A 57671-nucleotide genomic window follows, 5' to 3' on the forward strand; every position below is an offset into this window, starting at 1 on the left:
TCTCCCGGCCCGCGCCGGCTCAGACCAGGCGGCCGCCGCGGGCCACGACCCGGCCCGCCCGTACCACCAGCTCACGTCGCGGCACGTCCACCACGGCCTGCGGCACGCACTCGCCCTCGACCAGCATGAAGTCCGCGGGCGCCCCCGGCCGCAGGTCCGCCCGGGGCAGCCCGAGCAGCTCCGCCCCGCCGTGCGCGGCCAGCGCGAAGCAGGCCTCCAGCTCCTCGTCGAGCCGGGCGTCGAGGGCCCAGCCGGCCAGCCAGGCCCGGTGCAGCATGTCGGCGTTGCCGAAGGGGCTCCAGTTGTCCCGTACGCCGTCCGAGCCGAGCCCGACCCGCACGCCGCGCTCCGCGAGACGCCGGAACGGCAGGATCGTGACGGAGGACAGCGCCACCGTGGTCAGCGAGACACCCGCGCCGGCGAGCAGGTCGGCCGTCTCGTCGAGCTCCCGGCCGGACAGCTGCGCCACCGCGAAGGCGTGGGCGACGCCGACCTTCCCCTGGAGGCCCAGCGCCTTGGTGCGGGCGGCGATGTCCCGGAGCGGGCCGAGACCGGTCTCGCCCCGGTCGTGCAGATGGATGTCAAGGCCCAGGCCATGGCGCTCGGCCAGCCCGAACACCGTGCTCAGCTGGTCGCCGTCCCCGGCCTCCGGGCCACCGCCCGCGTCGAAGCCGGCCGGGTCGATCCCGCCGAGATGCGTGATCAGTCCGCTCTTCGCGGCTTCGGCCAGCAACTCCGCCACACCCGGCGTGCGCACCACGCCGTGCTGCGGGAACGCGACGAGCTCGACGTCCACGATCCCGCGCAGCCGCTCCCGGGCCTCGGCGATCCCTTCCAGACCCGCAAGACCGAAGGCGGGCGCCACGTCGGCGTGCGCCCGCATCGCCCGGGTGCCCTGCGCCGCGGCGTGCGCCATCAGACGGTAGGCCCGCTCTCCCACCGGCGTGGGCAGCGCGCGGGCCAGCTCCACGTCACCCGCCACGTAATCGGCGATGCCCCGGGCCGCCCGGCGGCCGTGCCAGCTCTCGCCCCACGCGGTCTTGTCCGGGTGGACGTGCGCGTCGACCAGGGACGGCAGCGCCATCAGCCCGGCGCCGTCGACCGTCTCCACGACGGCTCCGTCCGGCACCGCGTCCACCAGGACCCCGGCGACGGCGACGAGGTCGACGGCCGTGCCGCCGTGCGGACGCACGTTCCGGAACACGGTCGCGGTGGCGGCGCCGGCGGGGAGCTGAGGGGACGGCACGGGGCCTCCTGGGGTGATCAGACGGACGCCGACTTTGTATACCAACGTGGTATACCACGCGTCCGTCCCACGCCCCGCCGTCCTCAGCGGCGGACACGCCTACTGCATCGGCGCACCGGCGGCCTGACCGAGCCCGGCCGGCGGCATCTGGATCACGCGGCTGAGGTCACGCAGCACCTCTTCGGCGGTCCGGCGTACGTCACCGGGGACGTCACCCTGCTCCCGTATGAGCTCGGCATAGATGGGGGCGGTGGTGTCCGCGTAGTTCATTGCGCTCGCTTCCTCGGCCTTCTGCGACGTCCTTCGAAACGGGGAGTCTACGGGGACGGGCACCCGCCCCCGGTCCCGGGTTCGCATGCCGGACACCGCGGTGGACGGGTAATTCGCTGGTCGGAGCCGCCACGGGACACAAGAATGAGCCTCCTCGAAACACGGGGGAGGAACCCATGAGCCAGGCCGACCTGACTCTCGACGCACTGCTGCCGCCGGACGACCTGGCGGCGGCCATCGCATCCGGGCACGTGACCCGCAAGCGGCACCCGACGCTGCCGCTGTCCCTGTACACGTACACCCGGACCTGCCAGTACGAAGCCGTCTGGAACCAGGTCACCACCCGGTGCCGCGGCCTCGTCGCCGACGACCGCACCGGACGGATCGTCGCCCTCCCGCTGCCCAAGTTCTTCAACGTCTCCGAGCACGAGAGCGGCCGCCCCTACGCGCCCGAGCTCCCCGACGAGCCCTTCGAGGTCCACGAGAAGGTCGACGGCAGCCTCGGCGTCGTCTTCCACTACGACGGCCGCTGGCACGTCGCCTCCAAGGGCTCCTTCGTCAGCACCCAGGCCACCTGGGCGCAGCGCCGCCTCGACGCCGCGGACACCTCGGTGCTCGTCCCGGGGACGACGTACCTGACGGAGATCGTCTACCCCGAGAACCGGATCGTCGTCGACTACGGCGCTCGGCGCGACCTCGTGCTGCTCGCCGCGTTCGGCGCGGACGGCACCGAGACGCCGCTCGCCCAGGCCGCGCCCGCCTGGCAGGGCATCGGCTCCGTCGTCACCGTGCACCCGCCGATCGCGCTCGACGCCCTGATGAAGCTCACGGCGACCAGCACGCTGCCCGACGGCAGCCCGGCCACCGGCACCGACGCCGAGGGCTTCGTGCTGCGCTTCGCGTCCGGAGTCCGCGCCAAGGCGAAGATCTCCGAGTACGTACGGCTCCACAAGGTCCTCACCGGCGTCACCGAGCGCGACGTCTGGCGCGGCCACGGCATCCAGCGGTTCGCCGGCACCTCCGCCAAGGTCCTGGCCCAGGGCCTCGGTCTGTCCCTGGCCGAGCTCGACGGCATCCGCGCCCAGGGCGGCCGGCCGCTCGACGCGCTCCTGGAGCAGGTGCCCGACGAGTTCGACGCCTGGGTGCGATCCGTCATCGAGCGTCTGGAGTACTCTTTCGCCGCCCGCGAGCAGGTCATCGACGAGGCCTACGCCTCGCTCGCCCACCTCGCCGACGACCGGGGCGCCTTCGCCCGGGCCGCCAGGGCGCTGCCCGACCCGCGGCTGCGCTCCGCCCTCTTCCTGCGCCTCGACGGCCGCCGCACCGACCTGCTGGTCTGGCGCGAACTGCGCCCCGAGACCGCCGACCCCTTCACCACCGACGAGGAGAACTGACCGTGCCCGTGGTCCATGTCATGACCGGACTGCCCGCCTCCGGCAAGACCACCGCAGCCCGCGCCCTCCAGGAGCGGTCCGAGGGCCGGATGCGCCGCGTCAACCTCGACGACCTGCGCACCATGCTCGACCTGCCCGGCGACGGACGCCGCTCGCACGTCCACGAGCAGACCGTGCTCGGCATCCAGGACGCGGCCGTCCGTGCCGCCGTCGACGACGGCTTCGACGTCGTCGTCGACAACACCCACCTCACCCCGCACATCCCCAAGCGCCTCAAGGCCGCCGTCGCCGGCCGCGAGGCCACCTTCGTCGTGCACGACTTCACCGACGTGCCCGTCGACGAGTGCGTCCGCCGCGACGCCGCCCGCGCCCGTCCCGTCGGCGAGGAGATCATCCGCATCCTCGCCGACAAGCACGCCAAGGCCGTCCGCGGCGGCTGGCGGCTCACCGGCGACTGGCTCAACGACCGGCCCGCCGTGACCCCCTACGTACCCGACCCCGCGCTGCCCGCCGCCGTCCTGTGCGACATCGACGGCACCCTCGCGCTGCGCGGCGACCGCGGACCGTACGACTTCACGCGCTGCGACATCGACCTGCTCAACCTGCCCGTCCGCGAGGCGCTGCGCGCCTTCCGCGCCTCCCACCAGGACCGCATCGTGCTGCTCTCCGGGCGCAGCGAGGACCACCGGGAGATCACCGAGGCCTGGCTCGCGCGGCACGAGGTGCCGTACGACGAGCTGTGGATGCGCGCGTCCGGCGACGGCCGCTCCGACGACCTCGTCAAGGCCGAACTGTTCGACACCCACGTCCGCTCCCGCTACGCCGTCCGCGTCTCGCTCGACGACCGGGACCGGGTCGTCGCCGTCTGGCGCCGCATGGGCCTGCCCACCTGGCAGGTCAACTACGGCAACTTCTGAGCACCGCTTAGGATCGGCCGGGCCGGTGCCCGCAGAAGGCGGACACCGGCCCGAACGGGGGGAACAGCGTCATGAAACGCCGCTGGGTGAAGGTGCTCACGATCACACTCGTGATACTGGCGGGACTCTTCGTCGCCGTGGACCGAATCGCCGTCCACTACGCCGAGAAGGAGGCCGTGGCCCTCGCCACGGAGAAGTACGGCTACGGAGCGGGATCGACGAACGGCTTCACCGAGCTGTCCATCCACGGCTTCCCCTTCCTCACCCAGGCCGCTGACCTCAGCCTGGACCACGTGACCCTGAGCGCCGGCAACTTCTCCGTCAACACGACGGTCAACGCCCAGGGCGACCATCTGAACATCCGCAGCCTCAGCCTCGACATGTACGACCTGACGGCGCCCTCGTTCACCGCGCGCAGCGCCGGCGCCAACCTCGTCAACGGCCGCGTCACCATCGGCTACGAGGACCTCTCGGGCGTCGTCTCCCGGCTGCTCGGCAAGGGCGGGGCGCTCACCGTCGCACCGGCCCCCGCCGGCTCCGGCGGCACGGGCGGCAGCCAGTCGGCGCCTCTGCGCATCACCGGGACCTGGGACGGCCGGAAGATCGACACGCCCGCGACCGTGGCGGTCGCCGCCGACGAGTTCCAGCTGCGCGTCCCCGAGCTCGGCGCCGGCACCTACACCTGGCGGGTGCCGATGCCCAGGAACATCGACTTCACCGCCGCCCGCTCGAACCCGGACGGCCTCGAGCTGGAGCTGACCGGCCACCAGGTCGTCCTCGGCGGCTGACGGGGCGGCCGACGGGCGGCCGACAGGACGGCGGACGGGCGCCGACCGGGACGCCGACGGGCCCCGCCCCGCGGCCAGCCGGCGCCCTCGCCCCGCCGGGCCTCCGCCCCGCGGCCGACGGCGCGTGCGACCGGGGTCGGATGCCGGTCCCGCCGGCGCCGTCCTAGGGTGGTCGGTGGCCCACCCGGCTCGCGACCGCACGACCGAGGAGATGTATTCGCGCATGATCCGCCGCACCGACGAGGTCGAAGACCTCATGCACCGCTTCCCGCACGTCCCGAAGGAGGCGGTGATCAAGGAGGACCTCCTGCGCGGCGGCATCGCCTTCGACGACTCCGCCCTCACCGACTCCGGCGACGAGGCGGCCGGCGAGGTCAAGCCCAAGTCGTACTTCATCTTCTCCTTCGACCACCGCACCCTGCCCGAGCTCGGCCAGGCCGCCCTGCGCCGTCCGCCGGAGGAGATCGTGCTGACCGGCGGACCGTACGAGCTGCGCCGCACCGTCGTCTCCGTACGCGTCAACCCGGCCTCGCCCTACCGCGTGGCCGCGGGCGACGACGGTATGCTCGGCCTCTACCTCGACGGCCGCCGCATCGCCGACGTCGGCCTGCCGCCGATGCCCGAGTACTACCGCCACACCCTCGCCAACGGGAAGTCCGTGATGGAGGTGGCACCCACCATCCAGTGGGGCTACCTCATCTACCTCACCGTGTTCCGCGTCTGCCAGTACTTCGGCGCCAAGGAGGAGTGCCAGTACTGCGACATCAACCACAACTGGCGCCAGCACAAGGCCGCCGGCCGGCCCTACACCGGCGTGAAGGACGTCGAGGAGGTGCTGGAGGCGCTCGCGATCATCGACAAGTACGACACGACCGGCGCCTCGACCGCGTACACCCTCACCGGCGGTGCCGTCACCTCCCGCGTCGCCGGCAAGGACGAGGCCGACTTCTACGGCCAGTACGCCCAGGCCATCGAGGAGCGCTTCCCCGGACGCTGGATCGGCAAGGTCGTCGCCCAGGCGCTGCCCAAGGCCGACGTCCAGCGGTTCAAGGACTACGGCATCCAGATCTACCACCCCAACTACGAGGTGTGGGACAAGCGCCTGTTCGAGCTGTACTGCCCGGGCAAGGAGCGGTACGTCGGCCGCGACGAGTGGCACCGCCGGATCCTCGACTCCGCCGAGGTGTTCGGCCCCCGCAACGTCATCCCCAACTTCGTGGCGGGCGTGGAGATGGCCGAGCCCTTCGGCTTCACGACGGTCGACGAGGCCATCGCCTCCACCACCGAGGGCCTGGAGTACTTCATGTCGCGCGGCATCACGCCCCGCTTCACCACCTGGTGCCCCGAGCCCACCACCCCGCTCGGCAAGGCCAACCCGGCGGGCGCGCCGCTCGAGTACCACATCCGGCTCCTCGACGCCTACCGGGCGACGATGGAGTCCCACGGCCTCAGCTCGCCGCCCGGATACGGCCCGGCCGGCCCCGGCCGCGCGGTGTTCTCGGTCAGCTCGTTCATGGACAGCCTGCCGGGCGAGGACGACGCCAAGGGCAGGACGGCGTAGCCCCGTCGACCCGCACGGCACCGCCCACCGCCGACCCGGTGCGGCGGTGTCACCGGAACCGCCTACGATGCCGCCCATGAGTACGAGTGAGGGTGGCAGACCACTGGTCGACGGGCGGTTCCGGCTGGTCGCCAGACTGGGCAGCGGCGGCATGGGAACGGTGTGGCGGGCACGCGACGTCGCCCTTGACCGGGACGTCGCCCTCAAAGAGGTACGGCCGCCGGACCCGGCGGTCGCGGAGGCCGATCCCGGCTTCGCCGCCCAGCTGCGCGAGCGCGCCGTCCGCGAGGCCCGGGCCCTGGCCCGGCTCTCCCACCCGCACGTCGTGACGATCCATCACATCGTCGAGCCGGGCGACGGCTCCCACCCGTGGATCGTCATGGAACTCGTCGAGGGCCGCTCGCTGTACGACCGGCTCGCCGAGGGCCCGATGACGGCCGCCGAGGCGATCACCCTCGGCCGCCAGGTGCTGTCCGCACTGCGCGCCGCGCACGCCGCCGGCATCCAGCACCGCGACGTGAAGCCCGCAAACGTGCTGCTCCGGCCCGACGGCGGCGCCGTCCTCACGGACTTCGGCATCGCCGCGGTCAACGGCGCGACCCAGCGGCTCACGTCCACCGGCGACCTGATCGGCTCGCCCGAGTTCATCGCACCCGAGCGCGTGCGCGGCGAGGAGGGCAACCCGGCCTCCGACCTGTGGTCGCTCGGCATGCTCCTGTACGTGGCGACCGAGGGCCACCATCCGCTGCGACGCGCGACCAGCCTGGCGACGGTCGTCGCCGTGCTCGACGACCCGATCCCGCCGCCGGTCCGGTCGGGGCCGCTGACGCCCGTGCTCGAACGCCTCCTGGTCCGCGACCCGGCGGCACGCCCGGACGGTGCGGAGCTGGACCGGCTGCTCGCGGAGGCCGAGGCGGGCACGCCGCCGGCAGCGGTGCCGTCCGGACCTCCGGTCACGCCGCCGGTCACGCCGCAGGCGGCACCTCAGGCCGGGCCTCAGGCCGTGCCCGGTTTCGGCGCGCCGTACGCGCACCCGGCCTACGGCCCGCCCGGAACCCCCGGCCCGCTCGCTCCGTCCGGCCCGCCGGGCCCGGCGACGCCCTGGGCCACACCGACCGTCCCGTCCGGCGGCTACGGACGGTCCGCCCCGTCCCGTACCGGCCGTCGCGTCGCTCTGGTCGCCGGTGCCGTGGTGCTGACGGGCGCGGCGGTGCTGGGCGTCGTGAACCTGCTCCCGGACGGCGAAGGCGAGGGCGGGGACGGCACCCGGGCGAAGGGCGGCGCCTCGTCCGCTCCGGCGTCCGCGAGTTCCGCGGCGAGCCGCACACCGACCGGTGCCGGCGGTGCCGGCACCACCGACACCGGCACGCCCGCACCCCAGGGAACCCTGCTCACCCCGGCGAACGTTCGCGCCGTCGTCAAGGCGTTGGGCGACGCGTCCGGAAGCACGTCCATGAAGGAGCTCACGGTCTACGAGGAGTACGCGCTCGCCTCCATCCCGACCCGGCCCGGCGCCAAGACGTACGACCGGTGGGAGTTCCGCGACGGCGTGGCCCGCAGGACCGGACCCGGCGGGACGATGAGCGGCAGCGACCCGGAGGACCGCCCCGTCGACGTCTCCGCCATGGCCTGGGACACGCTCCCGGCGCTGATCCGGCGCGGCGAGGGCGAGCTGAAGGTGGACGACCCGTCGATGCGTTACGTCATCGTCGACCGCTGGACCTTCAACGAGGACCGTCCCACGATGCGTTTCTACCTCATCAACGCGTACAGCGCGGTGGGCTATCTGGCGGCCGACGAGAAGGGCAAGGTCGTGTCGAGCCATCCGGCGGGCTGAGAGGACGGACCGGCTTCACCTGGATGGGGGCAGGTCCCGTGCCGGCGACGGCCCGCCCGCTCTCCCTCCGCCGCCTGCCCGCATGCCTGACCGCCGGCTTGCCCGGCCAAGGCCCGGCAGCCGGGTGGATGGGGGAGCGGGCGGGCGGGGTGGCGCGAACCGACCGGCGGGGTGGCGCGAGCGGGCCGGCGGGGTGGCGAACGAGCCGGCCGGCAGGTCCGATCAGGGCCCGGACGAACCATGTCGGCCAAGGGCGTCCCGGCCTTCTGCCCGTCGGTCGTCCCGCGTGCCAGCATGCCGTCATGACGAGTACAGGGCACACGCCGGCCGTCACTCCGCCACCCGGCCCCCGCCGCCACAGCCGAAGTCGCCCGTCGGACCCGGACACGCCTCCGCTCACGGTCGGTGTCGAGGAGGAGTTCCTGCTGGTCGACCCGGCCTCGCGCGAACTGCGCGCCGACGCCGAGAAGGTGGTGGCCGAAGCGGCCGGCGAACTCGGCGACCGGGTGGGTCCCGAGCTCACCCGCTATCAGGTCGAGACCAGGACCGACCCGCACACCGGCCTCGCCGACCTCGCCGACCAGGTCCGTTCGACCCGGCAGTCCCTCGCTCGCGCCGCGGCGCGGCGAGGCCTGGGCGTCATCGCCACCGGAACCCCGGTCTTCGCCCCGCCGGGCCCACCGCCGCTGACCGAAGGCCCTCGCTACTCCCGCAGCGCCGAGACGTTCCGCGCCCTGGACGACGAACAGATCGCCTGCGCGTGCCACGTCCACGTCGGCGTCCCGGACCTCGCGACCGCCCTGAGCGTCAGCAACCACCTGCGTCCGTGGATCCCGCTCCTGATCGTCCTGTCGGCCAACTCCCCGTACTGGGGCGGCCGGGACACCGGTTACGCCAGCTGGCGCACGACCACCTGGGGCCGCTGGCCGGTCGCCGGCCCGCCACCGTACTTCGCGTCGGCGCCCCACTTCGAGGAACTCGTCGGCGGATTGCTGGCCAACGGCACCCTTCTGGACCGCGGCGGCCTGTACTGGGACATCAGACCCTCCCACCACCTGCCCACCCTCGAGTTCCGCGCCGCCGACGCCACCGCCACCGCCGACGACACCGTCCTGCTGGCGGGCATCGTCAGGGCCATGGTCGCCACCGCCCTGACCGCCGTCGACGCGGGAGAACCGCCCCTCCGGCCCTCCGACGCGCTGCTGCGCGCGGCGTGTTGGCGCGCCGCGCGCGACGGCGTCACCGGCAAGGGCATCGACCCGGCGACGGGCCGCCTCACCCCGGCCGTCGCCCAGGTGGAGGACCTCCTGTCCCGGCTGCGTCCCGCACTCGACCGCCACGGCGACACGGACCTCGTCCACGACCTCTGGACGCGCCTGCGCACGCAGGGCGGCCGAGCCGAGGGCCAGCGCGCCGCCCGCCGCCGGGGCGCCGCCCTGACCGACGTCGTCGACCACCTGGTCACCCTCACCACCCCACCGGACTGAGCCCCCCGGGACCACCGAAGTCGGCTACGGGCCACCGTCCTTCGCACGCCGCCGCGGATGAGAACGAAGGACCGGGGTACGCGAGAGGCATCCGACCCGGCAAGGGAGGAAACCATGGGTCTGGGAGTGTGCATCATCCTGATCGCCGTCGGCGCCATACTGACCTTCGCGACCGACTGGCAGCTCGACGGGGTCGACCTCGACCTGGTGGGGCTGATCTTCATGGCCGTCGGCATCATCGGCACGGCCGTCTACACGAGCATCCTCCGCCGCCGCCGCGTGGTCGTCCCTCCGGTCGCCCCGACGGTGACCGAGGACGAGCACCGGGACCTGCGCTGACGTCATGACAGACATCGGTGGACGGATCCGGGAACGATCGCGACCTGCGTTCGTGCCCGGAACCGCTGCCGCACCACGTGGGCAGGGTGCACGGCCGAGTGTGGGGTTCCAGCGTGAGGGCTGCTGCGGAGCCGGCAGCCGGCGGGGGCCGAGCGGCGGGGCATGTTCATGAACTCGTGCTCTTCATTGATCAGCCAGCGCTAGACTCGACACCATGAGCGACTGGTTTCTGCAGCCAGAACACGGCGTCCGCTTCGAGTGGGGTCCCATCGGCGCCCGGCAAATGGCGCAGGACGCCGCCTGCCTGGTGGTGGTCGACGTGCTGTCGTTCACGACATCGGTGACCGTCGCCGTCGAAGCAGGGACCCAGGTCTTTCCCTATGCCTGGCGCGACGAGACGGCTGTCGCGTTTGCCCGGAACAAGGCGGCGGCACTGGCCGTGGGGCGGCGAGCTGCCACCTCGGCCGCACCGTGGTCGCTGTCTCCGGCAGCGCTCCGGAATGCCCCCTTCACCCCCCGGCTCGTGCTGCCCTCTCCCAACGGATCCGCCATCGCCGCGGCAGCGGGCGATGCGACAGTGGTGGCGGGCTGTCTGCGTAACGCCACTGCCGTCGGACGATGGCTGGCCCGGCACGACTACGGGACCGCGCAACGCCCCGTGGTGGTGATCGCCGCCGGCGAGCGGTGGCCGGACGGAAGCCTGCGACCTGCGCTGGAGGACTTGCTGGGTGCCGGGGCGATCATCGACGCGCTGGAGTCGCGGGGCGTCGGCCCGCTGTCTCCCGAGGCAGCCGCCGCACGGGGCTGCTTCGTGCAGACCGCCGATGTCGTCAGCGCCGTGGCCGCCGGTTCCTCGGGCAGGGAACTGACCCGGAGCGGGTTCGCCGACGACGTGGCCATCGCCACCGAACTCGATGCCGGCGCGACCGTACCCGTCCTCACCGGCGGAGCCTTCGACGACAGCACCGACGAGACGGGACCGCTGCCGAATCAGTGGCACCGGCCGTCCAGGCTTCCTGGAGATGTGACGTAAGCGAATCGTCATGGCTCGGCCCGGGACGCGCGTCGGCGGGGCGCGTTGAATGGAAGCAGGCCACCACCAGGCACGATTCGATCCGGGGAGAAGCGCATGAGCAGGGTGTCACGTCGTGGAGTCATCGGTGCCTTCCTGGCCGCCACTGCGCTGGTGCTCGGCGTCGGGCTGGCCTGGTTCCAGCCGTGGAAGCTCTGGGTGGACGACATCGTGCGCGAGGCCCTGCCTGCCGCCGCCGCACCCGCCACCGCACCGACGGCCACCGCACCGACCGGCCCCGCCCCAACGGGCACGCCCGGCACGGGGCCCGTCGCCGTCCCGCCCGCCGCGCCGCAGACCGTCGCCTCCGGCGAACTGATCAGCCACGAGCACCACACCACCGGGACCGTCAGGATCCTCCGCCTCCCCGACGGCTCCCACACCCTCCGCCTGGAGAACCTGGACACCAGCAACGGTCCCGACCTCCGGGTATGGCTGACCGACGCCCCGGTGAAGGAGGGCGTGGCCGGCTGGCGGGTCTTCGACGACGGCCGGCACCTGAGCCTGGGCAGCCTCAAGGGCAACAAGGGCGACCAGAACTACGCCCTGCCCGCGGGCACCGACCTCGGCGCGTACACCAGCGTCAGCATCTGGTGCGACCGCTTCGACGTCTCCTTCGGCGCCGCCGCGCTCACCCGCGTCTGACCGCGGCCGCGGCCGACTTCCGCGCGCTCACCCCCGTCCGGCCTCCGCCGCGGCCGGCGCGCCCGCGCGTTCCCTCCGCCCGCGTCGCCGCAGCCACCACCCGCCGTACGCCGCGACCGCCGCCGTCCCGTACGCGGCGGTCGCCGCGCCGCTGCCGAGTTCCGGGCCCGCGAGATAGGCGACCGCGCCCGCCAGGGCGACGCCGAGCCACTCCCCGCGGCCGTCCAGCGCCACCAGCGCGACGAGCAGCAGGGCGTACCAGGAGTAGCCGGGAGTCAGCAGGAGGAACGCCGTCCCGGTGGTCACCAGGGCGCCCCGCCACGGCCGTTCGGGATCTCCGCGTACGACGACGAGGACCGACACCACCGCGAGTCCGAGCAGGACGGCGGGCATGGCCCACACGTCGGGGACCACGAGCCGCACCAGGGCGTACCGGCTGCCCGCGCCCGCGTCGTCGTATCCCTCCTCCTCGGCGTAGCCGCCGAGATAGCCGAGCACCGAGCCCCGCGAGAGCAGGACGTACGGCAGGTACAGCGCGGCGATCGTGCCGGCCGCGGCTCCCAGTACCGCGAGCGCCTGGCGCGGCCGCCGTACGCCGGACAGGGCGCCGGGCACCAGCAGTGCGGGCAGCAGCTTCGCCGTGATCGCGAGACCGAGCAGGAACCCGCCGGCGGCCCGCCGCCGCGTCACGGCGACCAGGGCGCAGACGGCGAACAGCACGGCGAGGACGTCCGCGTGGGCGTTGTTCACCCCCTCCACGGGAACGGCCGGACACCACGCCCACCAGGCCGCCCGGCGCGGGTCGCCCCGGCGGCGCAGGACGAGGACCAGCAGGGCGGTGACGGACAGGGACAGGACGGCGGCGCCGGTCTGCAGGGCCTTGTGGCGCACACCGGTCGGCGACAGGGAGTGGACCAGCAGGAACCACCCCTCGGCGACCGGCGGATAAATCGTGTGCACGGCGGGCCGGTTGATCCGGGTGCAGAGGCCGTCGCCCAGCGCGGCGAGGTCGTGGCTGCCGTGGGCGCAGGTGGCGCGGTCGGGGAAGAGCCACGGATCGCGCAGTCCGGCCAGGGCCGGGTCGGCGGGGGCGTGGTCGTAGGGGGAGACACCGGCCGCCTGCACCCGGCCGTCCCACGCGTACCGGTACGCGTCCGTGCTGGTGCGTGGCGGCGCCACGAGGCCGGTGGCCGTGACCGCGACGGCCCCGGCGAGGACCAGCGGGACCACCATGCGGGCGGGGACGCGCCGCACGGCGACGACGGCCGCCGCGAACAGGACCCAGGCGACGGCGTATCCGGCGACGAAGCCGACCCCCGTCGCGTCGCTCCGGAGCAGGGCCAGGAGCGTGGTGGTCAGGGCGGCGAGGAGCACGGCGCCCACGACGGCGGCAGAGGCGGCGGCACAGGCCCGGACGCGGCGGAGGGTTCGAGCGGAGGGACGGAGGCGAGTGCGGGCGGTACGGAGGCGAGTGCGGGCGCTGCGGAGGGGAGTGCGGGCGGTGCGGGGCATGGCCGCAGCGTGTCAGCGGGACGGGCGGAGCGGAGCACGACCCGTCGGAGCGTTCGGGTTTCGTAAGGTGTCGGACCTCCCAACGGATCCGCCGCGGCGGTGTCATGGACGGCATGACCTTCCGCACGCCCCGGCCGCGTCGCCTCGCGCTGCCCGCGCTCCGGCCGCCCGCCTTCACCGGCCGACTGCACGACGCCAGAACGGCCACGGCCGTCGGCCGGTGGCTCGGCGCGGCCTTCGCCGTCTGTTTCGTCACCGGGCTCGTCAGCCATTACCTCCAACGGCCGCCCGGCCCGCTGGCCGACCGGCTGCCGACGCGGCCGGTGTGGGGCTACGCCCTCAGCCAGGGCCTGCACGTCGCCGCCGGCCTCGCCGCGATCGTGCTGCTCCTGGTCAAGCTGTGGGCGGTGTATCCCCGGCTCTTCGCGTGGCCACCGGTTCGTTCCGTGCGCCACGCGCTGGAGCGGCTGTCGGTCGCGCTGCTCGTGGCCTCGGCCGTGTTCGAGGTGTTCACCGGCCTGCTGAACATCGTCGAGTGGTACCCGTGGCCCTTCGCCTTCGTCCCGGTGCACTTCGCCGTCGCCTGGATCGCGACCGGATCGATCCTGCTGCACATCGCCGTCAAGGCCCCCGAGATCAGGGAACATTGGAGGCGGCGCTCGGCAGGAACCCGCTCGCTGCCGGCCGCTGCCGGCCCGCTGACGGCCGATGACGGTCCTCCCGCCGCCGCTGACGGCTCGCCGGCCTCCTCGGGCGGCCCTCTGCCCGCCGAAGACGAAGGGGACCGCCGTTCGCTGCTTCTCGCCACGGGCGGCGCGATCGGCGTCGTGACGCTCACGACGGTCGGTCAGTCCTTCACGCCGCTGAAGGCGTTCGACCTGCTCGCACCGCGGCACCCCGACCACGGCCCGCAGGGACTGCCGGTGAACCGCACCGCCACCGCGGCCGGCGTGTCGGCACGAGACCTGCGGCAGTGGCGCCTCGACGTCGGCGGCCCCCGTCCGTACGTCCTCACGCTCGACGCGCTGCGGGCGATGCCCCAGACCCGCGCCCGGCTGCCGATCGCCTGCGTCGAGGGCTGGAGCGTCGACGCCGATTGGACCGGCGTGCCGGTCCGCACACTGATCGAGCGGGCCGGCGGACGGCCGGGGGCGACGGCGGTGCGGGTGACCTCGCTGGAGGCGGACGGCGCTTACCGCGTCACGGAGATGGGCGCGGGCTACGCCGGCGACCCGCTGACGCTCCTCGCGCTCACCCTCAACGGGCAGGTGCTGTCCCTCGACCACGGCTTCCCCGCCCGGATCGTCGCCCCCAACCGACCCGGGGTCCTTCAGACCAAATGGGTGCACCGCCTGGAGGTGCTGTGAGCACGGCGAACGTCCTGCGGTACGGAGTCGGCGCCCTGGGCCTCGGCCTGATCGGCCTCGGAGCGTGGCTGGTGGCAGTCGAGCCGGATTCCGCGGGCGTCCTGGTGTGGCTGGCGGGGGCGCTCGTCCTGCACGACGGCATCCTCGCGCCGCTCGTCCTCGTCGTCGGACTGCTGCTCGTCGGACGACGCGGGCGGAGCCTGCTGCGGGGGACCCTGATCATCGCGGGGAGCGTGGTCCTGGTGGCGCTCCCGCTGCTCGTACGCCCGGGGGAACCGCCCAACCCGTCGGCGCTGCCCCTCTCGTACGGGCGCAACCTCGCGATCGTGCTGGGCGCCGTCGCTGTCGTGGCCGCCACGCTGCACCTCGTACGACGGCGGCGGGCGACCGGGCCTCGGCGCCGCGCGCCCGAGACGACGGGCCGGTCTCGGCCGGGTACGGCCGAGGCGACCGGCCGGTCCCGGCCGGGTTCCGCCGAGGCGACGGGGCGGACTCGACCGGCCGCCGCCGAGGGGACGAACGGTCCCCAGCGCCGCACCGGCGAGGCAACGCAGCGGCCTCAGCGGCGTACGCCCGAGGCGACGGGCGAAGACGACTGAGGCATGAGCGCGACGAAGGCGCGACCCGCCACCGTCCACCGCTCGGACACCGCCCAGCCCGCCCGGCCGGCGTGCCCGGCCAGCGCACGGGTGCCCACCCGGGCCCAGCGGAACGGAGCTCCCCGACCGCCCCGGCCGTCGTCGACCCGCACCTCGCAGCGCTCGTCGACGTCCACGGGCACGCATTCGGCGAGGACGGTCCCGGCGGGCGACACGACCTGCCGGAGCCGCCGGAGCAGCGCCGCCGGATCGCCGCCGATGCCGATGTTCCCGTCGATCAACAGGGCCGTGTCCCAGCGCCCTTCACCGGGGACGGGGTCGAAGACCGACCGGCACAGGGCCGTGCCGCCCAGTCGTATCGCGTGCGCCACCGCCTCCGGGCTGACGTCGATGCCCAGCGTGCGCCGGCCCTGGGCGGCGAGGGCGGCGACGAGCCGGCCGGGGCCGCAGCCGATGTCGAGGACCGCGCCCTGGCAGCGTGCCAGGACGGAGCGGTCGGCCCGGTCGGGTGCCTCGCACCAGCGCTCCACCTCCAGCGGCAGCAGCCAGCCGTCGTCACGGCGCAGGAACAGCGGGCCACGGCCGCTGCGCAGGGCGTCGGCGTACGGGTCGGCGCGCCAGGCCGTCGTCGCGGTCACCGGCCGCTCCCTGCGATCGGGCCGGCCCCTGTGATCGGGCCGGCCCCTGTGATCGGGCCGGCCCCTGTGATCGGGCCGGCCCCTGTGATCGGGGCGGCCCTTGCGATCGGGCCGGCCGGTGCCGCGAGCCGTGCGGCGAAGCGGGTGCCGGGCGCATCGGCCGCCACCTGCCGGGCGTCGGCGGCGGTGTCCACGTCCCGCAGGACCGGCAGGAGCCCGACGCTCAGCCCGGCCGCGCGCAGCCGCTGGTACTGGACGGCCCCGGTGTCGGCCCGCGACATCGGTACGCCGAGCAGCAGGGCCGGGTCGGGGCGGGCGAGGCCGAGCGCCCAGAAGCCGCCGTCGGCCGCGGGCCCGAGCCAGGCGTCGTGGGCGTCCCAGACGAGGGCGGGGGCCAGCAGCCCGGGGGTGACCTGCGGGGTGTCCATGCCGATGAGCAGAGCGGGACCGGCGCAGGCGGAGAACGCGGCGGCCAGCCGCTCGTCGAGCCCGCCCGCCGCCTGGGGCACGACGTCGAAGCCGGCCGGCAGCCACGGTCCGGGCGCGCCGTCGAGGACGAGGACGTGCCGGCCGGCCGGCACCCGTGCCGCGGCGGCCAGGGTGTCGGCCAGCGCCGCCTCGGCGAGCGAGGCCGCCTCCTCCGGGGTGAACGGAGGCGTGAGCCGGGTCTTCACCCGGCCGGGCAGCGGCTCTTTGGCGATGACGAGCAGGGTCGTCACGGGCGGTCACCGCCGGCCGGTGACGGGACGGTCGCGGACGCGGCGGCTCCGGTGGCTGCCGCTCCGGGCGTCGGCGCGGCTTCGGCGAGGACCCTCCGCATGTCGTGTACGGCCTGCCAGGTGCCCCGCCACGTGCCGGTGACCTTCGACCGGCCCGACCGGGGCAGATACGGCACGTCGACCTCGCGCACCCGCCAGCCGGCGTCCGCGGCCCGCACGACCGTCTGCAGGGGGTAACCGCTGCGGCGGTCGGTGAGCTCCAGGCCGAGGAGCGCCTCACGGCGGGCGGCCCGCATCGGACCGAGGTCGCGCAGCCGCAGCCCGGTGCGCCGGCGCAGCAGCCAGGACAGCGCGAGGTTCCCGGCACGGGCGTGCGCGGGCCAGGCGCCACGCCCGGCGGGACGACGCCGGCCGAGGACCAGCTCGGCATCACCGTCGGCCACCGTGCGGACGAGGCCGGGCAGCAGGCCGGGGTCGAGGGAGGCGTCACAGTCGCAGAAGCACACGAACTCGGCGTCGGCGGCGAGCAGTCCCGCATGGCAGGCCGAGCCGAAGCCGCGACGGGGCTCGTGGACGACGGTGGCGCCCAGGCTGCGGGCCAGCTCGGCGGAGCCGTCGGTGGAGCCGTTGTCGACCACGATGGCCCGCCAGCCGGCGGGGACGCGGCCGAGGACCCAGGGCAGGGCCCCGGCCTCGTCGAGACAGGGAAGGACGACGTCTACGGTCATGGGTGTCACGCGTCCCACCGTAGGAAGCACGGGGCGGATCGGAGCGCCGGAAGTCCTTACGAAACGCGGACGTCACCCCGGCCGCTCCGGGAGGCCCGTGACCGTCGCACCGGCGGATGCGAGGCTGGGCGGCATGAGCGAGAGCACAGGCCCGGAGAGCCGGGCACGCATCCTGGTGGTGGACGACGACCCGACGGTGGCCGAGGTGGTCACCGGCTACCTGGAGCGGGCCGGTTTCGCCGTCGAGCACGCCGCCGACGGCCTCGACGCGTTGCGCGGGGCAGAGGAACGGCGGCCGGAGCTCGTCGTGCTCGACCTCATGCTGCCGGGCCTGGACGGCCTGGAGGTGTGCCGGAGACTTCGCGCCTCCGGACCCGTCCCCGTGATCATGCTGACCGCGCGCGGCGACGAGGAGGACCGGATCACGGGCCTGGAGGTCGGCGCGGACGACTACGTCACGAAGCCGTTCAGCCCGCGGGAACTGGTGCTGCGCGTCGAGTCCGTGCTGCGCCGCAGCCGCGCGTCGGCCGCCGCCACCGCTGCCCGGACGCGGCCGGTGCTCCGGGCCGGTGACCTCGCCCTGGACCCGGTGACCCGCCGCGCCACCCGTACGGGCGAGGAACTGGCCCTCACCCTGCGGGAGTTCGACCTCCTGGCGCATTTCCTGGAACACCCGGGAACGGCGCACACCCGGGAGGATCTGATGCGGAGGGTGTGGGGCTGGGACTTCGGCGACCTGTCCACGGTGACGGTCCACGTCCGCCGGCTGCGCGCCAAGATCGAGGAGGACCCGGCCAGACCCCGGCTGATCCAGACGGTGTGGGGCGTGGGCTACCGATTCGAGCCGGTGCCCGCGCGCGGTGCCGAGGGGGCGGCGTGAAGGACGTCCTGCTCATCGCCGCGTTCGCGCTCGCCGGGGCCGTGTGCGCCGGCCTCGCCGGAGCGGCCGTCCTGCGCCTCGTCCGTCGCCGCTCGGTCGCCGTCTCGCTGACCGTCGTCGCGGCCGTCACCGTCACCGCGATGCTCGCCGGAACGCTCGCCGTCGCCCAGGCGATGTTCCTGTCCGCGCACGACCTGTGGGTGGTGACCGTGGTGGTCGCGATGGCCGCCCTCGTCTCGCTCGGCACCGCCCTCGTCCTCGGCCGGTGGGTCGTGGCCCGGAGCAGGGCGCTGGCCCGTGCCGCACGGGACTTCGGCGACGGAGGCAGCTTCTCCGCCCCGGACGGCGACGCCACTGCCGAACTCGCGACGCTCACCCGTGAACTGGCCGCGACCAGCGCCAAGCTGGAGGCGTCCCGGGCGCGCGAGCGCTCCCTCGAGGCATCCCGTCGCGAGCTCGTGGCCTGGATCTCGCACGACCTGCGGACGCCGCTCGCGGGGCTGCGGGTCATGGCGGAGGCGCTGGAGGACGGCGTGGCGGCCGATCCCGCCCGTTACCACCGGCAGATCCGCACCGAGGTCGAACGCCTGACCGGCATGGTGGGCGACCTCTTCGAACTCTCCCGCATCCACGCGGGCGCCCTCGCCCTCACCCCGAGCCGGATCTCCGTCTACGACCTGGTCGGCGACGCGCTCAGCGGCGCCGACCCGCTCGCCCGCGAGCACGGTGTGCGCCTCGTCGGGCAGCAGGTCGACGCCGTTCCGGTGGAGGTCGACGGCAAGGAGATGACCCGTGTCCTCGCCAATCTCCTCGGCAACGCCATCCGCCACACGCCGGCCGACGGTACGGTCGCCGTCACTGCCGAACGCCGCGACGACGCCGTGGTCCTGTCCGTCACCGACGGCTGCGGCGGCATCCCCGACGCGGACCTTCCCCGGGTCTTCGACACGGGCTGGCGCGGCACCGAGGCCCGCACCCCACCCGCGGGCGCCGGCCTCGGCCTCGCGATCGTCCGCGGCATCGTGGAAGCACACGCGGGCAGCGCCGAGGTGCGCAACGTCCCCGGCGGCTGCCGCTTCGAGGTCGTCCTCCCGGCCGCGGCAGGCTGAACCCACGAGGAACGGGAACGCCTGGGACGGGCCTGAGGCAGGCCCGACGCCTCCTTCGGGAGCGCCTGCGACGACGAGGCCGCAGCACTCCGCGCCGACGAGCCCGAGACCTCGCCCGCCGACGGACGAGCGCTCACGCCAGAAGACGTCAAGACCGACGACCTCACGTCCGAAGACGTCATGACCGAAGACCTCACGTCCGAAGGCGTCATGACCGAAGGCGTCATGGCCGAAGACCTCACGTCCGAGGACGACAGGTCGAAGACGACATGTCCGAGGACGCCACGTTCGAAGACGACATGCCCGAGGACGGCCCCGTCGGCCCGAGCCGCGCCGGGCCCCGTTGTCCCGCCCGGGCGAAGGCGACCATGCCCTCCTCGAAGCCGACGGCCGGCTTCCAGCCGAGGTCGCGCCGCAGGCGGGCGGAGTCCGCGGTGATGTGCCGGACGTCGCCGAGCCGGAACTTCCCGGTCACCACCGGAGCCGGCCCGCCGTGCGCCCGTGCGAGCGCCGCCGCCATCTCGCCCACCGTGCGGGGTTCGCCGCTGCCGGTGTTGTACGGGGTGAGGACGCCGGACGGCAGCCCGGCGGCGGCCTCCAGGGCCAGCACGTTGGCCGCCGCGACGTCCCGGACGTGCACGAAGTCACGGCGCTGTCCGCCGTCCTCGAAGACGCGGGGCGTCTCGCCTCGGGCGAGTGCCGAGCGGAACAGCGAGGCCACACCCGCGTACGGGGTGTCCCGGGGCATGCCGGGGCCGTACACGTTGTGATAGCGCAGCGACACCGCCGTCCCTCCCACCGCCCGGGCCCATGCCGAGGCCAGGTGTTCCTGGGCGAGCTTCGTGGTGGCGTAGACGTTGCGGGGGTCGGCCGGCGCCTCCTCTCCGACCAGCCCGGGTGCGAGGTCGGAGCCGCAGGCGGGGCAGCGCGGTTCGAAGCGGCCCGCGGCCAGGTCCTCGGGGCGGCGGGCGCCCGGCCGGACGAGACCGTGCCGGGGACACTCGTACCGGCCCTCCCCGTACACCACCATCGAACCCGCGAGGACCAGCCGCCGCACGCCCACCTCCGCCATCTGCGAGAGCAGCACGGCCGTGCCGAGGTCGTTGCAGCTCACGTACGCCGCCGCGTCGGCGAAGTCCTTGCCGAGCCCGACCATCGCGGCCTGGTGACAGACCGCATCGACACCGGTCAGCGCCGACCGTACGGCCGACGCGTCCCTGACGTCGGCGTGGGTGAACCCGACGGGCGACGGCTCGGGCGATGCCGGGTGCGCGCTCGGCAGCAACGCGTCCAGGACCACGGGCTCATGGCCCGCGGCGAGCAGTGCGCCGACGATGTGCGAGCCGATGAACCCGGCCCCTCCGGTGACAAGTACACGCATGCCGAGCACGCTACGGCCGCAAGCGGCCGCCGGGACGATCCACGCCGCCCCGTAAGACTTCCGTCAGGCCTACGGCTCTCCCCGGGAGAGCCGCCGGCGTCGCGACGCGGGCACCGCGGTGCGAAGCTCCGCACGGGCCCGCGCGCCCGCGACTGTCGGCGGCGGACGTTAGCGTGCGGCTCATGGGATTCACGAGTGCCTGGGGCGTCAGCGCCCACCCCGACGCCGTCATCGCGGACGTGGCCACGCGCCTGCTGCCGGCGATGGAGGCGGACCGAACGGCGCCGGGAACGCGGGAGCGCTGGGCTGCCTGGCAGCGGGCGCCGCTGCCCGACCACCGCACCTGGTACGCCGTGGGATCCCGCGGGACCGAGGAGTGGGAAGCGATCGAGGCGTTCCGGGACATGACGGCACCCGGAGGCCACGTCGACTACCTCTGCGACGGCGTCTCGGACCCCGACTTCTACGTCGTCGACGACGTGTGGGTCGGGCAGGACCTGGAGCACCTTTTCGTGTCGGTGCACTCCAAGGAGTACGCGGTCGCCTCCCTCTTCCACGCCATCGGCCCCGAGCGCGCCGCCCTGCTGCCCGGATGGTGCGGCAATTTCCTCCTCACCGCGGCCGAGGCGCGGCAGGCCCTTCCGCGCGTCGAAGCGGCCTTCGCCTTCACCCGTGCCGAGCGGGTCGCCGCACAGGAAAGGGACTGGCTCTCCTACGGCGCGGACGAGGAGAGCGTCCTCGACGGTCCGGCGCGTGTGTGGCGGAACGCCGTGCGCGACGGACTCGGCCTGTGCGGCGTGGCGCTGCACCTCACGTGACCCGCCGACCGGCCGTCACCTCGGCGGCCGGAACACCCGCAGGTCCCGCACCTCGTAGGACATCTCCGTGGTCGTGTCGTCCGGGGCCGGGTGGTAACGGCCCGCGCAGACGGAGAGGTTGACGATCAGGGCCGCGTGCCAGCCGCGTCCGACGCCCCGGTGGTCGGCGAAGACCTCGGTGCCGTCGAGCCACCACACCACCGAGCGCGCCCCGAACTCCGTGCGCAAGGTGATCCACCCGCCCGGCCGTACGGCGCGGGACCGGTGGTAGCGGTGGGTGCCTCGGACGCGGTTGGACAGCTCCAGGAGATCGGGATTGTCGGGGTGATACTCGAAGACGTCGACCTCCTGGCCCCCGTCCCGCCACGTCCAGATCGCCGGCCACGCCCCCGTCTCCTCCGGGAGCCGCACCCGCGCTACCAGTACGTCCCCGGTGCGCACCTCGAAGCCTTCCGGGCTGCCCTCGGTGGTCAGCAGTCCGGTGTCCCACAGGCCGTCGCGCCGGCGCGTCGCCCGGAACACTCCCGTACGGCTGTACGCGGGGTCGGCGACCAGATGGTCCAGCTTGTTGTCGCCCGGGTTGACCGGCCCTCCGTTCGGATAGGCCCAGCTGCGGCCCGCGACCCAGTGGTCGGAGGAGCCGAAGTCCGCGGTGAAGACCGGCTCTTCGGCCGGCGGCCAGGTCCGCATTGCGCGTGTCTCCTCACGTCGGGATGTCTACGTCGGGATGTGCGTCGGGATGTGCGTCCGGATCCGCATGCCGGGATCCGTGTGCCGGGATCCGTATGCCGGCCGGGTTCTGCCTGCAGGGGACCCGGACGTCGGGATCCGCCCACGGGCTCCGAACGTCCGGATCCGTTCGGCGGATCGTGTACGTCCGCTTCGTCTGAGGCAGTTCTGCCCGCCCGTGCCGCCCGGATGCGGAATCCCTCACTCCTTGTCCGGAAGTCGCCACGCGCGTTCCCCACGACACGCCCTCCGCCGTGGCCCTTCGCCAGACCCTCTGCCAGGTCCCGCCGCGCCCTCCGCCCGGCCCGTCACCACCCGTCAGGTCTCCGTGTGGTCTCTTGACCGATCAGCCCGGCGCACCGTACTTTCGAGCGCACCGGCTCGTGAGCTGTCGAAAGGAGGCGACGTCGGATGTCCCTCTTCTCCGACCTGCATCGCCTCGCTCGCCGGGCCGCCTGGGGTCCCGGGCGTGTAGCGCACGGCTGCTGAGCGGCCCCCTTCCTCCCAGCCTTCCGGTGTCCCCGATCGCGGACACCGGCGTCTCCTGATCTCCATCACCCCTCGCGGCACGCCGTGCACCTCGTGCATGGCGCGTGCCGTTCGCGCCGTCCACGCCACGTCCACGCCCGACACGGCACCACGTGCTGGTCCACGCCAGGGCCCGCAGCGCGAACCGCGGCCGCGAGCCACCGACACAGAAGGCTCCTGAAATGACGACGACGACCTTCGGAACGGCCGTGCACCGAAACGAGGACATGTCATGGTAGAGGCGCGGATCACCGTCAACGGGAAGGAAGCGCCGATCGCGCCCGTCGCGCCCCACACGACCGTGCTCGACTTCCTGCGCGAACGCGGTCTCACCGGCACCAAGGAGGGCTGCGCCGAAGGCGAATGCGGTGCCTGCGCGGTCCTCGTGGCCCGCCCCGGCGTGGACAGGCCCACCGACTGGGTGGCGGTCAACGCCTGTCTCATCCCGGTCGCGGCACTCGACGGGCAGGAGGTCGTCACCTCCGAGGGCCTCGCCACCGCCCGCCGTCCCGGCGCGCCCGGAGCACGACCCGAACTGCACCCCGTACAGGAGGAGATGGCCGTCCGCGGCGGATCCCAGTGCGGCTACTGCACCCCAGGATTCATCTGCAGCATGGCCGCCGAGTACTACCGCCCCGACCGCTGCCCGAACCCGAACCCGGACCCGGAAGCGGAAGTGGGAGCGGAAGCGGAAGCGGGAGCGACCGACGCCGAGGACGGCACCGCGGACGACCACACGACCTCGGGCGCCGGCCCCCAGCACGGCCCCAACGGCTTCGACCTCCACGCCCTCAGCGGAAACCTCTGCCGCTGCACCGGCTACCGCCCCATCCGTGACGCCGCCTTCGCCGTCGGCACGCCCCCCGACGACGACCTCCTGGCCCGGCGCCGGGAGCAGGCCCCGCCGCCGCCCGTCGCCACCGCGTACGTCCAGGGCGACGGTGTCTTCCTGCGCCCCGCCACCCTGGCCGAGGCACTGCACGAGCTGCGCGAGCGGCCCGACGCGGTCGTCGTCGCCGGCGGCACCGACTGGGGTGTCGAGGTCAACATCCGCTCGCGCCGGGCCGGTCGCGTGGTCGCCGTCGACCGGCTGCCCGAACTCCGGGAGGTGCGCGTCGCGGCCGACCACATCGAGATCGGTGCGGCGGTGACGCTCACCGAGATCGAACGCCGCCTGGAGGGCCGCGTTCCCCTGCTGGCGGAGCTGTTCCCGCAGTTCGCCTCCCGGCTCATCCGCAACAGCGCCACCCTCGGCGGCAACCTGGGCACCGGTTCCCCCATCGGGGACGCCCCGCCCGCCCTGCTCGCCCTGGAGGCGTCCGTGGTGCTCGCCGCACCCGACGGCGAGCGCGAGGTCCCGCTCGCGGACTACTTCACCGGCTACCGGCAGAGCGTGCGCCGCCCAGGTGAGCTGATCCGTTCGGTGCGCATCCCGCTGCCGCCGGCGCCGGTGGTGGCCTTCCACAAGATCGCCAAGCGCCGTTTCGACGACATCTCCAGCGTCGCGGCTGCCTTCGCCCTCGTCATCGAGGACGGGATCGTCCGCAAGGCGCGCATCGGCCTCGGCGGCGTGGCCGCCACCCCGATCCGCGCCTTCGCCGCGGAAACCGCCCTGGAGGGCAGGCCATGGGTGGCGGAGACCGTCGAAGCCGCGGCCCGGGTGCTGAGCGCCCAGGGCACGCCCATGGACGATCACCGCGCCAGCGCCGCCTACCGTTCCGCGATGCTCGGCCAGACCCTGCGGAAGACCTACGCACGGACCACCACGGCTACGGCGACCACGGCGGCCACTACGCCCGGCACGGCCACCACGGCCAGGGCAGCCACGGCGGCCACCACCACGACCAACACGACCACCACCGAGGGGGTGTCGTCATGAGCCTGCTGTCCCAGCGCCCCGAGAAGCCCGTCGTCGGGCTCCCGATGCCGCACGAGAGTGCCCACCTGCACGTCACCGGCACCGCGCTCTACACCGACGACCTGGTCCACCGCACCAAGGACGTGCTGCACGCCTACCCGGTCCAGGTCATGAAGGCCCACGGCAGGATCACCGCGCTGCGCACCGGGCCCGCGCTCGCCGTGCCCGGGGTGGTCCGCGTGCTCACCGCCGCCGACGTGCCCGGCGTCAACGACGCCGGCATGAAGCACGACGAACCGCTGTTCCCCGACGAGGTCATGTTCCACGGTCACGCGGTCGCCTGGGTGCTCGGCGAGACCCTGGAGGCCGCGCGGCTCGGCGCCGCCGCCGTCGAGGTCGAACTCGACGAACTGCCTTCGCTGATCACGTTGCAGGACGCGATCGCCGCCGACAGCTTCCACGGCGCCCGCCCCACGATGGTGGCCGGCGACGTCGACGCCGGCTTCGCCGACTCCGCGCACGTGTTCACCGGCGAGCTCCGGTTCTCCGACCAGGAGCACTTCTACCTGGAGACGCACGCGGCGCTGGCCCTCGTCGACGAGGCCGGGCAGGTGTTCGTGCAGAGCAGCACCCAGCACCCCTCGGAGACCCAGGAGATCGTCGCCCACGTGCTCGGCCTCCCCAGCCACGAGGTGACCGTGCAGTGCCTGCGGATGGGCGGCGGCTTCGGCGGCAAGGAGATGCAGCCGCACGGCTTCGCGGCCGTCGCCGCGCTCGGCGCCCGGCTCACCGGACGGCCGGTCCGGCTCCGCCTCAACCGGACCCAGGACATCACCATGTCCGGGAAGCGACACGGATTCCACGCCGCCTGGAAGATCGGCTTCGACGCCGAGGGCCGCATCCAGGCCCTCGACGCCACCCTGACCGCCGACGGCGGCTGGAGCCTCGACCTGTCCGAACCCGTCGTCGCCCGCGCGCTGTGCCACGTCGACAACACCTACTGGATCCCGAACGCCCGCGTCACCGGCCGCGTCGCGCGGACCAACAAGGTGTCCAACACCGCCTTCCGCGGCTTCGGCGGCCCGCAGGGCATGCTGGTGATCGAGGACATCATGGGCCGCTGCGCCCCGCTGCTCGGCCTGGACCCGACGGAACTCCGGGAGCGCAACTTCTACCGGCCGGGCCAGGGCCAGACGACACCGTACGGACAGCCGGTCACCCAGGCCGAACGGATCGCCACGGTCTGGCGGAAGGTCAAGGACGACGCCGGCATCGACGGCCGCCGGCGCGAGATCGCGGCCTTCAACGCCGCGCACCCGCACACCAAGCGGGCCCTCGCGCTCACCGGCATCAAGTTCGGCATCTCCTTCAACCTCACCGCCTTCAACCAGGGCGGTGCGCTCGTCCTCGTCTACAAGGACGGCTCGGTCCTGATCAACCACGGCGGAACCGAGATGGGACAGGGCCTGCACACCAAGATGCTGCAGGTGGCGGCGACCACCCTCGGCATCCCGCTCCACAGGGTGCGGCTCGCCCCGACGCGTACCGACAAAGTCCCCAACACGTCGGCCACCGCCGCCAGTTCCGGCGCGGACCTCAACGGAGCCGCCGTCAGGAACGCCTGCGAGCAGATCCGCACCCGGCTCCTCGACGTGGCGGCCACGCGGCTCGGCGTCCCCGCCGGGGACGTACGCGTCGTCGACGGCGTCGCCCGCGCCCTCGGCGGCGACGCGGAGCTCGCCTGGGACGACCTGGTGCGCACCGCGTACCTCCAGCGCGTGCAGCTGTCCGCGGCGGGCTTCTACCGGACCGAGGGCCTGCACTGGGACGCGCGGGCCTTCCAGGGCTCCCCGTTCAAGTACTTCTCCTACGGCGCCGCCGCGACCGAGGTGGAGGTGGACGGCTTCACCGGCGCCTACCGCATCCGTCGGGTGGACATCGTGCACGACGTCGGCGACAGCCTGTCCCCGATGATCGACATCGGTCAGGTCGAGGGCGGCTTCGTGCAGGGAGCCGGCTGGCTCACGCTCGAGGACCTGCGCTGGGACACCGGCGACGGACCGCACCGCGGCCGGCTGCTGACCCAGGCCGCGAGCACGTACAAGCTGCCGAGCTTCTCGGAGATGCCGGAGGAGTTCCACGTCACCCTGCTCGAGAACGCCACCGAGGAGGGCGCGGTGTACGGCTCCAAGGCCGTCGGCGAGCCTCCGCTGATGCTGGCCTTCTCGGTACGGGAAGCCCTGCGCGAGGCCGCCGCGGCGTTCGGGCCCGCCGGAGTCAGCGTGGAACTCGCCTCTCCCGCCACCCCGGAGGCGGTCTACTGGGCCATCGAGACGGCGCGTACGGCCGGAGCCACCCGTACGGACGAGGGAGCGGGACCGGGTGGCGGGCGGACCCGCGCGCGCGACGGCATCGCGAACCCCGCCGGCGCCGGCGCCTCGGTCCGTGCCTGACATGACCTGGGTCGCCGCGGTCGCGCGGTTGCGGGCACGCCGGGAGCCCGGCGTGCTGGTGACCGTCGCGACCGTGCGCGGCCACGCGCCCCGCCGGGCCGGCGCCAAGCTCGTCGTCGGGCGGACCGGGACCTGGGGCTCGATCGGCGGCGGCAACATCGAGGCCGTCGCCGTCGACCGGGCCCGCGAGCTGACCGCCACGCACCACCCGGAACCCGAGCTGATGGAGTTCGCCCTCAACGACAAGGTCACCGGGCGGCACGGCGTGCAATGCTGCGGCGGAGCCGTCACGGTGCTCCTCGAACCGCTGCCGGTGGTCCCCGCCGTCGCGATCTTCGGCATCGGGCACGTCGGCCTCGAACTGGCCCGCATCCTGGCCCGCCACGACCTCGACCTGCACCTGGTCGACAGCCGCCCCGACATGCTCACCGACGAACGCCTCGGCGTCCCGCTCGCCGACGCGGTGGCGCAGGTCCGCGTGCACCACACCCCGCTCCTCCCGGAGGAGGTGCTCGCGGAGCTGGCACCCGGCACCCACGTCCTGATCATGACCCACGACCACGCCGAGGACGCCGCACTGTGCGACGCGGCCCTGCGCACCGAAGGTCTCGGCACGATCGGACTCATCGGTTCGGCCGCCAAGTGGTCCCGCTTCCGGCAGCGGCTGGCCACCGAGGGCGGCCACGACGACGCCACCATCGACCGGATCACCACCCCGATCGGAACGCCCGGGATCACCGGCAAGGAACCCGCCACCATCGCGGTGAGCGTCGCGGCGGACCTGCTCCGGACCTTCGAGCAGGACGGCGGCCGGGCAGCGCGGGCAGCCGCCGCGGCGGACGCGTGACGGCGTCCCGATGCGGGAAGCCGCCACCGCCCGCCGCGGCGCGGCCTCGCCGGGACGCCCTTGACAGCCAGTCATGCTCCTGACACCAGTGGCACTGCCGCACCTCCCGTGAACGGCACGTGAACCGAAGGGGACGATCAGCGCATGACCAAGCCCGACAGCGCGGGACAGGACTACGACGTCGTCATCAGCGGAGCCAGTCTCGCCGGCAGCGCCGCGGCGATCCTGCTCGCCCGCCGCGGCGCCCGCGTCGCCCTGCTGGAACGCCGCTCCGACCCCGACGCGTACAAGGTGCTGTGCACCCACTCCCTCACGGCCAACGCCTACCCCGTCCTCGACGAACTCGGCCTCGTTCCCGCACTGGAGGAAGCGGGAGCGGTCCGCAACGAGGCCCGCTGGTACACCCGTTGGGGATGGATAGAACCGAGAGCGGCGCCCTCGGGCCCCGAACTCCCGTACGGCTACAACGTCCGGCGCAGCACCCTCGACCCGCTCGTCAGATCCCACGCCGCCCGGACACCCGGGGTCGACCTGCTCCTCGGCCACCAGGTGACCGGCCTGGTCGGCGAGAGCGGCCGGACCGTGGGAGTCACGGTATCGACCGCCCAGGGCGAGCGGGAGATCCGCGCCCGCCTCGTGGTCGGTGCCGACGGCAAGGACTCGGCCGTCGCGAAGTACGCCGAGGTGCCCGTGCGCCGGCACGAGAACGCGCGGTTCGGCTATCTCGCCCACTTCCGCGGCCTGCCCCTGCGCGACGGCATCGCCCACGCCTGGTTCCTCGAACCCGACACGGCGTACGCGTTCCCCAACGACGACGGGGTCACGGTCGTCGCGGTCCTCCCGGACAAGAAGCGCCTGCCGGCCTTCCGGGAGGACCTGGAGGGCAGCTTCCTGGACCTCGTCCGCGGCCTGCCGGAGGCGCCGCCCGTCGACACCGCCGAGCGCGTCTCGAAGATCATCGGAACGGTCGACTACCCGCTGCTCACCCGCGAGCCGACGGCACCGGGCCTCGCGCTCGTCGGCGACGCGGCCCTGACCGGCGATCCGCTGTGGGGCGTGGGATGTGGCTGGGCCCTGCAGTCCGCGCACTGGCTCGCGGAAGCGGTCGCCTCCGCCGCGACCGGCCGGGGCGACCTGGACAGGTCGCTCGCGGCCTACGCCCGTACGCACCGCCGCCGGCTCACCGGCCACCAGAGACTGGCCGCCGACTACGCGAGGACCGCCCGCCCCTTCAACCCCGGCGAGCAGCTGATGTTCTCTGCGGCGGCGCGTGACGAGGCGATGGCACGGCACATGTTCCTGTTCGCCTCCCGCCTCATCGGCCCGATGCGCTTCCTGAGCCCCCTCGCCCTCGCCAGGGCGGCAGCCGTCAACATCAGGCACCGCAGCACGGCGGCGTCGTCCGGCCGGGCGTGACCGCGGCCGGAGCCGATCGTTCCACCGGGCATGAAGAAGATCGTCACAGCAGCCATGCTCACGCTCACGGGCGTCGCCATCGCCGCCCCCGCGCACGCCGGAGGCGTCGGAAACGTCGCCGAGGCGCTGCCGCTCGACACCGCGGCCCCCGTCACGAAGACGCTCCCGGTCAACCCGAAGGAGATGAGGCCGGACGGTGACGGCCTCATCCCCGTCGGCGGCACCCTCAAGAAGCTGCGCCCGGGCAAGCACTGAACGAGCAGCCCCACGGCCGGCCCGGTGACCGGTTCCGCCCGTCGGCCCGGTAACCGAAACGGTGACCAGCCGACCAGCCGACCAGCCGACCAGTCGACCCGGCCGCGACCGGCTCGGCAGGCCCGGCAACCGGCCGGGAACCCCGGCCGCGCCCCTCGCCCAAGCGCCGCCGACTGAAGCCGTCACCGGCTGAGGCCGTCACCCCGGCTTCAGCCGGTGCCCAGCTCGGTGTCCCAGGCCGCTTCGCGGACTTCCCGCTGCGGATGGCGGCGGAGCTCGACGACGCTCGCCCGCCAGACCTCCGGCCAGCTCTGCCGGGGTCCGATCGCGGTGGCGAGCCCGAGGGCGAGGAGGCCCTCGACCAGACCGCCGTCGGCGCCGAGGGCACGGACCGCGGCGAGTCCGGAGGCGGAGTCCGCGAGCGGGCCGCCGCGGTGCGTCCCCTTCACCTTCTCGGCCACCCGGCCGGCGAGGACGGGGCGGTCCCCGATCGCCGCGACGAGGTCGCGCAGCGCGTCGAGCAGCGCGGGCTCCGCCGCCTCCAGGTCGATCGCCCGGAGGAGGAGATCGGTCCGCACGGACCTGAGCGACGGTTCGGCCTCCAGCTGCCGGGCCAGCGCCGCGCACGTCCGGTGGTCGTAGGCGTAGCCGATGACGGAACGCAGACGACGACGGGCCGGCAGGTCACCGCCCCGCCCGCCGCCCTCCGGTTCGCCGGCGGCGATGAGCGTCAGGAGCCGGTCGACGACACCGTGGAACAGGCTGCCGGGCCCGATGCCTCCGACGGGGTGAGGCAGGTCGGACCGAGCCAGTTCCAGCAGACCGGAGGTCGCACGCCACAGGGCGAGCGGTGAGGTGAGATCGGTGCAGACGTCGGCGAGAGCCGCGCCGGCGGCGGGCGTGTAGGGCGCCCAGTCACCGAGGCGGGACAGCGCCTCGTTCGCCGTCGCTTCCTCGGCGACGGCGGGCAGCCGGGCCAGCAGCTCGCCGTAGCGGGGCCGGTGGGCCGGGGCCAGGTCGGTGGGACGGACGTCCAGGAGCGCGCGCCGGCTGACGTCCGGCCCCTCGGCCGCCGCCGACCCCAGCAGATCCCACATCTCCTCCGCCGGCAGCAGTGTTGCGGCCATCCGGACGACCGTGGCGTGCACGTCCGGGTGGACCCCCGGGGCACGGCCCGCGGCGGACAGGAGTGCGATGGCGGCTCGCGGCGCCAGATGGCCGGTCGCGAGGCGGACGGCGGCCTTGCGGACGGTGACCTTCACGCCGCTCTCGAGGGTGAGGACGTCATGGATCAGCGCCGCGACCCGACTGGGCCGGGCGTGCGCGGCGGCGCGGCCGGCCGCCGACCAGGCGGCCGCGGCCCGGTCGTCCCCGGCGTGGTCGAGCAGGGCGCCGAGGGCGGCGGCGGGGTCGTCCGTGTGCGCGGCGGCGTCCAGCGCCGCCGCCGCGAGAGCGGCCTCGGCCTGCTCGCCCTGGCCGCCCTGCTCGGCGTCCTCGTCCTCCTCGCCCTGCCCTGCCCGATCGGGCTGCCCCGGCTCCCGGACGCCGGTGGGCCGAGTGCCGCCCTCGGGTCCGCCGGCTTCCGACGACGGGTCGGCGGCGTACCGCCGGAGCAGCATCCGTCCGTGCTCCGGCACCGGCGCCACCGCGCGGAGCAGGGCGGCGCGTTCGTCGATCCCGCGGCCGGCGTCCGCGACGGCGTCGGCGGCCAGCCGGACCGCCGCCCGCTGCTGCCGGGGCAGCCACCGGTCGGCGTAGCGGAACAGCGGAAGCGGCCGGCGAACGCCGGCGACCGGGAACCGGCCGCCACCCTGCGGCAGTTCGGGGGACAGCGCGCCGTCGAGGAGATCGGTGCGCTGTTCGGACAGGACGGCGAGGACCTCGGGCAGGAACGCCGCCGTCGGCTCCCACGCCAGCAGCTCGGCGACGCGCTCGCCGCGGGACGCGGGATCGGCCAGCCAGGCCGCCGCGACCTCGCCGAACACACCGTCCGGGCAGGTGCGCAGGGCGCGCCCGAGGCGGTCCTGGAGTCCAGGGATCCGGTACGCGCGCTTCCCGCAGGCGCGGACCAGCGCGAGCAGGGGAACGACGTCTCCGCCGTCGGCGGCCCGGTCCAGCCACGGACCGAGCGCGTCCAGGACCGCGTCGAGCGCGTCGAGGTGCGCCATGCCGCCGGGCGGGCAGAGGTCGGCCTTTCCGGTATGAGCGGTGAGCGCTTCGATGATGCGTACGGCGGTCCGCAGGGCCGCCCCGCCGCCTCGGGCGCTCTCGGCCCTCTCGGGTCCGGCGGCCGTCTCCACGGAGGCCGTGGCGCCACCCGGTCGACGCGGGGCGGCGGCGCCGTCGAGCAGCACGAGGGCGAGGTCCCGGATCGACTCCCGCGTCTGGTGGGAGCAGTCCCGAGCCCGCAGGGCATCACGGCACAGCCGTTCCAGGGACTCGGCGCCGGTGCGGCCCCCGTCGGACGCCTCTGCCGCAGACGCGCGTACGCCGGCCACGCCGGCCTCGGGTGTCCGCGTGGAGGCCACGCCCGTCCCGGATGGCACGACGGCCGCACCCGTCCCGGGCGTGCGTATGTCGAGCGATGCCGCGAGCAGGGGAGCGGGGAGAGCGGCGAGGCCGGACAGGGCGTCCCAGCGCACGAGGTCCCGCTCGTTCCCCAACCGGCCGGCGGCCAGGGCCAGGACCTCCGCGACCGCCTGCGGGTCCCGGCTGTGACCGGCGTTGACGACGAGCCAGTTCCAGATCGCCCCGCGCCACTCGGCGTCAGCGGAGTCGAGGCCCGCGCACAGGCCCGGCCGGGCCTCGGCGGGCGGGAGCAGGGAGAGCAGGTCCCGTTCCTCCCCGCCCGAGTGGCGTTCGGCGCGGGACCGCTCTATGGCGACCCGCACCCGGGGGTGCCGTTCGGCCGCCGGCAGCGCCGCCAGCACGTTCGCGTGCGGGTGGACCCGGCGCGGATCACCCACCGCGGTGACGGCGTCCACGAACGCGGCCCGGCGCGCCGGTGGTACCGACCGCAGCAGTACGTCGAACGCTTCCCGGTTGAACCACCGGGCCGCGAGCACCGGCAGGGACGGCGGGCCCGCCGCCACCAGCCGCCGCAGGACCGCACGGCGCGGGGTCCGTTCCCACCGGACGGTGGGTCGCCCCGGATCGGCCAGCCAGCGCGTGACGCGCTCGGCGTCCACCGCCACCAGCTCACCGAGCCGGTCGTTCACCGGACCCGGCAGGTGGTCGGGCCCGTACCGTTCCAGCAGGTCGAGCACACGGGCCGGCCCGGCGGGCAGCGCCGCGGCGATCGCGGTGGCGTGCTGCTGCCACCAGCGGTTCCGCAGCCGCTGCGGCAGGTCCGCGAGCTCCCGTTCCACGTGGTCGAGCACCGCGCCGGGATGCCGCACGGCCAGCGTGCTCCAGTCCTCGAACGCGAGCGCCCCGGCGAGCTCGGGCAGCAGCCTCGCGGTGAACTCCGTCGAACAGCCCGGCAGCAGCCGTGCGGCGTCCCGCTCCCCGTACTCGGCGCGCGCCACCGGCACCAGCCGCTCGGCGAGCCCGGCCCGCCGCCCGTCGCGCAGCAGTCGCGCGAGAGCGACGCGGACCACGGCGGGGGCGTCGCCGTAAGCGGCCTCGACGGCGGCGTCGGGAACGGGAAGCCTCCTGGCGCCGCGCAGCGCGTACCGGCGCACCACCGGATCGGGATCGGCGAGCCGCGCCGCGAGATGCTCCGCGTCTTCGCCGGCGAGAGCGGCGAGCGCCGCGAGCCGCCGCTCGTAGGGGCCGCGCTCGTCCAGCGACGCGAGCAGGGGCCGCAGGGTCCCGTGACGGGCGAGCCGGTGGGCGGTGGTGGCGGTCCGGCGAAGGCGCTCGGCGTGCGGCAGGGCATCGAGGACGGCGAGGAACTCGTCAGCGGTGAAGATCATCACTGAGGATTGTGCCCCAGGCGCCGCCTCCGGCCCATCGAATTTCGGAGCCGGCCGGGAACCGCCACGCGGATTCCGCGCGTCGCTGTGCCCGACCGGGGCATGCCTGGACGGGCGAGCCGGACGAACCCGGTCACGGCACGGAGGAGAACGCCTCGTGCCGAAGCCGACGACGGGGGCGCCGATGATGTTCGGGGGCGAGGACGAGTGGTGGGTGCTGCTGTTCGTTCCGGTGGTGTGGTGGATCTTCCTCGGGCCGTTCGCCATGCTGGCGCTGGGGGCGTGGTGCGGCTCGGCGCCCGGTCCGCGGCCACGGTGGTGGTCGGTACTGGTGCCGTCGTACCCGGTGGTGAGCTCGTCGATCCCCATGATCTTCCCGCTGAGCCAGTGGGACCGCGCCGTACTGGAGGACGGAACCCCGGGCCCGCGGCCCCACCTGACCGACGTCTTCGGCTACCTGGCCGGCTACGTCGGGGGCATCACCCTGCTGCCCTGGCTGCTCGCCTACGTCATCGCACGCCTGGTGCGCTTCGTGCGATCCCGCAGACGCGGCCCCGCCGGGCCGCGGGGACCGGAGCCCGCGCCGGCGGACCCGGACGGGTGTGGGGCGGCGGACCCGGGCAGGGCGTAGGGCCGCGGGTCCGAGTGGGCGCAGTCGGGTGCCGCGTCGGCGCCCGGACCTGTCCGGACCGGGTCTTCCGCGCCGTGCCGCCGGGATTCGACCGACCGCGCCCCGCCGTGTTCTCCTTGGTGGGCACCCCATCGACGAAGGCATGGCATCCATGAACCCCTCGGCCCGTACGGGAGACCCCACCGGCCTCGCCGATCTCACCGGCCACGCCGGCACTCCCGCCCTCCCGGCCGCGGAGCGCTTCGACGCCATGGAGCTGCCCGGGGCGGTCCTGACGACACTGGCCGAGCAGGGCGTGACCAGCCCGTTCCCGATCCAGTCGGCCACCCTGCCCAGCGCCCTCGCGGGCCGGGACGTCCTCGGCCGGGGGCGTACGGGCTCCGGGAAGACCCTCGCCTTCGGGCTCGCGCTCCTCGCCCGCACGTCCGGCCGCCGCGCCGACGCCAAGAAGCCGCTCGCCCTGGTCCTCGTCCCTACCCGCGAGCTCGCCCAGCAGGTGACGGAGGCGCTCGCGCCGTACGCCCAGACCCTGAAGCTGCGCCTCGCGACCGTCGTCGGCGGTCTGCAGTCGGGCCGCCAGGCGACGGAGCTGCGGGCCGGGGCCGAGGTCCTCGTCGCCACTCCGGGGCGCCTGAAGGACCTCGTCGAGCGCCGGGCCTGCCGCCTCGACCAGGTAGAGATCACGGTCCTCGACGAGGCCGACCAGATGGCCGACATGGGCTTCCTGCCCCAGGTCACCGAACTGCTCGACCAGGTACGGCCCGGGGGCCAGCGGATGCTGTTCTCGGCCACGCTGGACCAGGACGTCGAACTCCTGGTCCGCCGCTACCTCCGGGACCCGGTGGTGCACGCGACCGACCTCGCCGGCGGGACCGCCCCCGGTGTCGACCACCACGTGCTCCACGTCCAGGGCGCCGAGAAGTTCGCCGTCGCCACGGAGATCGCCGCGCGGGACGGGCGCGTGATCATGTTCCTGGACACCAAGCACGCCGTCGACCGGTTCACCCGAGACCTCGTGGCCGGCGGCGTACGGGCCGCAGCGCTGCACGGCGGCAAGTCCCAGCCCCAGCGCACCGACACGCTCGAGCGGTTCAGGACCGGGTCCGTCACCGTCCTGGTGGCGACGAACGTCGCGGCCCGCGGCATCCACGTCGACGACCTCGACCTCGTCGTCAACGTCGACCCGCCCGCCGACCCCAAGGACTACCTCCACCGCGGCGGCCGTACGGCACGGGCCGGGGCCTCGGGCAGCGTGGTCACCCTCGCGCTGCCCGACCAGCGCCGCGACCTGGCCCGGCTGCTGACGGACGCCGGCATCCGGGCCCGCACCACCAAGGTCCGCCCCGGCGATCCCGAGCTGCTCCGCATCACCGGAGCCAGGGCCGTCGCCGGCGGTCCCTCCGCCGCCGGCCAGGGCCGGCGCGGCGGCGCGGCCTTCCGCGGCATCGGCACCGTCCCCGGACGGCCCGGCCGCGCCAAGAATGAATCGCGCAAGTCCGCCGAAGCACGGCGCACCGCCGAAGCCCGCAAGGCGGCCCGCGTGCGGCGCGGCGGGTAGGCCGCTTCTCGCCGGGACCGGACCCGCGACCCGGACCGACCCGGACCGGAGCCGGACCCGACCCGGGTCGCGCCGGCGGCGGAGCCCGGTCCGACCCGGTCACGTCCGGAGGGAACGGGCCGGGCGTCCGCAGGCCGGGTGCGCGCGGTGGGCGTCAGCCCTGGCAGATGCCGCGCGCGTAGTCGTACGTCGCGGTGGCCTGCGAGTACGTCCACTGCGGAGCGAGCAGTCCGTCAGCCAGCTGCCGGGCGGCGGCGGGGCTCTCGATCACGTACCCGAAGTCCTGCAGCCAGGACGGGTACAGGTTCTTCGAGCCGATGTAGAAGGCGGACCCGTCCACCGAGACCAGCTTGTGGTGCTGGGCGTAGGGCTTGCCGTCCGCCCACGTCGGCTTGTCCGAGGCGCGGAAGGTCGCCAGCTGGAGGTTCCCGCACATCGCGGCCTTCGCCTTCGGCTCGTCACCGGTCAGGGCCCTGAGGCGGCCGCGCAGCGCGTCGCTCACCTCGGACAGGGACGTGATCTGCGAGTAGCCGTCGCTGCCGAGGGCGCCCCGGTTGGCGGGGTCGCTGACGACGATGCGCACCTTCACGCCGGCGGCGAGCTTCGCGGCGAGCGCGTCGTAGAGCCGGACGTCGTAACGGGGCAGCGGCGGGCAGGTCGCGTGCAGGTCCTGCTGCGAGATCTCGATGTGCTCGGTCGCGCTCGCGACCAGGGCCCGCAGGGCGCTCTCCTCCGGGTTGACCGTGTCGTAGTCGCGGTCGGCGTTGGTGTAGTCGTGGACACCGAAGCCGCACTTGGTGTCGGAGGCCGTCGGCAGGACGGGCTTGAACAACGAGGCCGGGTCGTTGCGCCGGATGCCGACGCCGAGGCCGCCCACCGCCAGGGCGGGGATGTCACCGTCCGCGGCCGGGACGGCGGTCCGGGGCAGCGTGGGCATGCATCCGGCACCGTTGGACGAGGCGAACCAGACGGAGGTCCAGCTGTTCTTGTTCCGGCAGGTCCAGTCCCACAGCGTGTCGAGGTAGCGGCCGGCGGAGCCCGCCGCCGGACCGGACAGCGCGAGGTCGACGTCGTTCACCGGGTGCGTGGTGTCGAGGTAGTCGTTCTTCCAGCTGTTGATGCCGCCGGTGATCACCGACTTCCCGTCCACCACGACCAGCTTGGAGTGGTTCCAGGAGAACCCCGTCTTCGAGGTCGTCATCGAGGCCACGTTGAGGGTGACGCCCGCGGCGGCAGGGCCGAGCTTCTTCACCAGCTCGTCGCGGTAGGACGACGGAATCACGTTGGCGTGGTAGACCGGCGCGGCGCCGACGAGGATGCGGACCTGGAGCCGGTTGCCCTTCTGCGTCGCCTCCCGGAGGCCGGACACGATGGCGTCCTGGAAGCCGCCGTCGGGGAAGGGAGCCAGCGTGGATATGTCCACGCTCTGCCGGGCGTTCGCGATGTCCTCGCGCACCTTCTCCAGCAGGCGCCGGGAGCCGGGCCGGTCGGCGCAGGTGGGGTCGCCCCAGCAACCGGGCGTCTGGAGCAGCCAGTCCGAGCCGCCGGGGGCGGACGCGCCGAGGCGGTTCCCGGACGTGCGCTCCCAGACGGAGCCCTCGAGTCCCGGGGAGACCTGACGCAGGGTCTGCTCCACCGCGTCCAGGTGCGGGGTGGGGGCGGCGTCGGCGGCCGCCGGGGCGGCGGACAGCAGGAGGGCGGAGAGGGCGAGAGGAAGGGCCGTCGTGCGGATGGTGCGTGCCAATGTGGTTCCTCGGTCGGGGGGTGGCGCGGGTCGGCGGCTCGCTGAACGCAGCCGTCGACCTTGATCAACTCGCGTAAGTTACCAGTGCGTAGTCACCAGTTCACCCCAGCCAGGGCTGATTTCGGCCGCTATGGCTCCCAGGCGCCCCGGCCGTCCGTCCTCAGGGGCTCACGGAGGCCACGACGGTGCGCCGGCCGGCCGCGGCGACGGCATGAACCGGGGTGTGTCCGGGAGGGAGAACCACGGCGCTCAGGCGTCGGGCCACCGCCGGCCGGCCGTCGCCTCGCGAGCGATCCGGCGCCACGCGTCCTCCCCGCCCGGCAGGGGCCAGGACCAGGTCGACCGCGGCACGGTGTCCAGGTCGTGGAGGCGCCGGACGAGCCGGGGGCCCGCCGTGGCCGCGCCGTCCGGCACGGTGGGACCGTGGACGGCGCGCAGCTCCGCGAAGCGCGCCAGCTCGCCTTCGTAGAGGGTCACGGCCTCGCTCGTGCGCGCTGCCAGCTCGTCGCGTGGCAACAAGCGGTGCACGTGCAGCAGCGGCGGCTCGACGGATTCCGCGATCGCCGCGGCGAGCCGCGCGTGGCCGTCCAGGATCAGATGACAGTCCAGGCCGCTGACCCACCACAGCAGGACCGGCGGAAGCGTTCCTTCACGCGCCTGCTTGCGATACGCCTTGACCCGGCCGTCCCGGGCGTCGGGCAGGGGCCGCAGCGGAAGGACCTCCCACGATCCGGCATGGACGAACCAGTCGATGAAGCCGTCCGGATGCCCCTCGACCAGCATCGAACTCCAGTGCTCGCCGGGAGACTCGGCGGGATCACGCCACCGCCGGAACGTGTTCTCGCACGAGAGAAGCCAGCGCCCCTCGTGCAACGGGCTGCCCGGTGAGTCGGCGAGACGGCGCGCGAAGCGATGAGCCCACCGCTGCGGGTCGCCGGCCAGGGCGCGCGCCATGTCGGCGCGCGGCGGCGGGACGAAGGAGCGGTACTCCTCCGTCCGCCAGAAGTCCACGCCGTGGTGCTGCTCGTCCACGACGGCGAGCAGCACCGGCCGCGACTGCTGGGCGAGAAGCAGTCGCGATCCGGCACTGAACACGCACAGCCCCGGCAGGCGGCGGTCCCGCACGTCCAGCGACAGTCCCACCCATGTGCCGTCGCCCCGTGTGACATCGCCGCGTTCCATGCGACGACCCTATGCGCCGGCGCGGACGGCGGCACGACCGGGCGGAGCCGCGTCACGCCGCCGGGCCCGGTCGCCGGGACCGACCGCCCGCTCGGCGGCGGCCGGTCCCGGGCGGGTCAGGGGTTCATCTCGTACGCGCCCGAGAGGGCCTCGACGCGCTGCCACACCCTGGCAGAGCGCGCCTCGTCGACGACGGGGCGGCGGACGGCGCCGAGGGCCCAGAGCTGCTGCTGCTCATTGGCCGAGTCCTTGCCGTGCAGCTCGACGGCATAGGCCGAGAAGTCGCGCACGAGGACGGCGAAGAGCTCGTCGAGGACGTCCTCGTCGAGGCCGGTGAGCGCGGCCTGCTCCAGGACCAGCTGGCCGTGCACGACGAGCGCGAAGAGTTGGCCCACGGCGAGGAGCAGATCGAGGTCGCGGCTCTGCTCCTCGTCCGGCGCGGCCTTGAGCACGAAGTCGCAGAGCGCGTCCGCCTGCTCCCGGAAGCGCGTCACGTTCGCCAGGTGGCCGTACGCGTCGAAGGTCGGGCGCCAGTCGTGGAAGCGGACCGAGCCGAGGCCCCGGGCCGGGCCCTGACGGAACAGGAAGTCGTCGTCGGCCGCGTCGAGACGGGTCGGGACGGGCTCGTACGCGACCGGGTCGAGCAGGTGGTTGCGCATGAACTTGAGGATCAGGGCCAGGTTGACGTGGACCGTGCCCTCCAGCTTGGGCAGCCCGCGGATCTCCACGGCCGCCTCGGCGAAGTAGTTGTCCTTCTCGAAGCCCTTGGCGGCGATGACGTCCCACATCAGGTCGATGACCTTCTCGCCCTCCGTCGTCACCTTCATCTTCGTCATCGGGTTGAAGAGGAGGTAGCGGCGGTCGTCGGGACCAGCGGTGCGGAAGTAGTCGACGGCGCGGTCGCTGAAGGCCTTCATGCCGACGAGCCGGACGTACGCGTCGGTCAGCTCGCGCCGCACGTGCGGGAAGGCGGTGACCGGCCGGCCGTACAGGATGCGGTTGTGCGCGTGCGTGACGGCCTCGTACATCGCGTGCTCGCAGATGCCGATCGACGCGGTGCAGAGGTTGAACTTGCCGACGTTCACGGTGTTGAGCGCGGCGTCGAAGGCGGCGCGGCCGGTGTGCAGGACGTCCTCGGCGGAGACGGGGTAGCCCTCGAGACGGAACTCGCTGACGAACTTCGAGGAGTCCACGACGTTCTTGACGAGGTGGTAGTCCGGGTGCCGGCTGTCGGCGGCGAAGAAGACGTAGCCGTCGGGGCCTTCGACGTCCGTCCGGCGGCCGAAGACGGAGACGAGACCGGCCGCGTTGCCGTTGCCGATGTAGTACTTCGAGCCCGTAGCCCGGAAGCCGCCCTCGCCGTCGGGCTCCAGGAGCATGTCGGTGGAGTAGATGTCGGCGCCGTGGGTCTTCTCCGAGAGGCCGAAGGCGAACACCTCGCCCTGCCCGAGCAGTTCGGCGGCACGGGCACGGGCGGCCGCGTTGTCGCTCTGCCAGACCGGACCGAGACCGAGGATGGTCACCTGCCAGGCGTACCAGTAGTCCAGGCCGTAGAAGCCGAGGATCTCGTTGAGCGCGGCGATACGGGCGGTGTCCCAGCGCTTGTCACCCTCGGTCTCGCCGGCGGCGGAGGCGGGCGTGAGGAAGGTCGCGAAGAGACCCTCCTCGGCGGCGAAGGCGAGGAAGTCGCCGAGCCAGGCCCGGGTCCGGTAGTCCTCGATGATCCGGCGCTTCCCGCGCGCCTCGAACCAGTCGACGGTGGCACGCAGCAGGCGGCGCGTCTCCGGGTCGAAGTGCGCCGGGTCGTAGGTGTGCGGGTTGAACAGCAGCGGGTCGGCCATGACGTCCGCCTTTCCGGATCGGGATGAGGGGTGTGGTGGTGCTGGAGGTGGGGGTGGGGGTGGTGCGGTGGGTTCTCGACCCGGCGCCGGGCCAGGCGCCGGGCCCAGCGCCGGTCAGGGCTTCGGCGGGGCCTGGCCCCGGGTGCCGGACCGGGGGCCCGGACCCTGGACTCGTGCTCACGCTCGCGCTCGTGCCCGGCTCGGGCCCGCCCCGGGGTCAGGCGGCCGGGCCCGGCGCGGGCGCGCGGCCGACCGGCCCGGCGCCCGGGGCTCAGCCGGCGGGCCCGGTGTCCGGATCCGTTCCCGGCTCGAACCGGGCCAGGGTGGCGAGGACGTCGTCGAGCCAGTCGATCATCATCCGCTCGTACGCGATGCCGCCGCGCAGCACGACGTGCTGCAGCTCCCGTTCGGCATCGAGCGGACCGGCGGCCTCCGGCTCCGGCGGTTGCCCGAAGTCGCGCGTCTCGCCGACGAGGTAGTGGGCGAGGCGGTCCCGGTGGGCCTGTCGGTGCCGTTCGACCTCGCCGATGAGGGAGGCGGGGTCGTCGAAGGCGGCGCCCCGGATCTTCACGGCGAGATCGTGCCGTACGCTCTCGGGCTCGATCGGCGCGGCCAGCCACGCGGAGAGCGCTTCCCGCCCGGCAGGGGCGACGGAGTACTCCTTCTTGTCCGGCCGCCCGTACTGCGGCACGTCGCGGACGTCGACCCAGCCCTCGGCCTCCATCCGCTTGAGCACGCGGTAGATCTGCTGGTGGGTGGCGGTCCAGAAGTACCCGATGGACCGCTCGAAGCGCCGGGCCAGCTCGTATCCGGATCCGGGCTTCTCGAGCAGGGACACGAGGATCGCGTGGTCGAGTGCCATGCCTCCGATCTTGCTATGCACCTTGTTGCATAGCAAGCCCGGCGTGATGAGACGCGACTCACCTCCAGGGCGGCCGCGAGGGGATCGCGCGGGTGCGTGCGCCCGGCGGTTCAGCGCTTCCGGAAGGGCCAGGACTCGATGTCCCGGTAACGGATCGGCCCCGGGCCGCGCCCGAAGTTGCTGCCGACCAGGTGCAGCCGTTCCGTCGGCCAGCCGCGGCCGGAGAAGTCCGCCAGGTCCGCCGCGAGCGCCGTCACGGAGGACGCGTCGCCGCGCCGGGCCCGGGCCAGGGTCAGGTGCGGGCGCAGCGGCCGGTCCACGTACGGGATGCCGCAGTCCTCGACGGCGGCCCGCACCTCGGACGTCAGCAGCCGCAGTCCTTCGAGATCGCCCTCGATGCCGCTCCACAGCACCCGTTCGTCGAAGTGACCGGCCCCGCGCAGGGCCAGCTCCAGCGGCCGGCGGGTCGCGGCGATGCCCGCCAGCGCGCCGTGCAGCGGCGGCACCGCCGTGACCGGCAGCTCGCCGAGGAAGGCCAGCGTGATGTGCCAGTCCTCGATGCGGTTCCAGCGCAGGAGCGGGTACGTGTCGAGGGCGGGCCGCAGCTGCCGCGCCAGCTCGTCCTTGGCGTGGTCGGGCGGGGCGAGGGCGATGAAGACGCGGATGGTCGCGCCGGTGGCCGTGCCGATGGACTGATCATTCACGCAGCATGTCGTACCTCATCCGGCGGCCGCCGGTCATGTCCGAGCGGGTGGCAGGGGTGCCGTCGCCGGCGGCGGCACCGGCGGCGGGCCCGACTGTCGGGCCTTCGCACCGCCCGCGCGGACGGCCCGGCCCCCACCGGCGACCGGGCGGAGGCCGTACCGTGTCCCGCGCGTTCCCTCCCGGCGGGGTCAGCCGGCCGGGACCTCGTCGACGAACGCCGTGCCGGCGTTCCGGTAGGCCGCGACCTTCGCCGCGACCTGGGCCGGCGTGAGGACCTGGTCCTTGACGTGCAGGACGTAGTCGACCTGCTGGTCGTACGCGCGGGGCGTGGTCGAGGTCTGGCCGTCGAGGTCGATGAGCCACTGGTTGAAGTTGATCGACATCGGTCGCTCCGGCAGGAAGGCGGAGCCGTGCGTGCCGAAGAGCCGGCCGTCGACGTAGTACGTGATCGCGTCGTCGTCGATGGTCACGACCAGGTCGTGCCAGCCGGCGAAGCTCTGCCGGCTCTCGCTGTGCTGGTTGACCGCCTGCCACGGGTCGGGGTCGTACGTCTCCCACGAGGTCGTGTAGAGGATGCCGGCCGGCTCGCCCCAGCCGCCGTTGGGCAGGTACTCGAAGTCGTACTCGGCGTAGTCGTCGGCCATCGGCGCCTTGAGGTCGTTGATCGTGAAGAAGGTCTGCACGATCCGGTCGCCGTCGGGCCCGCTCCTGGGGGCGTCGGAGAACTTCACGCGGGCGGCGTAGGTGCCGTTCCTGAACTTCATGGCCTGGGTGAGGACTTCGGTGTGCCGGGTGGACGCGCCGGTGCCGCCGGTGGACGTCTCCAGGTTCATCACCGTGTTCCCGGACTGGTCGACGAAGGTGACCTTGGACGGGTCCCACGTCGCTCCGGGCACACCGGGGCCGCCGGAGTTCGAGCGGACGCTCCAGCCGTGGGCCGAGAGGGCCGGGTCGGTGTGCGACGCGTAGCTGAAGTCGTCGAAGAGGGCCTGGCCGCCGGGCGGGTCGGTCGGGTCCGTGGGATCGGTCGGGTCGGTGGGATCCGTCGGGCCGTTGCCGTCGGGCGCGGTTCCCCAGACGGTGGTGCCGCCGACCTGGGCCGTGACCCTGGACCAGTCGGCGTAAGCGGTCTGCGTCGCGCCGAAGGAGTAGTCGTCGCTCTGCCGCAGCGTCTGCCAGTTCGTCCGGTGGAAGCGCAACTGCATGTCGCCGGTGTCCGCTCCCGGCGCCAGCGATCCCGCGCCCGGCGTGAAGCCGATCTCCAGATAGCGGTCGGCCGTGGCGGTGGGATGGGCCAGGGTCCCGAACGTGCCGGTGATCGCCGCGCACCCGCGCACGGCCCAGGAGCAGGCGAAGCGGTAGGTGGCGGTGGGGGAGTCGGCCTTGAAGTAGTAGCGGACCTTCACCTGGCTGAGCGGGATCGTGCCGGTCCCGGTGTTGCGCACCGTGAACCAGGGCTCGCTCTGGTCGGCCGTGGCTCCGGAGGCGCTGGTGCGGTACTGCAGGCCACCGCGTCGGCGCTCGCGGAGGCCGTCGTGACGGGCAGGGTCGCCAGGGCGGCGCTTCCCATGAGCGCGACCAGGGCGAAGGCCGCACGGGACCGGACGGCACGTGATCGGCCGCGGGCGGAACGAGTGGTCATCCTTGTTCCTTTCGGTGACTCCCGCTCGGCGCGGGAGGAGCGGGGCGGGGCGGCGCGGACGGTTCGCTCGTGGGCGGCACGGCGTGAGGAACGCCCGGCGCGTCGAGGCGGGTCCGTGCGAGTTCGGCGGGAAGCACGGAGGAACGGCGGGAACACACGGCACCCCTGCTTGACCAGTTGACCGCATGAGGTTTACCAGTTGGCGCGAGACGAAGGTGGCATGGACCAATGTCGCCGTCAACCCTCCTGGTTCCGAAGGGATTTGACGAACCGCTACGACTCGAAGGCTGGATCGCGGCGATGTCCGCCGTCTAGACTGACCTGACCAGCAGACCAGTGGCGATGACCAGTCATCGTCCCGTGAACGAGGGCACCCAGTGGAGATCGACACCGCCGCCTCCGGGGCGATGCTCAAGCGCGAACGCGTCCGCAAGGCGATCCTCGAACTGGTCGAGGCGCGGCGCCCCGGTGACGCCATCCCCTCCGAGCGGGTGCTGTGCGCACGACTCGGGGTCTCCCGCCCGACCCTGCGGGCGGCGGTGGACGAACTGGTCGTCGCCGGACTGCTGGTCCGCGAGCACGGCCGCGGCATGTTCGTGGCGGAGGAGAAGATCACCCAGGAACTGGTCTCGGACCGGAGCGCCTTCAGTCTGCCGCCGGCGGGTGGCGTGTGGACCAGCAGGCTCCTGGAGCTCCGTACGCTTCCGGCGGGCGCGCGCGTCGGGCGCAGGCTGCGGGTCTCGCCGACGGCGGAGATCCGTTACGCCGCCCGGCTCCGACTGGTCGACGGCTCTCCCATGGCCATCGAGCACCTGCACATCCGGGCCGACCTGGTGCCGGACCTGACCGGTGAGGACCTGGAGCAGGGCGACCTGTACGAGCATCTGCGCGACCGGCACGGCATCCAGGTCGGCGAAGCGGTGCAGTCCATCGAACCCACCGTCGTCACCCGCGCCGAGGCGGACCTGCTCGACGTCCCGGAGTTCTCCCCTGCGCTGCTCTTCGAACGGCTCACCATGGACACCCGCGACCGGCCGGTGGAGTACGTCCACTCCCTCTACCGCGGCGACCGCTACCGCATCGTCTCCCGTCTGACCCTCGGCCCCGGAGCGGAACCCGCGGCGTCCGCCGAAGGGCACCACCCCGGCATCCCGCCGGGCGACTTCACCAGCCGCGACCCGGTCACCTTCTCCACACGCGGAGTGGTCCAGCACGGCATCTGAGCGCGCGGAGCAGGGTTCGGCGCGCAGCGGCCGCCGTCCGAAGCGCATTTCGGAATTACGGATTCCGGTCTGGTGAAACCGGTATCGCAATTCGTATAATTCGGACATGGAGTCGTCGGCGGAACCGCGGAGCAACTGGACGTTCGTCACGAACCACGCCCGGATCCTCGCCATGATCCTGCGGGATCCGGAGATCCGGCTCCGCGACCTCGCCGGAGGCTGTCAGATCACGGAACGGGCGGCCCAGGCGATCGTCACGGACCTGGAGAGCGCGGGATACCTCACGCGGGTGCGCCACGGCCGCCGCAACCACTACGAGGTCACGCCCGGAACCCTCTTCCGCCATCCGGCCGAGGGCCGTCACGAGGTGGCCGACCTCCTCCACCTGCTGGCCGCCCTCGACCCGCCCGCCGACGCGGCCGGCCACCCGGACGGTGATCACGGTGAACGCGACCCCCACGGCTGAACCACCGGCGACCCGCCCCCTCCTTCGCGTTCCGGCGTCCGAAGGGAGCAAGGCCATGCCCCCCGACTTCGACCGCCCGCTCCCCGCAGTGGTGGAGCACGTCAACGGCACCCTGCGCCCCTCCGTCGTCTCCGTGGTCGTCGAACCGGGGCCGCAGCGGGTGGTGGCCCGTGTGCGCGGCGAAATCGACATGGAGAACGCCGACGGCCTGCGCCGGGACCTCACCGCGGCGCTGGAGGGCAGCATCCGCGGCCTCGACATCGACCTGTCCGCCGTCACCTTCTGCGACAGCCAGGGCGTGCACGTCCTCGGGGACCTGAACCGGCTCGCGCACAAGGCCGGAAAGACCCTCGTGCTGACCGCGCTCAGCCGCCCCGTCGCCCGCCTCCTGCGCGCGACCGGCGCGCAGTACGTCTTCATCGTGCGCGGCTGGCCCCCGCCGAAGGACCTCACCACCGGAGGCGACCCGGAACCCGGCCCGTAACCGGACGGCGCGACACCGCGACCCACCCCATTCGGACCCTCCGACGGGCGGGGACCCGGCACCATGGCGAGGATGGGTGTTCCGTCCCAACCTCGTAGGGGGAACGCGCCGTGACCGACAGCGACGGAACGGGAACCGCTCGACTCCGGGAGCAGGCCGCCACGGAGCCGGCCCAGGCCGCCACGGAGCCGGCCCAGACGGATCTCCGGCGCATCGGAGCACATCCCGATCACTGGTACCCGGTCGCCCTCTCCCGCAGCGTCCGCCGGCGCAAGGCGTTCGCGACCGCGTTCGCGGGCGAGCGCATCGCGCTCTACCGGGGGGAGAGCGGAGCCGTCCACGCACTGGAGGACCGCTGCGCCCACCGTCAGGTGCCGCTGAGCCTGGGCGTCGTCGAGGGCGAGGTCCTCCGCTGCTGCTACCACGCCTGGGCCTACCGCGGCGACGGCCGCATCTCCCAGATCCCCTACCTCGCCAAGGGCGACGGCCGCCCGCCGCGCGGAGTGCGCGCGTACCCCGTCCGCGAGGCGTACGGACTGGTCTTCGTCTTCCCGGGCGACCCCGAGAAGGCGGCGGCGGCGCCGTTCCCCGAGCTGCCCGCCTTCGGCTCCCCGCGCTACCGGACCATGACCTACTCCCGCACCGTCCACTGCCACTACTCGTTCCTCCACGAGAACCTGCTGGACATGAACCACCAGTTCCTGCACCGCGGAGTCGTCGGCAGGCTGCATCCCGAACTCCTGCGGTTCCGGAGCGACGAACGCTCGGTGGAGGCCCGGTACCTGTTCAGCCACACGGGCGGGAAACGCGATCGCAGCGCCGGACTGCTGGCCCACGAGGGAATCGGCGGCGCCACGTCCAGCGACGTCATGACCATCCGCACCGGGTACCCGTACCAGACTCTCGACCTGGTCCCGGAGAACGCCGACCACCCGGCCTTCCGGCTCTGGGTCGCCTACGTCCCCGAGGACGCGCAGCAGCGCAGGAGCCACGTCTACGGACTCCTCATGATCGAGAAGCCGAAGATCCCCGCCGCCCTCCTCCTGGCCTGGCCGTTCGTCCGGCACTTCACCGAGCGCGTCTTCGCGGAGGACCGCCTCGCGGTCGAGGCGGAGCAGAAGGCCTGGGACGAGCAGGGGGAAGACCGCAACCACGAGGTCTTCGCGCCGATCCTGGAACTCCGCGCGGTGCTGCGCGCGAACGGCGTCCCGCTCGGGCGTCCTCCCGGCGCGGCATGCCCGGGCTCCGTGACCTGCGAGGCCGCCCCAGAGGCCTTCCGCCCGTCCTGAAACCCGCCTTCGCCCCGCCCCCGCGTCCTCGACCGCCCGCTCGGGTACGCACCCATGCCCGCCGCGAACCGGGGTAGCCGACGTGCAGGGAGGTCGCGGCGACCAGGCGGTCGCCCGGCAGATCCGCCGATCTGCCGCACGGCCGAACCGGGAAAGGCGGGATTCGTCGATGGCGGGCACGGCGTCGCCGGGCAGGCCCTTCGGGGCCCCGTCCGTGGACACGGCAGGCCTCGCGGACGCGTTGCGCCGGGACGTGGACGGAGAAGTACGGTTCGACGCGGGAAGCAGGGGCGCGTACGCCACCGACGGCTCGAACTACCGCCAGGTGCCCCTCGGCGTGGTCGTCCCGCGCTCGGTGGACGCCGGAGCGCGAACGGTCGAGGTCTGTGCCCGCTACGGGGCACCCGTCCTCTCGCGCGGCGGCGGCACAAGCCTGGCCGGCCAGACGACCAACGCCGCGGTGGTGATCGACTGGACGAAGCACTGCGACGCCCTGATCTCGGTCGATCCCGACGCCCGGACCTGCGTCGTCGAGCCCGGCATCGTGCTCGACGAACTCGACGCGCGACTCGCCGGCCACTGGCTGCAGTTCGGCCCCAAGCCCTCCACGCACAGCCACTGCGCCCTCGGCGGCATGATCGGCAACAACTCCTGCGGCGCGTCGGCGCAGGCCTACGGCAAGACCGTCGACCACGTGCGCCGCCTGGAGATCCTGACGTACGACGGCCTGCGGACGTGGGTGGGCCCGACGACCAGGGCCGAGCGCGCCGGGATCGCCGCCGAAGGCGGGCGGAAGGCCGAACTCTACGCCGGCCTGGAGCGCCTGGTGGGCGCCTACCTGGCCGACATCCGCCGCGGCTTTCCGAAGATCCCGCGCCGCGTCTCCGGCTACAACCTGGACGCCCTGCTCCCCGAGAACGGCTTCGACGTCGCCAGGGCGCTCGTCGGGAGCGAGGGCACCCTGGTCACCGTGCTGCGGGCGGAGCTGGATCTCGTCCCCGTACCGCCGCACCACGCGCTGCTCGTCCTCGGATACGACGACATCTGCGCCGCCGCCGACGACGTGCCCCGCATCCTGGAGCACTGCTCGCCCGGCCGGCTGGAGGCACTCGACGGCCGGATGGCGCAGCTGATGCGCGAGGAGGGCACCCACCTCGCCTCCCTCCGCGTCCTTCCCGCCGGCGACAGCTGGCTGATGGTCCAGTTCAGCGGAGACAGCCAGGAAGGCGTCGACAGGCAGGCCGGGCAGCTGCTGCGCACCCTCGGCCGCGGCGAGCACGACGCGGACGTCGCCTTCTCCGACGACCCCGAGCGCGAGCAGGAGATGCTCAACGCACGGGAGGCCGGGCTCGGCGTCACCGCGCGGCCGCCGGACGACCGGGACACCTGGGAAGGCTGGGAGGACTCCGCCGTACCCCCCGAGCGACTGGGCGACTACCTGCGCGACCTCAAGCGACTCTTCGAGGAGTTCGACTACGACCGGCCTTCCCTCTACGGGCACTTCGGCCAGGGCTGCGTCCACACCCGCATTCCCTTCGAGCTCGAGACCGCCGACGGCGTCGCGCGGTTCCGCCGCTTCGTCGAACGGGCCGCCGACCTGGTGGCCTCCTACGGAGGATCCCTCTCCGGCGAACACGGCGACGGACAGGCCCGGGGCGAGCTGCTCACCCGGATGTTCGGCGAGCGACTGGTCGCCGCCTTCGGCGAACTGAAGCGGCTGTTCGACCCGGACGACCGGATGAACCCCGGCAAGATCGTCGACCCCAACCCCGTCGACGGGCAGCTGCGCCTGGGCCCGGCATGGCGGCCCGCGACGCCCGCCACCCACTTCGACTACCCGGAGGACGAGCACTCGTTCCACCGCGCGGTGACGCGCTGCGTCGGCGTCGGCAACTGCCGGAGCCACAGCGGGGGAGTGATGTGCCCGTCCTACCGCGCCACCCGGGAGGAGGAGCACTCGACCCGCGGCCGGGCCCGGCTGCTGTTCGAGATGCTCGGCGGCCACGAGGACACGGCGATCCCCGACGGCTGGCGGTCCACCGCGGTGAAGGACGCCCTCGACCTGTGCCTCGCCTGCAAGGGCTGCAGGTCGGACTGCCCGGTCGGCGTCGACATGGCCACGTACAAGGCGGAGTTCCTCGCCCACCACTACCGGCGCCGGCTGCGCCCCGCGGCGCACTACTCGCTGGGCTGGCTGCCGCTGTGGGCCCGCCTCGCCCGCGTCTCGCCCACGACGGTCAACGCCCTGCTCAGGGCCCCCGGACTCGCCGCCCTGGCCAAACGCGCCGCCGGCGTCGCACCGGAACGGCAGACCCCTCTCTTCGCCCGCGAGTCGTTCACCGAGTGGTGGCGGCGACGAGAGGCGGCGGGCACACCGACTCCGTCCGGCCAGGCCGCCGCGCCCGACCCGGCCGACCCGGGAACCGTGGTCCTGTGGCCGGACACCTTCACCACCCACTTCCACCCGTCCATCGCCATCGCGGCCGTCCGCGTCCTGGAGGACGCCGGATTCACCGTCGCCGTCCCGTCCGCGCCCGTGTGCTGCGGACTGACCTGGATCTCCACCGGACAGCTGGGCACCGCGAAGAAGGTGCTGCGGCACACCCTGCGCGTCCTGCGGCCGTACCTGGCGGCGGGAACGCCCGTCGTCGGACTCGAACCCTCCTGCACCGCGGTGCTCCGCGCGGACGCGGTGGAGCTGATGGCGGCCGACCAGGACGTCAAACGCCTCGCGGGGCAGGTCCGCACCTTCGCCGAACAGCTCGCGAGGCACGCGCCCGACGGATGGCGCCCGCCCCACGTCGCCCGGCCGGCGCTCGTGCAGACCCACTGCCACCAGCACGCCATCACGAAGTTCGACGCCGACCGCGAACTCATGCGCCGGGCCGGCCTCGACGCCCAGGTCCTGGACGAGGGCTGCTGCGGCCTCGCGGGCAACTTCGGCTTCGAACGCGAGCACTACGCCGTGTCCATGGCCGTCGCCGAACAGGGCGTCCTGCCCGCGGTCCGCTCCGTGTCCCCCGACAGCCTCGTCCTCGCCGACGGCTTCAGCTGCCGCACCCAGATCGAGCAGGGCGCCGGTGGCCGGCGGGCCCTGCACCTCGCCGAGGCCCTCGCCCTCGGTCTCGACGACGACCGACGGGAGGAAGCCACACCGAGACGGACACCGGCACGGCCACAGGCACAGGAATAGACACCGACACAGGTACAGGCACACGCACAGGCACAGGAATAGGCACCGACCACAGAGAAGAACGACGCGCAGCCGACACGGCCTCTGGAGGGTTCACACCATGTCGATCAAGGTCTCCGACCACGTACTGGAACGTCTGCGGGACTGGGGCGTCGAGTACGTCTTCTCGTACCCCGGCGACGGCATCAACGGACTCCTCGCCGCCTGGGGCCGGGCCGACGACAGGCCCAGGTTCATCCAGGCCCGCCACGAGGAGATGGCCGCCTTGGAGGCCGTCGGCTACGCGAAGTTCTCCGGCAGGGTCGGCGTCTGTGCCGCCACGTCCGGACCGGGCGCCATCCACCTGCTCAACGGCCTGTACGACGCCAAGCTCGACCACGTCCCGGTCGTGGCGATCGTCGGCCAGACCCATCGCAGCGCCATGGGCGGCTCGTACCAGCAAGAGGTCGACCTGATGGGCCTGTACAAGGACGTCGCCTCGGACTTCTGCGAGACCGTCACCGTCCCCCAGCAGCTGCCCAACGTGATCGACCGCGCGATGCGGACCGCGATGGCCCGGCGCTCCGTGACGGCGGTCGTCATCCCCGCCGACGTGCAGGAACTCGACTACACGCCGCCCGAGCACGCCTTCAAGATGGTGCCGTCCAGCCTGGGCATGCCCTCCTACGCGCCGGTGCCCGGCGACGCCGATCTGGCGCGCGCCGCGGAGGTGCTCAACGCCGGCGAGAAGGTCGCGATCCTGGTGGGTCAGGGCGCGCGCGGCGCCCGCCGGGAGGTGATGGAGGCCGCCGACCGGCTGGGCGCCGGCGTCGCCAAGGCACTGCTCGGCAAGGACGCGCTGGACGACGACCTGCCCTACGTCACCGGCTCCATCGGCCTGCTCGGCACCCGGCCGTCGTACGAGCTGATGACGGGCTGCGACACCCTCCTCGTGATCGGTTCCTCCTTCCCGTACACGCAGTTCCTGCCGGAGTTCGGGCAGGCGCGGGCCGTTCAGATCGACATCGACCCGCACATGGTCGGCCTGCGCTATCCGTTCGAGGTCAACCTGGTCGGTGACGCCCGCGAGACGCTGACCCGGCTGCTGCCGCTGCTGAAGGCGGGCCCGGACAAGAAGAACTGGCGCAAGAAGATCGAGAAGGACACCGCCCGCTGGTGGGAGGTCATGCAGCGGCGCGCCGCCGTCGACGCCGACCCGATCAACCCCGAATACGTGGTCCACGCGCTCGACGAACTGCTGCCCGAGAACGTCGTCCTGGCCGCCGACTCGGGGTCGGCCGCCAACTGGTACGCGCGCCACCTGCGGCTGCGCGGCGCGATGCGGGGCTCGCTGTCGGGCACGCTCGCGACCATGGGGCCCGGCGTGCCGTACGTCATCGGCGCCAAGTTCGCGCACGGCGACCGGCCCGCGATCGCCCTCGTCGGCGACGGCGCGATGCAGATGAACGGCATGGCGGAGCTGATCACCGTCGCCAAGTACTGGCGCGAGTGGGAGGACCCGCGGCTGATCGTCGCCGTCCTCAACAACCAGGACCTCAACCAGGTCACCTGGGAGATGCGCGCCATGTCCGGCGCACCCCAGTTTCTGCCGTCCCAGTCGATCCCCGATTTCCCGTACGCCGACGTCGCCCGGCTCGCCGGCCTGCACGGCATCCGGGTCGAGAAGCCCGGCGAGGTCCAGGCCGCGTGGGAGACCGCGCTGGCCGCCGACCGGCCCTGCGTGCTCGACTTCGTCACCGACCCGGCGGTGCCGCCGATCCCGCCGCACGCCTCGCTCGACCAGATCGAGGCGGCGGCCTCCTCCGTCCTCAAGGGGGACAGCGACCGCGCCGCCATGATCCGGCAGGGCTTCAAGGCCAAGGTGCAGGAACTCCTGCCCGGCGGCCGCAAGGGCGAGGACCGGCCGGGCGCGGAGGAAGGGAAATGACACAGGCCCCGGTCGTGGGGCGGCGGGACACCTCCGTGTTCACCGTCCCACCGACGGGCCCGCGGCGGACGGCACCCTGAGCCGGGACAGCACCACCCTCGTGCCGGCCACGGCACCCCCGAGGACGCCGACGGCGCGCGGACCTCGGACTCACCCTGGACACGGAGAGGGCGGAGCCGTACCGGGGTGGCTGTGGCGTGGGGGCGACAGGACCGACGGCGTACCGCCGCGCCTTCAGGGGCTATGCGACTCCGTCGGATCGAGCCCCGCGAGGCCGGAGCCGTTCCGGGGCCCGGCACGTGCTACCTCCAGGGCCGCCGTCCCGGCCCGGTCGGGTGGGTGCCGGTGACACCCATGACGACCGAGTACAGGCTGGTCTCCGCGGCGATGAAGAGGCGGTTGCGCTTGGCGCCGCCCCAGGAGATGTTGGCGACGGCCTCCGGGACGTTCAGACGCCCGATCAGGGTGCCGTCGGGGTCGTAACAGTGCACGCCGTCGGCCATCGCGGCGACCCAGAGCCGGCCGCCGTCGTCGAAGCGCAGGTTGTCGAAGCGCGCCTTCTCGCGGGCCCCGGCCTCGGCGAAGACCTTGCCGTCGGACAGGGTGCCGTCGTCGCGGACGTCGAAGACGCGGATGAGCCCCGCGCGGGTGTCGGAGACGTACAACTGCTGCTCGTCGGAGGAGAAGACCAGCCCGTTCGGCGCGCCGAAGCAGTCCGCGACCAGCCGCACCTCACCCGTGACGGGGTCGATGCGGTAGACGTTGTTGGCCCCGATCTCGCTGTCCGCGCGGTATCCCTCGTAGTCGCTGGTGATGCCGAAGTCCGGATCGGAGAACCATATCGAGCCGTCGGACTTCACGGCCGCGTCGTTCGGGCTGTTGAGGCGCTTGCCCTGCCAGCGGTCGGCCAGCACGGTGATCGTGCCGTCGTGCTCGGTCCGGGTCACCCGCCGGTTGCCCTGCTCGCAGGTGATCAGCCGGCCCTCGCGGTCGAGGGTGTTGCCGTTGGTGTGTCCGGCGGACCGGCGGAAGACGCCGACCGAGCCGGTCTCCTCGTCCCACCGCAGCATCCGGTCGTTGGGGATGTCGCTCCAGACCGCCTGCCGCCAGGCCGGCAGATAGATCGGCCCCTCGGCCCAACGGCAGCCGGTGAAGAGGACTTCCAGCGCCTCGTCACCGTTCATGCACCTCCCGGTCCGGAACCGGTCGTCCAGCATCTCGTACAGCCCCGGGCGCTCGTCGTTCATCGAGTCCACTCCTCACCAACTCACCGTGACCGAACAAGAATCGGCCTTCAGCGCATACTGCAAGATGAGATACAGTCCTGGCGAGTCGATTCCGAATGGAGAGTTGTGGATCACATCGACCGCGCGCTGCTGGCGCAGCTCCAGCAGGACGCCACCCAGTCCTACGCCGCACTCGGGCAGGCCGTCGGCCTGTCCGCCGGCGCCGCTCACGAGCGGGTGCGGAAGCTGCGGGAGCGCGGTGCCATCCGGCGCACCACCGTCGACGTGGACCCGGCCGCCGTGGGCAGCGCCGTCCTCGCCTACGTGATGGTCGAGTCGACCTCCTGGATGGGCGATTCGGCGCAGGAGTTCGCCGCGCTCCCGGAGATCGTGGAGGCGCACGTCATCGCCGGCAGCGCCTCCGTGCTGGTGAAGGTGAGGACCCGGACCACCGAGCAACTCCAGGACGTGCTGCGGCGGATCTACGCCATCAAGGGGGTCAGCGGCACACAGGCCACGGTGGTCCTGGAGACCTTCTTCGAACGCCCCCTCTCCCCGCTCACCGAGACCGGGACATGACCGTCTGCGGATGGCGCGGGACGCGTCACGCCCCGGGACCGGACGGCGCCGCACGACGTCTTCACCGACCGGATCGCCGACGCCCGCGACGTGCCCGCCCGGAACGGCACCCGGGCCCGCCCCGTCCAGGAGATCCGGACCGGCCCCGGGCCTAGGATCGACACCCATGGGGACGGACATAGAAGGCCTGATCGAGGTGCGCGGTCGGGACGGCCGGTGGACGGCCCGGGACTGGCTGCCCGACTGTGCGCTCGTACGCGACAGATACGCGCGGGAATGTCTCTTCGGCTACGGCGGAGGCCTCGGTGTGGACATCGGCCGGGCGTTGTTCGACCAGAGGGGCAAACCGGACGACGTCTCGGACGACGTCCCGGACGATGAGATCAACCACAGCCATTCGTACGCCACCTGGGCCGAGGTCGCGACCGTCGACTGGGACGCGCCCCTGACCGACGGAGCGTCCTGGACGCACATCGGCACGTGGCTGCCGGGCCCGCGGGGCGAACTGGAACTGGACGACGTGTACGGGACGCCGGCGGAGGTCCTCGACGCGGCGGAGGAACTCTTCGGCGAGGATCTGATGCCCCCGGAGTGGCCGGAAGGCGGTGAGGTGCACCTGAACGGCGCGGTGTACCGCCCCGTCGACGTCACGCCCCGGATCTTCGCGCCCCCGGACGGCGACCGCTGGGGACCGGTCTGGACGACGATGCGCGAACTGGCGGCCGAGCACGGCGACGAGAACGTCCGCCTGGTGGTGTGGTTCGGCTGACGACCGAGCGGCGGAAACGGCCGGTGGAGGAACGAGGACCCCCGGCGCCGGTGAGCGCGCACGCCGTGCTGATCCGCCGATCACTCCAAGCCCCCAACGGCGAGCGCCAAGGCGCTCCACTGGCCTTGACCGCCCTGCCGGCAGACGGGATCGGCAGGCGTGACGCCCGCCGTGCACGGAACGCGCGAGCGGCCGGAACCAGCACAGGCGAGCGGGAAGAAAATCGGTTGGCGGCCGCCACGTCCGCGTCTACCCTCGTGCGCGATGGAGATGGTCTTCCGGAGGCTGCCGGGCAATCAGCACGAGATTCTGGTCCGCGCCCGCAAGGGGCCGGACGTGAGGCTCCCCGCCCAGCCGGACGGTCCGAGCATGCCGCACGACCTGGTGCACGCCGTCGTCGAGACCGCGCTCGGCATCGGCGACGGGTTCTGGGGCGCGATGGCGCGCGGTGCCACGTTCCAGGGCTTCGAGCTCGTCACCCCGGGACGGCACCGCCGCTCCGGGATGAAGGTGCTGCGCCGGGGCGGCGACGCCGTCATGGCGGCCGAGCTGTCGGTGAACTGGGCCTACCGCGTCTGGCGGGGTCTGTCCACGGAGGGCCGCGGCGTCGGCCCGGCGCCGCTGGACGCCGAGGCGCTGGCGAGAACGGGGCCCCGCCTGGACGCCGCAGCCGCCCGCTGGACGGCGGTCCCGGAAGGCGGGCAACTGCTCTGGCGCTGGGGCTCGGACCGCTAGCGCGGGAACGCGGGAACCGAGCGAACCGCGGTGCGGCGGACCCCCGGCCGGGAACCGGGCACGTGAGCATCCCCGTACCCGGCCGGAGCGCGTCAGGGCGTCATCGCGTCAGTGCTTCGGGCACTGCTTCCACGCGAGGTGGTAGACGGTGCTGATGTCTCCGTCGGTGGAGTCCATCGTCATGTAGCTGGTGTGGGCCGGGTTCGACGTGCCGGCGTCCACCCGCAGCTCGGTGTTGATGTTGAAGTTCCGCTGCACCCCGCACGGCGCCCACACGAGCTGAGCCCAGTCGGTCTCGTCGGTGGCCTGCCAGTTGTCCTCGTACGGGCCCCGGAAGGTGTGCGCCCGGGACGCGGTGGCGGGCGATCCCTGGAAGTAGTACGAGGCCTTCTCGGTGCTGCTCGCGCCCGGCTGGAGGGAGGCGTAGCCGCGGTAGTCGGCGCTGGCGATCGCGTAGGTGAACCCCTGGGGCACGTGCACCAGAAGGTTCAGCTGGCAGTTTCTGCGGGCCGCCGTGGGGGAGGAGCCACCGCCCGCCTGCGCCAGGTACGCGCTGTACGTGACCGTGAAGGCCGTGTTGTCCTCGGACACGGCGATGGCGGTGGTTCCCCGGGGGCAGCCGGAGCCGTTCACCGTGGCGACGTCGATGACGATCCGGTCCGGGGGCGGGTCGGCGATCGACGAAGGGCTGGCCTGCGCGGGCAGGACCGAGGCGAACAGGGCGACGCTCGCTGCGCTCACCAGTAAGGGGATTCTCATCCTTCTCCCATCCAGTGCTTCGGCGCCCGGACGAACGCGGAGGCGTCCGGTCGCGGGCCGGGGGGTGCGGCGCGCCACGGTGTCGGGCGGCCGTCACGGACCTACTGCGGTGGATCGAGGCGCGGATCGTGCGGTCGGGGTGGTGCAGCCGGCAACAGTTGAACTATCATGCACATGCCAGACGTGCGCCTCGCGGGCCCCGCCGATACGGGCGGGGTGCTCGAATGCTAGAGGCCCTGGCAGGTGAGAGCAGGGCGGCGCCCGGCCAACAATCAGCCTGCGAAGACGCCTTCTTTGGCCAGGAACGCGGTTGGCATCGCATGCCTCGTCGGCACGGAACGCCGAGCCGGGGTTCGCGGGCATCCACCCGTGGGCGAGAGCGGCGCGGAAGCCGACTGCCACCTGGACGGGCGGCACCGGGCGACCCGCTGCGTTCACTCAGCAACACACGACCGCCGCCATGCCGCGCCGATTCCGCCCGCCGCCACGGGGCGACCGCGCGGGAGGCGGCTCACGGAAGCCGACTGCCACCTGTCAGAGGCGGACCGTCAGGGGTAGACCGTCAGAGGCAGACCGTCAGGGGCAGAGCGTCAAAGGAAGGCCGTCAGAGGCTGACGTGCAGGGCGCAGACGTCGTCGCGACGGACGTCCGGATCGAGCAGACCGTCGATGACGGCGTCCAGGAAACCACTGCCCTCGGCGCACTCCACCGTGGACCGGGCCAGACGGTCCAGGCCCTCGCCGATGTCCTCTCCCGGCTTCTCGACCAGTCCGTCCGTGTACAACAGCAGATGATCGCCAGGCTGCAGCCGGAGCGTGGACGCCTCGTAATGCGCGGTCGCCATCGCGCCCAGCAGAACACCCTCGGGCGGGGGCAGGAAGCGGGCTTCGCCGTCGCGGACGAGCAGGGGCGGGAGGTGACCGGCCTGCACCCACGTGAGGCGGGAAGTGGCCGGCTCGTAGCGCCCCATGATCATGGTGGCCGTGCTGAAGCTCCGCTCGGCGCTGTGCAGCAGCAGCGTGTTCAGCCGAGCCAGGATCTGGGGCAGGGGCGTGCCCGTGACCGCCATGCCCTTGGCGGTGAACCGCAGCTGGGCCATGGTGGCGACGGCGTCGAGCCCGTGCCCGGCGACGTCACCGACGACGAGCAGGGCGCTGCCGTCGGGCAGCTCGATGGCGCTGTACCAGTCACCGCCGACGTTGAGTCGTTCCTGGAGCGGCTGGTAGGCCACGTTCACGGTCAGACCGGCCAGCCGCAGGGACTGCTCGGGCAGCGGCAGCAGCGCGTGCTGGAGGCGGACGGCGAGATCGCGTTCGGCGGCCAGCAGGCCACGCTGGACCAGGGCGCCCCGCTCGTGGTCCAGCAACTGCTGTTCCGCCCGCTTGGCCGCGGTCTGGTCCTGGAAGAAGCCGTGGACCTCGACGGGCGCGCCCATGGCGTCGACGTCGACCTCCGCCACGATCCGTACGTAGCGGGTGTCGCCGTCGGCGGCGGAGATCCGGAAGACGTGGTCGGCAGGCGTGCCGTCCCGCAGAAGGCTCTGGAC

47 protein-coding genes and 1 pseudogene (1 of these 48 running past the window's edge) are annotated in these 57671 nt (G+C 73.4%); 30 read left to right on the forward strand and 18 right to left on the reverse strand.

Annotation, left to right across the window (positions count from 1 at the left end):
• Window positions 1-19: 19 nt before the first annotated feature.
• Both ESG85_RS26425 and ESG85_RS35130 read right to left on the reverse strand, forming a co-directional pair.
• Window positions 20-1246 carry an amidohydrolase gene (locus tag ESG85_RS26425; protein ID WP_246095293.1) on the reverse strand — a complete coding sequence of 409 codons (1227 nt, stop codon included), beginning with the start codon at window positions 1244-1246 and terminating at the stop codon, window positions 20-22.
• Window positions 1247-1345: 99 nt separating this feature from the next.
• On the reverse strand, window positions 1346-1516 hold the full coding sequence (locus ESG85_RS35130; RefSeq protein ID WP_164986320.1) for a hypothetical protein: 171 nt from the start codon (window positions 1514-1516) through the stop codon (window positions 1346-1348).
• Between the two features lie 176 nt (window positions 1517-1692).
• Between ESG85_RS35130 and ESG85_RS26430 the strand changes: the two genes are divergently transcribed.
• From ESG85_RS26430 to ESG85_RS26470, 9 genes are all read left to right on the forward strand, one after another.
• Window positions 1693-2910: an RNA ligase gene (locus ESG85_RS26430; RefSeq protein WP_128983476.1), complete on the forward strand. Its 1218-nt coding sequence runs from the start codon at window positions 1693-1695 to the stop codon at window positions 2908-2910.
• Window positions 2911-2912: 2 nt separating this feature from the next.
• The gene (locus ESG85_RS26435) at window positions 2913-3827 is read left to right on the forward strand and encodes a phosphatase domain-containing protein (RefSeq protein ID WP_246095294.1); all 915 of its coding nucleotides are present in this window, start codon (window positions 2913-2915) and stop codon (window positions 3825-3827) included.
• Window positions 3828-3898: 71 nt separating this feature from the next.
• The gene (locus ESG85_RS26440; RefSeq protein WP_246095295.1) at window positions 3899-4615 is read left to right on the forward strand and encodes an LmeA family phospholipid-binding protein; all 717 of its coding nucleotides are present in this window, start codon (window positions 3899-3901) and stop codon (window positions 4613-4615) included.
• Window positions 4616-4838: 223 nt separating this feature from the next.
• Window positions 4839-6176: a radical SAM protein gene (locus tag ESG85_RS26445; protein WP_128983478.1), complete on the forward strand. Its 1338-nt coding sequence runs from the start codon at window positions 4839-4841 to the stop codon at window positions 6174-6176.
• A 76-nt stretch (window positions 6177-6252) separates the two neighbouring features.
• Complete coding sequence (locus ESG85_RS26450) at window positions 6253-8013, forward strand: serine/threonine-protein kinase (protein WP_246095296.1); 1761 nt, start codon at window positions 6253-6255, stop codon at window positions 8011-8013.
• A gap of 302 nt (window positions 8014-8315) precedes the next feature.
• A complete protein-coding gene (locus tag ESG85_RS26455; protein WP_128983480.1) occupies window positions 8316-9500 on the forward strand; it encodes a carboxylate-amine ligase in 1185 nt (394 codons plus the stop codon).
• A 114-nt stretch (window positions 9501-9614) separates the two neighbouring features.
• A complete protein-coding gene (locus ESG85_RS26460) occupies window positions 9615-9839 on the forward strand; it encodes a DUF6458 family protein (RefSeq protein ID WP_128983482.1) in 225 nt (74 codons plus the stop codon).
• Window positions 9840-10053: 214 nt separating this feature from the next.
• Entirely contained in the window at window positions 10054-10872 is an 819-nt protein-coding gene (locus ESG85_RS26465) for a 2-phosphosulfolactate phosphatase (protein WP_128983484.1), read from the forward strand.
• Window positions 10873-10968: 96 nt separating this feature from the next.
• Window positions 10969-11556 carry a DM13 domain-containing protein gene (locus tag ESG85_RS26470; RefSeq protein ID WP_128983486.1) on the forward strand — a complete coding sequence of 196 codons (588 nt, stop codon included), beginning with the start codon at window positions 10969-10971 and terminating at the stop codon, window positions 11554-11556.
• A 27-nt stretch (window positions 11557-11583) separates the two neighbouring features.
• Here the strand turns inward: ESG85_RS26470 and ESG85_RS26475 are convergent, their stop codons facing one another.
• A complete protein-coding gene (locus ESG85_RS26475) occupies window positions 11584-13068 on the reverse strand; it encodes a glycosyltransferase 87 family protein (RefSeq protein WP_128983489.1) in 1485 nt (494 codons plus the stop codon).
• 113 nt (window positions 13069-13181) lie between these two features.
• Here ESG85_RS26475 and ESG85_RS26480 point away from each other — a divergent pair, with 113 nt between their 5' ends.
• Window positions 13182-14435, forward strand: coding sequence for a molybdopterin-dependent oxidoreductase (locus tag ESG85_RS26480; RefSeq protein ID WP_128983491.1), 1254 nt, complete (start codon window positions 13182-13184; stop codon window positions 14433-14435).
• The gene (locus tag ESG85_RS36260) at window positions 14432-15034 is read left to right on the forward strand and encodes a hypothetical protein (protein ID WP_246095298.1); all 603 of its coding nucleotides are present in this window, start codon (window positions 14432-14434) and stop codon (window positions 15032-15034) included. Before ESG85_RS26480 ends, ESG85_RS36260 begins: the two co-directional genes overlap by 4 nt.
• Here ESG85_RS36260 and ESG85_RS26490 read toward each other — a convergent pair.
• The 3 genes from ESG85_RS26490 to ESG85_RS26500 are packed head-to-tail and all read right to left on the reverse strand — an operon-like array spanning window position 14995 to window position 17119.
• Window positions 14995-15672, reverse strand: coding sequence for a class I SAM-dependent methyltransferase (locus tag ESG85_RS26490; RefSeq protein ID WP_128983493.1), 678 nt, complete (start codon window positions 15670-15672; stop codon window positions 14995-14997). The genes ESG85_RS36260 and ESG85_RS26490 overlap by 40 nt on opposite strands.
• Window positions 15669-16391, reverse strand: coding sequence for a TIGR04282 family arsenosugar biosynthesis glycosyltransferase (locus ESG85_RS26495; protein ID WP_128983495.1), 723 nt, complete (start codon window positions 16389-16391; stop codon window positions 15669-15671). The genes ESG85_RS26490 and ESG85_RS26495 overlap by 4 nt, the downstream gene beginning before the upstream one ends.
• Window positions 16388-17119, reverse strand: a complete 732-nt coding sequence (locus ESG85_RS26500) for a glycosyltransferase family 2 protein (protein ID WP_128983562.1) — start codon at window positions 17117-17119, stop codon at window positions 16388-16390. Before ESG85_RS26500 ends, ESG85_RS26495 begins: the two co-directional genes overlap by 4 nt.
• Window positions 17120-17252: 133 nt before the next feature.
• Here ESG85_RS26500 and ESG85_RS26505 point away from each other — a divergent pair, with 133 nt between their 5' ends.
• Both ESG85_RS26505 and ESG85_RS26510 read left to right on the forward strand, forming a co-directional pair.
• Window positions 17253-17999 (forward strand): response regulator transcription factor, encoded by a 747-nt coding sequence (locus ESG85_RS26505; RefSeq protein ID WP_128983497.1) that lies wholly within the window; start codon window positions 17253-17255, stop codon window positions 17997-17999.
• Entirely contained in the window at window positions 17996-19108 is a 1113-nt protein-coding gene (locus ESG85_RS26510) for a sensor histidine kinase (RefSeq protein ID WP_128983499.1), read from the forward strand. The genes ESG85_RS26505 and ESG85_RS26510 overlap by 4 nt, the downstream gene beginning before the upstream one ends.
• A gap of 238 nt (window positions 19109-19346) precedes the next feature.
• On the opposite strand, the gene ESG85_RS26515 is transcribed toward ESG85_RS26510, so the two are convergent.
• The gene (locus ESG85_RS26515) at window positions 19347-20489 is read right to left on the reverse strand and encodes an NAD-dependent epimerase/dehydratase family protein (protein ID WP_128983501.1); all 1143 of its coding nucleotides are present in this window, start codon (window positions 20487-20489) and stop codon (window positions 19347-19349) included.
• 182 nt (window positions 20490-20671) lie between these two features.
• Between ESG85_RS26515 and ESG85_RS26520 the strand changes: the two genes are divergently transcribed.
• Window positions 20672-21307 carry a hypothetical protein gene (locus tag ESG85_RS26520; protein WP_128983503.1) on the forward strand — a complete coding sequence of 212 codons (636 nt, stop codon included), beginning with the start codon at window positions 20672-20674 and terminating at the stop codon, window positions 21305-21307.
• Window positions 21308-21322: 15 nt separating this feature from the next.
• Here ESG85_RS26520 and ESG85_RS26525 read toward each other — a convergent pair whose 3' ends face one another.
• Window positions 21323-21997: a LamG domain-containing protein gene (locus ESG85_RS26525; RefSeq protein WP_128983505.1), complete on the reverse strand. Its 675-nt coding sequence runs from the start codon at window positions 21995-21997 to the stop codon at window positions 21323-21325.
• A gap of 799 nt (window positions 21998-22796) precedes the next feature.
• Between ESG85_RS26525 and ESG85_RS26530 the strand changes: the two genes are divergently transcribed.
• The 5 genes from ESG85_RS26530 (at window position 22797) to ESG85_RS26550 (ending at window position 29393) form a co-directional block, all read left to right on the forward strand.
• Complete coding sequence (locus tag ESG85_RS26530) at window positions 22797-24443, forward strand: xanthine dehydrogenase small subunit (protein WP_128983507.1); 1647 nt, start codon at window positions 22797-22799, stop codon at window positions 24441-24443.
• Window positions 24440-26875 carry a xanthine dehydrogenase molybdopterin binding subunit gene (xdhB, locus tag ESG85_RS26535; protein WP_164986321.1) on the forward strand — a complete coding sequence of 812 codons (2436 nt, stop codon included), beginning with the start codon at window positions 24440-24442 and terminating at the stop codon, window positions 26873-26875. Before ESG85_RS26530 ends, xdhB begins: the two co-directional genes overlap by 4 nt.
• 1 nt (window position 26876) lies before the next feature.
• Window positions 26877-27722: a xanthine dehydrogenase accessory protein XdhC gene (xdhC, locus tag ESG85_RS26540; protein ID WP_128983509.1), complete on the forward strand. Its 846-nt coding sequence runs from the start codon at window positions 26877-26879 to the stop codon at window positions 27720-27722.
• Window positions 27723-27866: 144 nt separating this feature from the next.
• Window positions 27867-29138, forward strand: coding sequence for an NAD(P)/FAD-dependent oxidoreductase (locus ESG85_RS26545; protein ID WP_128983511.1), 1272 nt, complete (start codon window positions 27867-27869; stop codon window positions 29136-29138).
• A 30-nt stretch (window positions 29139-29168) separates the two neighbouring features.
• Window positions 29169-29393 (forward strand): hypothetical protein, encoded by a 225-nt coding sequence (locus ESG85_RS26550; RefSeq protein WP_128983513.1) that lies wholly within the window; start codon window positions 29169-29171, stop codon window positions 29391-29393.
• 209 nt (window positions 29394-29602) lie between these two features.
• On the opposite strand, the gene ESG85_RS35135 is transcribed toward ESG85_RS26550, so the two are convergent.
• Window positions 29603-33310: a hypothetical protein gene (locus ESG85_RS35135; protein ID WP_164986323.1), complete on the reverse strand. Its 3708-nt coding sequence runs from the start codon at window positions 33308-33310 to the stop codon at window positions 29603-29605.
• A 157-nt stretch (window positions 33311-33467) separates the two neighbouring features.
• Here ESG85_RS35135 and ESG85_RS26560 point away from each other — a divergent pair, with 157 nt between their 5' ends.
• Window positions 33468-33941: a hypothetical protein gene (locus ESG85_RS26560; protein WP_181019122.1), complete on the forward strand. Its 474-nt coding sequence runs from the start codon at window positions 33468-33470 to the stop codon at window positions 33939-33941.
• A gap of 151 nt (window positions 33942-34092) precedes the next feature.
• Window positions 34093-35499, forward strand: a complete 1407-nt coding sequence (locus ESG85_RS26565; RefSeq protein WP_128983564.1) for a DEAD/DEAH box helicase — start codon at window positions 34093-34095, stop codon at window positions 35497-35499.
• Between the two features lie 154 nt (window positions 35500-35653).
• Here ESG85_RS26565 and ESG85_RS36710 read toward each other — a convergent pair whose 3' ends face one another.
• From ESG85_RS36710 to ESG85_RS26595, 6 genes and pseudogenes are all read right to left on the reverse strand, one after another.
• On the reverse strand, window positions 35654-37243 hold the full coding sequence (locus ESG85_RS36710; protein ID WP_128983515.1) for a phospholipase D-like domain-containing protein: 1590 nt from the start codon (window positions 37241-37243) through the stop codon (window positions 35654-35656).
• A 249-nt stretch (window positions 37244-37492) separates the two neighbouring features.
• A complete protein-coding gene (locus tag ESG85_RS26575) occupies window positions 37493-38425 on the reverse strand; it encodes a hypothetical protein (RefSeq protein WP_128983517.1) in 933 nt (310 codons plus the stop codon).
• Between the two features lie 116 nt (window positions 38426-38541).
• Entirely contained in the window at window positions 38542-40266 is a 1725-nt protein-coding gene (locus ESG85_RS26580) for an acyl-CoA dehydrogenase family protein (RefSeq protein WP_128983520.1), read from the reverse strand.
• Between the two features lie 271 nt (window positions 40267-40537).
• Window positions 40538-41128: a PadR family transcriptional regulator gene (locus ESG85_RS26585; RefSeq protein ID WP_128983522.1), complete on the reverse strand. Its 591-nt coding sequence runs from the start codon at window positions 41126-41128 to the stop codon at window positions 40538-40540.
• A gap of 110 nt (window positions 41129-41238) precedes the next feature.
• The gene (gene thpR, locus ESG85_RS26590; protein WP_246095299.1) at window positions 41239-41832 is read right to left on the reverse strand and encodes an RNA 2',3'-cyclic phosphodiesterase; all 594 of its coding nucleotides are present in this window, start codon (window positions 41830-41832) and stop codon (window positions 41239-41241) included.
• Window positions 41833-42021: 189 nt separating this feature from the next.
• Window positions 42022-43475, reverse strand: a pseudogene (locus tag ESG85_RS26595) (cellulose binding domain-containing protein).
• A gap of 377 nt (window positions 43476-43852) precedes the next feature.
• On the opposite strand from ESG85_RS26595, the gene ESG85_RS26600 reads away from it, so the two are divergent.
• The 6 genes from ESG85_RS26600 to ESG85_RS26625 all read left to right on the forward strand — a co-directional run bounded on the left by ESG85_RS26600 (window position 43853) and on the right by ESG85_RS26625 (window position 52057).
• The gene (locus tag ESG85_RS26600; RefSeq protein WP_128983524.1) at window positions 43853-44698 is read left to right on the forward strand and encodes a GntR family transcriptional regulator; all 846 of its coding nucleotides are present in this window, start codon (window positions 43853-43855) and stop codon (window positions 44696-44698) included.
• A gap of 106 nt (window positions 44699-44804) precedes the next feature.
• Window positions 44805-45164 carry a helix-turn-helix transcriptional regulator gene (locus tag ESG85_RS26605; RefSeq protein ID WP_128983526.1) on the forward strand — a complete coding sequence of 120 codons (360 nt, stop codon included), beginning with the start codon at window positions 44805-44807 and terminating at the stop codon, window positions 45162-45164.
• Window positions 45165-45219: 55 nt separating this feature from the next.
• Window positions 45220-45648, forward strand: a complete 429-nt coding sequence (locus tag ESG85_RS26610; protein ID WP_128983528.1) for an STAS domain-containing protein — start codon at window positions 45220-45222, stop codon at window positions 45646-45648.
• A 212-nt stretch (window positions 45649-45860) separates the two neighbouring features.
• The gene (locus tag ESG85_RS26615) at window positions 45861-46937 is read left to right on the forward strand and encodes an aromatic ring-hydroxylating oxygenase subunit alpha (RefSeq protein WP_246095301.1); all 1077 of its coding nucleotides are present in this window, start codon (window positions 45861-45863) and stop codon (window positions 46935-46937) included.
• A 169-nt stretch (window positions 46938-47106) separates the two neighbouring features.
• Window positions 47107-50130: an FAD-binding and (Fe-S)-binding domain-containing protein gene (locus tag ESG85_RS26620; protein WP_128983532.1), complete on the forward strand. Its 3024-nt coding sequence runs from the start codon at window positions 47107-47109 to the stop codon at window positions 50128-50130.
• Between the two features lie 100 nt (window positions 50131-50230).
• Window positions 50231-52057, forward strand: a complete 1827-nt coding sequence (locus tag ESG85_RS26625) for a thiamine pyrophosphate-requiring protein (RefSeq protein WP_128983534.1) — start codon at window positions 50231-50233, stop codon at window positions 52055-52057.
• Between the two features lie 302 nt (window positions 52058-52359).
• On the opposite strand, the gene ESG85_RS26630 is transcribed toward ESG85_RS26625, so the two are convergent.
• The gene (locus ESG85_RS26630; protein WP_128983536.1) at window positions 52360-53304 is read right to left on the reverse strand and encodes an SMP-30/gluconolactonase/LRE family protein; all 945 of its coding nucleotides are present in this window, start codon (window positions 53302-53304) and stop codon (window positions 52360-52362) included.
• 105 nt (window positions 53305-53409) lie between these two features.
• Here ESG85_RS26630 and ESG85_RS26635 point away from each other — a divergent pair, with 105 nt between their 5' ends.
• The 3 genes from ESG85_RS26635 to ESG85_RS26645 all read left to right on the forward strand — a co-directional run bounded on the left by ESG85_RS26635 (window position 53410) and on the right by ESG85_RS26645 (window position 55366).
• Window positions 53410-53862, forward strand: coding sequence for an Lrp/AsnC family transcriptional regulator (locus ESG85_RS26635; protein ID WP_128983538.1), 453 nt, complete (start codon window positions 53410-53412; stop codon window positions 53860-53862).
• Window positions 53863-54028: 166 nt separating this feature from the next.
• Window positions 54029-54631: a hypothetical protein gene (locus tag ESG85_RS26640; protein WP_128983540.1), complete on the forward strand. Its 603-nt coding sequence runs from the start codon at window positions 54029-54031 to the stop codon at window positions 54629-54631.
• Between the two features lie 264 nt (window positions 54632-54895).
• Window positions 54896-55366, forward strand: coding sequence for a hypothetical protein (locus ESG85_RS26645; protein ID WP_128983542.1), 471 nt, complete (start codon window positions 54896-54898; stop codon window positions 55364-55366).
• A gap of 108 nt (window positions 55367-55474) precedes the next feature.
• Here the strand turns inward: ESG85_RS26645 and ESG85_RS26650 are convergent, their stop codons facing one another.
• Both ESG85_RS26650 and ESG85_RS26655 read right to left on the reverse strand, forming a co-directional pair.
• The gene (locus ESG85_RS26650) at window positions 55475-56125 is read right to left on the reverse strand and encodes a DUF4360 domain-containing protein (RefSeq protein WP_128983544.1); all 651 of its coding nucleotides are present in this window, start codon (window positions 56123-56125) and stop codon (window positions 55475-55477) included.
• A gap of 604 nt (window positions 56126-56729) precedes the next feature.
• Window positions 56730-57671, reverse strand: partial view of a PP2C family protein-serine/threonine phosphatase gene (locus ESG85_RS26655; protein WP_128983546.1) — the 3' portion only. Its footprint extends 642 nt past the window's final position; the window shows 942 of its 1584 coding nt (coding positions 643-1584); its start codon lies off the right edge, out of view; its stop codon occupies window positions 56730-56732.

The organism is Streptomyces roseicoloratus (assembly GCF_004117935.1).
GTDB lineage: Bacteria > Actinomycetota > Actinomycetes > Streptomycetales > Streptomycetaceae > Streptomyces > Streptomyces roseicoloratus.

Excerpts from the sequence above, each read along its gene's own strand:
- ESG85_RS35130 (WP_164986320.1), bottom strand. The coding sequence starts at position 1,516 with ATGAACTACGCGGACACCACCGCCCCCATCTATGCCGAGCTCATACGG.
- ESG85_RS26430 (WP_128983476.1), top strand. The coding sequence starts at position 1,693 with ATGAGCCAGGCCGACCTGACTCTCGACGCACTGCTGCCGCCGGACGAC.
- ESG85_RS26440 (WP_246095295.1), top strand. The coding sequence starts at position 3,899 with ATGAAACGCCGCTGGGTGAAGGTGCTCACGATCACACTCGTGATACTG.
- ESG85_RS26445 (WP_128983478.1), top strand. The coding sequence starts at position 4,839 with ATGATCCGCCGCACCGACGAGGTCGAAGACCTCATGCACCGCTTCCCG.
- ESG85_RS26450 (WP_246095296.1), top strand. The coding sequence starts at position 6,253 with ATGAGTACGAGTGAGGGTGGCAGACCACTGGTCGACGGGCGGTTCCGG.
- ESG85_RS26455 (WP_128983480.1), top strand. The coding sequence starts at position 8,316 with ATGACGAGTACAGGGCACACGCCGGCCGTCACTCCGCCACCCGGCCCC.
- ESG85_RS26460 (WP_128983482.1), top strand. The coding sequence starts at position 9,615 with ATGGGTCTGGGAGTGTGCATCATCCTGATCGCCGTCGGCGCCATACTG.
- ESG85_RS26465 (WP_128983484.1), top strand. The coding sequence starts at position 10,054 with ATGAGCGACTGGTTTCTGCAGCCAGAACACGGCGTCCGCTTCGAGTGG.
- ESG85_RS26470 (WP_128983486.1), top strand. The coding sequence starts at position 10,969 with ATGAGCAGGGTGTCACGTCGTGGAGTCATCGGTGCCTTCCTGGCCGCC.
- ESG85_RS26475 (WP_128983489.1), bottom strand. The coding sequence starts at position 13,068 with ATGCCCCGCACCGCCCGCACTCCCCTCCGCAGCGCCCGCACTCGCCTC.
- ESG85_RS26480 (WP_128983491.1), top strand. The coding sequence starts at position 13,182 with ATGACCTTCCGCACGCCCCGGCCGCGTCGCCTCGCGCTGCCCGCGCTC.
- ESG85_RS26500 (WP_128983562.1), bottom strand. The coding sequence starts at position 17,119 with ATGACCGTAGACGTCGTCCTTCCCTGTCTCGACGAGGCCGGGGCCCTG.
- ESG85_RS26505 (WP_128983497.1), top strand. The coding sequence starts at position 17,253 with ATGAGCGAGAGCACAGGCCCGGAGAGCCGGGCACGCATCCTGGTGGTG.
- ESG85_RS26515 (WP_128983501.1), bottom strand. The coding sequence starts at position 20,489 with ATGCGTGTACTTGTCACCGGAGGGGCCGGGTTCATCGGCTCGCACATC.
- ESG85_RS26520 (WP_128983503.1), top strand. The coding sequence starts at position 20,672 with ATGGGATTCACGAGTGCCTGGGGCGTCAGCGCCCACCCCGACGCCGTC.
- ESG85_RS26525 (WP_128983505.1), bottom strand. The coding sequence starts at position 21,997 with ATGCGGACCTGGCCGCCGGCCGAAGAGCCGGTCTTCACCGCGGACTTC.
- ESG85_RS26530 (WP_128983507.1), top strand. The coding sequence starts at position 22,797 with ATGGTAGAGGCGCGGATCACCGTCAACGGGAAGGAAGCGCCGATCGCG.
- xdhB (WP_164986321.1), top strand. The coding sequence starts at position 24,440 with ATGAGCCTGCTGTCCCAGCGCCCCGAGAAGCCCGTCGTCGGGCTCCCG.
- xdhC (WP_128983509.1), top strand. The coding sequence starts at position 26,877 with ATGACCTGGGTCGCCGCGGTCGCGCGGTTGCGGGCACGCCGGGAGCCC.
- ESG85_RS26545 (WP_128983511.1), top strand. The coding sequence starts at position 27,867 with ATGACCAAGCCCGACAGCGCGGGACAGGACTACGACGTCGTCATCAGC.
- ESG85_RS26550 (WP_128983513.1), top strand. The coding sequence starts at position 29,169 with ATGAAGAAGATCGTCACAGCAGCCATGCTCACGCTCACGGGCGTCGCC.
- ESG85_RS35135 (WP_164986323.1), bottom strand. The coding sequence starts at position 33,310 with ATGATCTTCACCGCTGACGAGTTCCTCGCCGTCCTCGATGCCCTGCCG.
- ESG85_RS26565 (WP_128983564.1), top strand. The coding sequence starts at position 34,093 with ATGAACCCCTCGGCCCGTACGGGAGACCCCACCGGCCTCGCCGATCTC.
- ESG85_RS26575 (WP_128983517.1), bottom strand. The coding sequence starts at position 38,425 with ATGGAACGCGGCGATGTCACACGGGGCGACGGCACATGGGTGGGACTG.
- ESG85_RS26580 (WP_128983520.1), bottom strand. The coding sequence starts at position 40,266 with ATGGCCGACCCGCTGCTGTTCAACCCGCACACCTACGACCCGGCGCAC.
- ESG85_RS26585 (WP_128983522.1), bottom strand. The coding sequence starts at position 41,128 with ATGGCACTCGACCACGCGATCCTCGTGTCCCTGCTCGAGAAGCCCGGA.
- ESG85_RS26605 (WP_128983526.1), top strand. The coding sequence starts at position 44,805 with ATGGAGTCGTCGGCGGAACCGCGGAGCAACTGGACGTTCGTCACGAAC.
- ESG85_RS26610 (WP_128983528.1), top strand. The coding sequence starts at position 45,220 with ATGCCCCCCGACTTCGACCGCCCGCTCCCCGCAGTGGTGGAGCACGTC.
- ESG85_RS26620 (WP_128983532.1), top strand. The coding sequence starts at position 47,107 with ATGGCGGGCACGGCGTCGCCGGGCAGGCCCTTCGGGGCCCCGTCCGTG.
- ESG85_RS26625 (WP_128983534.1), top strand. The coding sequence starts at position 50,231 with ATGTCGATCAAGGTCTCCGACCACGTACTGGAACGTCTGCGGGACTGG.
- ESG85_RS26630 (WP_128983536.1), bottom strand. The coding sequence starts at position 53,304 with ATGAACGACGAGCGCCCGGGGCTGTACGAGATGCTGGACGACCGGTTC.
- ESG85_RS26640 (WP_128983540.1), top strand. The coding sequence starts at position 54,029 with ATGGGGACGGACATAGAAGGCCTGATCGAGGTGCGCGGTCGGGACGGC.
- ESG85_RS26645 (WP_128983542.1), top strand. The coding sequence starts at position 54,896 with ATGGAGATGGTCTTCCGGAGGCTGCCGGGCAATCAGCACGAGATTCTG.
- ESG85_RS26650 (WP_128983544.1), bottom strand. The coding sequence starts at position 56,125 with ATGAGAATCCCCTTACTGGTGAGCGCAGCGAGCGTCGCCCTGTTCGCC.